Source organism: Clostridium folliculivorans, from assembly GCF_024341905.1.
GTDB classification, from domain to species: domain Bacteria; phylum Bacillota; class Clostridia; order Clostridiales; family Clostridiaceae; genus Clostridium_AR; species Clostridium_AR folliculivorans.
On the sequence record NZ_BQXY01000001.1, the window covers coordinates 57,672 to 115,342 of the forward strand.

The following is a 57,671-nucleotide window of genomic DNA, read 5'->3' on the forward strand; positions in this document are numbered from 1 at the left end:
GACTTAACAGGCTTTAATTGGTCTAAGGTCCCAACTGTTCTAGTAGAAATGGGATTTATGTCTAATCCTCAAGAAGACAAACTTTTAAACCAAGACGAGTATCAAAATAAGCTAGCGAATGGTTTATGTAAGGGAATAATAGATTCTTTAAATTAGATTAGTTTATTTATTTTAATTTGAGCAAGTAGAGATGTCACGTTTTACTTACACAAAATCAATAGATTAAAAAAGCAGCCTCATTTAAAATTCGAGGCTGCTTTTATTTATACTTCCACTTCTTCAGCTTCTTTTTTCTTATTCATATAGATAGAGAATAATACGCTAATAGCAAGTATCCCTATAATGATTGATATTGATGCTAATATAGATATATGTAGCTTGAAAGAAAGAGCAAGTTTTAATCCGGTAAATAATAATACAAATCCTACACCGTACTTAACATATTCAAAAGTACTTTGAAGTCTTTCAAGTAGGAAGTAGAGGTTTCTAAGTCCTAATATGGCTAATATGTTTGAAGTGTAAATTATAAATGGATCAGTAGTTATTGAGAAAACTGCTGGTATTGAATCAATTGCAAATAATATATCTGAACCTTCAATTAAAAACAATATTGCAAATAATGGTGTTGCATGAAGTACTTTATTTATTCTTACAAAAAACTTTTCGTCATGAAGTTCTTTAGTAACAGGGATAAACCTCTTTAGAAGTTTGAGCATTTTACTATCTTCAAATGAAACGTCATCATCTTCTTTATTTGCTAGGATTTTATAGCCACTAGCAATTAGAATGATACCAAATATGTATAGTATCCATTGGAATCTGCTTACTACAGCAACTCCTAATAGTATAAATATAAGACGTAAAACTATTGCTCCTAAAATCCCGTATTTAAGCACTCTCTCTTGATATTTTGCTTTAATTCCAAAGCTAGAGAACACTAAAAGAAATAGGAATAGGTTGTCCACGCTAAGGCTAAGTTCAATTACATATCCACCAAGAAATTCAAGGGATTTTGTTGATCCCATATCGTACCATAGAAATCCGTAAAATAGCAGAGCGATACAAGTAATTATTAAAAAATTTTTTAGTGCTTTTTTCGTTGACATTGGTATCCTCCTAAAAATAAAATTTGTCCTAAGTAGCGTGTTATAGATTGATTTTCTTCTATTAAAATATCTAGGTTTAATTAACTCAAGAATTTTATGATTTTCTATACAGTAAAAAAAAAGATACCCTGAAACAATGTACATATAAAAAGCTAGATGTACATTGTTTCAGAGTATCGCAATTCAAACGCAAAACCGGGATTATCTCCGTGCTGACGATTTTTGCCACTGTATTTCAGCTTGCTACTACCTCTGAACTATATAATATAGTATTTTACTCTATATTTGTAATCAATGCAAGAAAAGATTTATTAGGCTATAAACTGTATAGGTTTTGAATAGTTAAGTATCTTCTTTTGAGTTATATGGAACTACAAATTGTCTAGTTCTCCCCATATTATAAGCTAGCTTTATTATAGATTTTTCATCATCTGACATCTCTCTGGAATACATCTTTTCAAATTGTTTTATTAGGGAAGCAGTATCAACCTTTTCTTTAGGTGAGGTAGCCTTCCTATAAGGACTGGAAGAGTAAATAATAGGCTTAATAGTGTCATCATAGATAGTTTTAAAAATCTCAGAAGTATAGTAAGCATCATTAAAGGCATCATGAAATTCATTGTCAGTTTTTAAATTTAAGAGCTCTATAGCTGTTTTTAAACCGACCTTCGAGTTGTTCGGAGATTTAAGATACAATGAGGCATTTCTTTGAACGTCTATATAATACTTAGAAATTGAGGAAGATGATAAGTTATAAAATTCTATATTTCTAAGAAGTTCTTTAATATCTACTGTGCCCCAAACACATAAAACTACTTGATCATCGGCTATGAATTTTAAAAAATCATTATAAACAGATACAAAGTCCTTGCCAGAACTTGCAATATCATCATTTATCTTAGTTAATTTTTCTACATAAGGATGAACCTTTGGGTACACTTTAGGTTTAACAAGAGCATTAAAGCTAGAGACCGTTTCAAATCTTTCATTGAGTTTTAATGCTCCAATTTGAATAATTTCAAAGGGCAAGCGAGAACTATCGTTGGAATTATCTTCAGGAAAATCAATATACTTTTGATTAAATTCTAAATCATATATTATATAATTCATATTTCACCCATTTTCTTTCTGTATATATATATGTACCACTTCGAACCGAAATCTATTTTTAAAACTCTCACGGCTTCTGGTGAGGGAATTTAAAAATAATAAGTTTTATTACGAAGTGATACATCCATAGGATTACAAAACTATAATTAAATTTTAATTTTTAGAATCTAATATCATTTTTTTGGTGATGTGACGAAGTCTTTCATTTCCTCAAGAGTCATAGGACCAATTTTTTTGGAAACTAAATTGCCTTCAGAATCAATAAAAATCGATGTTGGGATAGAAACTATACTATATTTTATAGCTACATCCTGATCTAAATCTAGTGCAACATTAAAATTATATTTGTTTTTGTCCATGAAGGATTCTACAGTTTTAGCATCTTCGCCTAAGTTGATAGTTAAAATAACTATATCAGAATCTTTAGTTTCTTGATAGAGTTTTTCTAGCTCTGGCATCTCTTGTCTACAAGGTGGGCACCATGTAGCCCAAAAGTTGAGAAAAATCTTTTTGCCTTTAAAATCACTCAAAGAAATTTCTTTACCATCTAGAGTTTTTAATTTGAAATTAATAGCTTTACTATTTGTGGTATTTTTAAATATTTCATTTTTAGAAATACTGGAATTTGCAGCTGTTGATTGATTAAGCTGATCTGTAACTGTAACTTTTGTATTGTTAGCGTCATCAGATCCATTGGTCTTAATAGATTTATTCTTGTTGTATCTCATTACAGTATAAAAACTTAAGCTAAATAGCACTAATACTGCTAATATAAAAAATAATTTTTTCATTGTAAAACCTCCTTTTTAGATGTTTTCTATATAACATTTATTAAAAGTTAATGAAGTTTACATATCTACTTAAGGTATTTAAGTTGTTTGTAAATACTAAAATTCCCATGATTACAAGCAGTAATCCACTTATAATAGATATGAACTTAGAAAACTTTAAAACATTATTTTTGAATTTTATGAAGCTGTCAATTGCCATAGCCGTTAATATAAATGGTATCGATAAACCTAAAGAATAAATGCTTAATAAAAATATGCCCTGATAAACTGTAGTAAGGTTACTTGAATAAATTAGTATGGAAGACAGTATTGGCCCCACGCAAGGAGTCCATCCGGCTGCAAAAGCCATTCCTATCAATATAGGGCTAAAGTTCTCGCTGAAGTTTATAATAGATAAAAGCCTTTTTTCATGATAGAGCATTTTTATTTTAATTATTCCCATAGTATGTAATCCGAAAACTATCATCAAAGAGCCACCTATTTTTCTAAATAAAATTTGATTCTTGATTATTAATTTTCCAAGTGTTGTAGCTGAGGCTCCCATTATAATAAAGATTACTGAAAATCCCAATACAAAACCTAGTACCTTATATAAATTTGTTATTTTATATCTGTGAACACTTTTGTTGTTCATCGAAGAACCAGTCATATAACCGATATATGCCGGTACTAATGGCAGTACGCAGGGAGACAGAAAAGAAAGTAATCCTGCAGAAAATGCCAAGAAAAATGGTACTTCATTCAAGTGTTTCAACTCCTTTTATATTTATAGATGGGTAACAATATATATATTTAAAAACTCTAATTAGAACCTAATAGAATTTTTAAAAATAAATTTAGGTTTAGAGTTAGCTACCCTTAGTAATAGTAATCTATTATAGCAAAGCGCTATGAAGATTATGTAAAGAACTAGTTTAGAATATCCAATAAATGTTTTTCATAAATATTACCTATAACTATAGTATAGTCATTATTAAATGATAATTATACTCAATTTTCAGATGATGTTTATAAATTTTAAATTAAAAAGGAGTCCATTAAGGACTCCTAAGATGTTCAGCATATTAAATTTTTAGGATATGTTTAATTTCAATGATGTACCTTAACAGTTTCAATTCCTAAAATCAAGTTATTTGTTAATAAACTTCACTAATTCTTTGTTGAACCTTTCACGTTCATCATAAAAAGTAGCGTGACCACTATCTTCAAAAGGAATAAGTTTTGCTTTTTTGATAGTTTTACTTTGTATTTTTCCTAAAGAAAAAGGTACAACTTTATCATGAATACCATGAATAATCAGAGTAGGAACATGGATTGCTTCTAAATCAGAAAATAACACTTCATCTAACCAAGTATTTGATATAGCGGCAGTTGACCAACCTGCTGCTTGTAAGCCAAGCTGTAAGAACCAGTTTGAAAATTCTTCCGTTATGTGTTTGTGGAAAAAGATATCTCCAAAACCTTGAAGCATTTTAGGACGATCAGTATATGTTCCTTTAATAAGCTGCAAAACTGTTTCCTTTTCAAGTCCGTAAGAAAAGTTAGAACGTTTTATAAGACTAGGTGCAGCGGCAGCAAAAAGAGCTAGTTTTGAAACGCCATATCCTTTATGACGAGCCATATATCTAACCGCTATCGCTCCCCCTGTTGAATGACCAGCTAAGGTGATGTTCTTCAATTTAAGTGTTTCAATAACTGTCTTTACATCATCAGCCAATGTATTATAGTCATAGCCGTCCCAAGGCTTATCTGAATTTCCAAAGCCTCTAGTATCGATACCTATGCATCTATAGCCAAGTTCAGGCAACTTATCAAATTGATATTCAAACAATCTATTACTTCCAGGCCAACCATGAAGAAATAATATGGTCTTTTCACCGCAAGGGTTAAGGTCTTCTACATAAATCTTTACATTAGCTTCTACTTTAATATAGTACCCCATTTATAGCCTCCGTTAGAAATACTCATATTGATAGAGTATTCAGCCTGTGGTCTATTTGTGAATTATTATTCGTTGAGATTTAACTTTAAAATTCAAGCTCAATTTCTGATGCATCATTAACTTGTAAATACCATTTTTTATAGTTATTCTCTTCACTTGCATTTGGATTGTCTGTAGGATCTTTGGTTTGTACAAAATGAGGACATTCAAAAACATAAGTGGTTTTCTTTAAATTAAAGGTTAGGCAAATATTATCTTGCTCACTATATCTTTCATCAAGTAGGCTTTTGCCACCATTGGGATTTGTTATAAAATCTTTTGTTACTTTTACTACTTAGTAAGTAATATACAAATCATTTTATTTTAGTATACAATAGATTACCAATTTATTGAGTGGTTGCGGATCAACATATGTGTATTTTAATCTATGGAAAATATCCATTTAAGAATATATTGGTATCAGTGGCAGTAATAAAGGGTTTTAATTTGTCCACTATTATATTAAGATATGGTTGAGCGTAAGCACAGATACATACCCCCTAGGAATATATAATATTTTTATTTATGTAAAATTGGGGACAATCTTTAGATGTTTGTAATCGATAGCATAGAAAAATTTATTTGTTTGCTAAGAGTGGTAATTATTTTGGAGAAAAGGAGTAGATATGATGAAATTACGTAAAAAGCTGATTACATTTTTATTTGCCTTTAGTGTAGTCTGTTATATAAGTAGTGTAAGCAATATGAAAACTGCCTTGGCGATAACGCTTCCTGAAAAAGCTTTAATAGTAAACGAAAGAACGGGTCTTCAGCTGCATATGGATGCTAATAATCAGATAGGGGCATGGAATGATCCTAAAAATACAGCAAATCAATGGATCTTAAAGCCTGTAGGAGATTATTATAATATAGTAAACGTTAAATCAAATCTTCAAGTACATATGGATGCTAATAATAAGTTAGTTGCTTATAATGATAGTGAAAACAAGTCTAATATGTGGAGTATAACTGATGTCGGCAATGGTTATTATGTTGTAACAAATGTTAGGACAGGCGGTCAGCTTCATCTAAGTGGAGACAATAAAGTAGTCACTTGGAATGATTCACAAAATCAATCAAATCATTGGAGATTAGAAGAGGATTTTAATAAAAATATTGAAATTAAGAATGTTGAAAAGCCAATTGAAAATCCTGTTGTTGTAGATAATACGAGTAATGGTGATAAAGTTGTAGCATATGCTAAAAACTTTTTGGGAACTCCCTATGCTTGGGGAGGAACAACTCCAAAAGGATTTGACTGCTCTGGCTTTACTCAATATGTTTACAATAATTTTGGGACAAGCATTGGAAGGACAACTTATAATCAAATAAATTCAGGAACAGCAGTTCCAAGAGAGAATCTTAAAGCCGGAGATTTAGTTTTTACTGACCCAGGACATGTAGGTATATATGTTGGAGATAATCAAATGATACATGCGCCATATCCAAGAGCTAAAGTAAGAGTAGAAGGTATTTGGAAGTTTTATGCTGGAAGAAGAATAATGAATTAAGTTTTAACGCCATTCCATCTGAAAAAATCATTTAATTCTAGTTGCTCGCTCATATAGCATCTCCTTTATAACCACTTAATTTCAATAATACTCGTAAATATAGTATTTATAATATCTTTAAAGCACAACTAAGTAGTTAAAACTATTTAGTTGTGCTTTTTCTAAAGAATAAAAAGATCGCTAATTAGAGAGCTAATTAGCGATTTTTATAAAAGTAGGAGGATATAACAGTTTTTAATAGTATTTTAATTTAGAGATATAAAGAATATTGCCTAAGAGCTGATGTAACTTCCACCATTTACATGAAGTATTTCACCAGTAACAAAAGTAGAATCGTCTGAAGCAAGGTAAACGTAAGTTGGAGCTAGTTCTACTGGCTGACCAGCTCTCTTCATTTCTGTATCTAAGCCAAAAGAAGCCAAATATTCTGCGTGGTAGCTTGCAGGTTGAAGAGGGGTCCAAACTGGACCAGGGGCAACTGCATTTACACGAATTCCTTTTTCTGCAAGTGAAAGTGCTAATGAACGAGTGAAACTCACAATAGCTCCTTTTGTACTTGAGTAATCTATAAGAAGTTTTGCTCCTTTATAAGCAGTTACAGAAGTAGTGTTTATGATTGCACTTCCACTGCTTAGATAAGGGAGAGCAGCTTTTGTTAAATAAAACATAGGGTATACATTTGTACGGAAAGTATCATCAAGTTGTTTTGCACTTATGTCTTCTATACCATCTTGAGGAAATTGTACTCCAGCATTATTGACTAATATATCTATTTTGTTTAAATTCTCAATAGTAATATCAACAATTTTTTTAGAAAAGTCTTCCTCTCTTAAATCTCCAGGAATTAAGATACATTTGCTTCCTTTGGATTCAATAAGTGTTTTTGTTTCGTTCGCATCTTTATGTTCATTTAAATATACAATGACTATATCTGCACCTTCTTTAGCAAAGGCTAAAGATACAGCCCTTCCTATACCGCTATCGCCACCTGTAATAATAGCTACCTTGTTCTTTAGCTTGTTGCTTCCTTTATAGTCAGGATTATCAAATATTGGTCTAGGATGCATAAGATACTCAAGACCAGGTTGTACAGGCTGATGTTGAGCTGGAAAGGTTATTGGAATTCTTTTGCATTCGATTTTATGCCCCATATATGGGTAGTAAAGAATCAAATTTTTACCTCCCAAAAAAATTACTCAATTCAATATATGTAAAAAGTTTGAAATTGCAAAAGAAATTTTTGAAATTTATATAATTCATTAAAATATATAATATTTAAGGATATAAGAAGTGATAAATAAACTCATAATTAAGGATTGAAGTAGTTTATCTATATATTAATTTAATACTTAGGAAAGTCGCGTTTACAACATAAACGCGACTGATTAAACATTATTTACTAAATTACCTAAAGATACTTATAAAGAAAAGCAATAATATAAATATCTTAAAATGATTTTATATGAATATGATCATGAATATGGGCGTAGTCATTACTTGATCTATCATATGAACTAGATGAACTTAAATCTGATCTACTATTTAAACTACCTTGTGAACTTTGGCCGAAATACTGGTTGTTTTGACTAGAACTAGAATTTTGCCCGCTCGACTGGCTATTTTGCTGTGAACCAGAGATTTGACTCATCTGATTTAATTGTTGCTGAGTTTGTTCTATAAGTTGACTCATTTGTGCAAGGGTTTGATTTGACTGAAGAAATTGACTAGCCTTACTTAAATCATTCATAGCATTTGTTATTGATGATTGGAGCTGTTGTTGAGTTTGTTGCTTGAAGTTTGTAATTTGTTGCTGTAAGTCTGTCATAACTCTATTTCCTTGAGAATTTACTTGACTATTTTGAGCTTGTGAGCCTTGAGAATTAAAGGAAGTGCTAATTGAACTTTGTTTTAGTTGATTTAATGTACCTTCAATAGCACTTAATTGATCTCTTAAACCAGTGATTTCAGCACCAATCTCAGCATCATTCTTCTTAGAGTCTATAAACTTTTCTACTACTTTTTTACTTTTTTCGTCCATAACCAATCACTTCTTTTAATGTTTTTGCTACGAAAGTATCTTATCCACTCTAAAATTCAAATATACTGGTGTTATCTTTACTAAATCACTTATAACGTTACCAAAGTTGAGAAAATATTAATTAGTTTATGATCATTTTAGAGGTTTTATTAGAATTAAAGTGGAATATATTTACTAAGGCTAAACAGAAGGTTTTTACCAAAACAAAAAAGATCCCACGAGAATGGAATCTTTTTATTTTTTTTATTAAATTTCACATTTACCATCAGAACAAATATTAGCATTGGAATCAGCTTGATCTAAATTTTTTGTAAGAAATTCTATAACTGGTGATGAAAGTTCCTCTTTTCTCACTTTCTCTAATACATCTAAGAATAAGTCTGAAGATTGAGCTCCAGATACGGCGTATTTATTGTTAAATACAAAGAATGGCACGCCACTTATCCTTAAAGCTGAAGCTCTTTCTTCATCTTCTCTAACTTCTAAGGCATATTTATCTGTAGACAATATCTCAAGAGCTTTTTCACTATCTAGACCAACTTCTCCTGCTAGTTTAGACAATACTTGATGATCGGATAAATCTAAGGAATCTGTAAAGTAAGCTTTAAGAATTCTCTCAGATAATTCATTCATTTTACCTTCAGCTTTTCCATAATGAGATAATCTATGAGCATCAAAAGTATTTGTTGGAATTAATGTATCAAAGTTATATTCTAGACCAAGAGTCTTAGCTTGAGCTATCAATTGATCATTAGATGCTTTAGCTTGCTCTACAGGTATTCCATATTTTTTTGCGATAAGTTGATGAATATTTTCATCATATTTTTTTTCAGCAGACGGATCTAGCTCAAAGCTTCTAAAAGTGATTTCTACTTCATCTTTATGCTCGAATTTATCCAATGCCATTTCCAATCGTCTTTTTCCTATATAACAAAATGGACATACGAAATCGGACCATATTTCTATTTTCATATAATTTTCCTCCTAAGACCCTTTAATACCAATCTTTTTTAATTTTGGCGCTGTTAAAGTACTGTGTTGAAAATTAAGTGGTTATCCATCCGATGCTTTAATGAGACTTCGCAAAGAATTAATATGATTTTATCATATTCCATGGCTAAAACTGTAAACTCACTACGTTCGAACAGTACAGTTTCTTAACGCCATTCCATCTGAAAAAATCATTTAATTCTAATAGCTCGCTCATATAGCATCTCCTTTATAACCACTTAATTTCAACAATACTCTTAAATATAGCCTGAATTTTAATTTAAGATTATGGACTCAAATAAAAAACATTATACATAATCATATTTACAATTGGATTATTAATAAGGGTTAATAATTTAATGTTATTATAGTTAATAAAAATGTAATATTCAATGGTATAAAAAGGAACCCCTATAGGGTATATTTATAATATGCTGAAAAACAATGATTGTATTCTTAAAATATAAAAAAAAGGCACTGTTAAAGCACCGTGTTGAAATTAATTGGTTAATCATCCAACGCTCTTTAGATGAACAACTCTATAATTGAATTTATATTTTTAGGAGTAGAGTTGTTCATCCTTAATGAGCTTACGCAAAGAATTAATATGATTTTGTCATATTCCACCGATGCACCACTTCATGACTGATTTTATATTTTCAAATCCTCTGCTCAGAACCCAGCAGAGTTTTGAAAATAGTTTAATGATTGAAGTGTTGCATCTTTGGCTAAAACTGTTATCTGATTAAAGAGTAAAAATAAGAATATATCGCCTGCCAGAATTTCTTCACATACGTTCAGAAAAGGCAGATGCGTAAAAAAATCACTAATAAAGAACGATTAATGATTTTAATGTAGCACTTAAACATAAAGAGTGAGATATTAAAACATAGAATATAGAGGCACATATGGTATACTTTAGATATATTTTTATTGTATTGTAGAAAGGATATTTTACATATGGACCAAAATGAAATCAGTGCTGTTAATACTGTATGTTCAAAAAATTGCTTTGCTACCTGTCCACTAAAGGTTTATGTTAAGGATGATAAGGTAATAAAGGTAGAAGGAAATAATAATAATCCAATAACAAGAGGAAAGATATGTGCGAAGGGTAGAGTTTATCCTGAAATCGTAAATAGTAAAGAAAGAATATTATATCCTTTAAAAAGAACTGGAGCTAGAGGCGAAGGAGAGTATGAAAATATATCTTGGGATGAAGCTCTAGATTTGATATATATGCATTTTGAGAAAATTAGAAGAGAAGATGGTCCAGAAGCTGTACTATATTATCAAGGCAGTGGTAATTTTGGAGTTATGAGAAAATATGCTTATAGCTTTTGGCATCAGTTTGGTGGATATACAGGAACCATAGGTGATTTATGTGATCCAGCTGCTGAAGAAGGAATGAAATATACTTATGGGTGGAGAACACAGAATTCCTTAGAAGATCTCTTAAACAGTAAGCTTATAATCTTATGGGGGGGGAATCCAGCTCATACTAATATACATGCAATGTATTTTATAAATGAAGCAGTTAAAAATGGATCGAAGCTTGTTACTATAGATCCAAGGAGAAACGAATCTAGTAGTAAAAGCACTCTTCATATATATCCAAGAGGTGGAACAGATGGATTACTAGCAATTGGTATAGCAAAGCTTCTTGTAGAAAATAGCATTGTAGATAATAATTTTATAGAACAGTATACCTTTGGGTTTGAGAAGTATAAAGAGTTTTTAAAAGAATATACAGTAGAAGAGGTATGTAGGTTAACGGAGGTTCCTTTAGAAGAATTAAATAAACTAGTAGAACTTATAAAAGAAAATCCTAAGTATGCAATGATGTTAGGTTATGGATTTCAAAGATATACCAATGGGGGACAAACTATAAGAGCTGTTTCACTCTTACCGGCTATAACTGGAAGTATTGGAGAAAAAGGTTGTGGAATATATGCTGGAGAAAGTCAAGGGACTCTGCTAAAGTGGCCATACTTTCCTGAGGAACCAACACGAATAAGGCTAAGCATACCTAAAGGGAGGTTAGCTAGTGAAATAGAGAAAATAGATTCTCCTAAAATTAAAGCTATGTGGGTAGAAAAGGCAAATCCACTCAATAGTAATCCTAATGTAGGAAAGCTAAAGACTACATTAGATAAATTGGATTTTATTGTAGTCACAGACAGCTTTTTAACTGATACAGCTAAGTATGCAGACTTAGTGCTTCCGGCTGCGTCATTTTTAGAAGAAGATGATTTAGTAGCAGCATATGGGCATCCTTATATTCAACTTAAGCAGAAAACTGTAAGTGCTCCAGGTCAGTGCAAAAAAGACAGAGAAATATATAGACTACTTGGAGAAAGATTTAAGCTTGATATGAAGTATTTACCAAAGGATGATATTGAGATATTAAGTAATGTTATAAAATATAGCGGACTAAATATTACCGTAGAGGAAATGAAGAATAAACCATATATTCCTGAAGATTATGATGAGATTGCTTTTAGAAATAAGGATTTTAAAACATCCAGTGGAAAGATTGAGTTTTATTCAGAGGATATCTTTAAAGATTGGGGTGTAAATCAGCTTCCAGTATATGAAGAACCATTTGAAAGTAAGTATTCCTCTAAAGAAGATTATTTGAAATATCCGCTTCAATTAATAACTGCACATGCTTTAGAGAGGATAAACTCTCAATTTACTGAAAGCAAAAAGCTTAATGATATATTTACTCCTGTTATTCATATACATCCAGAAGATGCTAAGGTAAGAAATATAGATAGCGGAGATATGGTGAAGATATATAATCAGAGAGGAGAGGTATTTGTAAAGGCTAAAATTGTAGAAGGTATAAAAATAGGAGCTGTAAATGTTTTTGAAGGTTTATCAGAAAGTACGAAGGTATCTGTTAATAACTTAATTGAGGATATGATTACCGATATGGGATTTGGTGCGTCTTATCATACTTGTCTTGTAGAAGTTAAAAAACTCGATAAGTAAATTATAGTGAATGGTACAATTAGCTATAAAAGAATTTGAATATAACAAAAGGAGAAGGCATTTAGAAGCTTTCTCCTTTTTTACTATGTATGAAATTATAAAGTTCTCAAGTTAGCTTAATCTAGATATTTCAATGATCTTGTAAGTATTCTATGGCTATACAGTAAAAAATAAAACTTATTTGCCTGACAAATTTTCATCATATGCATTTGGAAAGGCAGATGAGCAAGAAAATCACTGGAAAAATTTACTTTAGCTATTTGTTTTGTAGTTATTTTTCTTCGTTATTGAATCTATCAACTAAATCTTGAAGAGTACGTGAAGTTGATTCTAGCTTCTCAGAGATTTCAAACATCTGCTCCAAGTATTGATTTTGTTGTACTATTGAGTGAGCAGTTTCCTGCGTCTTATTGGAATTGTTGTCCGCATGTTCAGCAACTTGTTCTATGGAACTTGTAACCTGCTGAGCAGCAGCAGATACGTCTTGTGATACACTAGCAACCTTTGAAACATCATCTCTAACTACATCTATAGCTTGAAGGATGTTATTAAAGGTTTTGCCGGTTTCGTTAACTACATCTATACCAGTACGAACATCCTTGATACCTATGTTCATAGCTTTATTAGCATTATTAATATTTTCTTGTACGCTCTTAATCATATCAGAAATCTTTATGGCTGATTCTTGAGATTCTTCAGCAAGTTTTCTAACTTCATCAGCAACTACAGCAAAGCCTTTTCCACTTTCTCCGGCTCTAGCAGCTTCAATTGCGGCATTAAGAGCTAATAAGTTAGTTTGTTCTGCAATGGCACTTATTACCTGAACTACCTGATCAATATCCTTCGATTGTTTACTAAATACTTCGATTATTTCAGCAACATTGCCTACTGAATTATCTATTGAGTTCATTTGCTTAACTACTTGTTTGATTGCATTTTCGCCATTTTCAGCTTCCTTTACTGTTTCCACAGTCTTTAATGAAGCTCTTTCAGAAGCAGTAGCTATATCAAATATTCCTTGTGATACTTCTGCTAAGGCTTTTGAACTCTCAGATGTATAGTTAAATTGGTTTAAGCTAGCATCTTCTATATGTTTCATAGCAAAGTTTATGTCGTTTGAAAGACTTAAGCTGTTTTTAACACTGCCAGAAAGATTTTCTGAGTAGTTGGTTAAGTTTTCAATGGTACTAGATATATTCTTAAGTATCTCTTCAATTTCATTCTTTTTATTAGATCTCTCTTCATTAAGAGAAGTTTCAGTTTTCTTGTTAGTAGAAATCATAAGTATAGTAGCCGCACTAGTTAACAGTAAAAATATTGCATGAAGCATCAACATTTGGAATGGATAATTATGTGTTCCACATAGAAGTTCAGGAAATAAGAAGTATCCTGCAATGTGATGAACTGCAAAAATTACTGTACTTATCAATACATTTTTTATGCTATCGAAGTAAGCAATGATTGCAATTACCATAAATATTGAAAAGTGGTATTCAACCAATCCGTTGCCAATAGCAATAATGGCAATACTTGAAAATGTTAATGTTAAAGTTAAAAGTAAGGGAATACTTTCGTGTTCCTGACTTTTAACTTTGTATAAGTAAAAAGCTGAAACTAGTAGTATAACTGGAATAAGTGCTAATAGATAAGATGCTAAAATCATGCTTCCAGAAATTTGCTCCATGTTACTCATTTTACCGTGCATGTCGAGAACGTTGAAAAATCTACCTAATAAAGCAACTAGTAAAATTAATAACACTATACCAAGAGAAAGCTTTAGCATTAAGTTGTTCTTTAAAGATTTTGTCATTTGTGTAACCCCCAAGTAAATATAGTATATAAGTAATTATCGAGTTTTAAAACTGAATGCTAAAGGAGAAATTGCAGGAAATTTAATAAGTATTACTTAAATATTAATAGTACATATGGCATTAGATAAACTATTGGAATTATATAACGAATATAATAAAATATAGATAAATATAATAAGGATAAATTTACCTGTAGGTACAGTTCATAAATAAATTAATTGAGGTAGGTTATATGATTAATATAGGAATTGATCTAGGTACAACCAATAGTTTAGTGTCTTATTGGACCGAGGAGGGTCCTGTAATTATTCCTAATTCTTTTGGAGAAAACTTAACTCCATCAGTTGTAAGTGTAGATGATAATGGAGAAATTCTAATAGGGAAGATTGCTAAGGAAAGGCAGATAACTCATCCTGAGGCAAGTGCGTCTATATTTAAGAGAAATATGGGGAGTAAAAAGATATATAAACTATCTGATAAAGAGTTTTTGCCGGAAGAATTATCTGCTCTAATATTAAAAGCCTTAAAAGAAGATGCTGAAAGATTTCTAGGGTTACCAGTTACTGAAGCTGTAATAAGTGTTCCAGCGTATTTTAGCGATAGTCAGAGAAAGGCTACTCAGCGAGCTGGAGAGCTAGCGGGACTTAGAGTAGAAAGATTAGTAACTGAGCCAACTGCAGCAGCGTTAGCATATGGACTTCACCGAGCTAAGGCTGATACAAAGTTTTTGGTGTTTGATTTAGGTGGAGGAACTTTTGATGTATCTATACTGGAGCTATTTGATAATATTATGGAGGTTAGAGCGGTTGCTGGAGATAATTATCTAGGCGGAGAAGATTTTACCGAAGTACTGGCAGCCATGTTCTTAAAACAAAATGGTAAGAAAAGAGATGAAATCAGTGAAAAGGACTATTCATTTTTAAAGAAAGAAGCTGAAGTTGGTAAAAGAGCTCTTAGTGAAAACAAGGTTATAAATTTAAGTTCTAAGATTGATGGTGAATTATTATCCTGTGATATATCTTTAGAGGATTATGAAAAGAACGTGAAGAATCTTTTGAATAGATTAAGGATGCCTGTTGAAAGAGCACTTAGTGACGCATCACTTAAGGTAAGTGATATTGATTCAATACTATTAGTAGGTGGGGCTACGAAACTCCCTACTATAAGAACCTTTGTTAGCAAATTATTTGGAAAGTTAGCTTATGTAAATATAAATCCTGATGAAGTAGTTGCTTTAGGTGCTGGAGTACAAGCTGCGTTGAAGGGAAAAGATGCTGCATTTAAGGAAATTATACTTACAGATGTTTGTCCTTATACTTTAGGAACTACGGTATCAGTGAGAAAATCTCATGGACAATATGAAAGCGGACATTTCTTACCAATAATAGAGAGAAATACAACAATACCTGTAAGTAAAGTTGAAAGATTATGTACAGTTTATGACAATCAAAAGATTATAAATGTTGAGATACTACAAGGTGAGTCTCGCCTTTCAAAAGATAATATATACCTAGGTGAGCTTAATTCGGTAGTACCAGCTGCACCTGGTGGTGAAGAAGCTGTGGATGTAAGGTATACCTACGACATAAATGGAATATTAGAAGTTGAGGTAATGGTAGTATCTACAGGAGTGAAAAAAACAGTAGTAATTGAAAAGAATCCTGGGTATATGACTAAACAAGAAGTAGCTAGTAGAATGGAGAGTTTAGCTAGTTTAAAGATACATCCAAGGGAAAATCATGAGAATAAACTCATAATGGCTAGGGGAGAAAGGCTTTTTGAAGAAAATCTAGGATTAGTAAGACAAGAAATAGGAAGGCTTATAAGTGAGTTTGAAGAGGTACTTGAAAGGCAAGATTTAAGAGAAATAAAGGATAGTAGAAATAAAATAAAAGAAATATTTGATAGTATAGATACTAAGGGGGACTTTTAGATGGATTGTTTTAAGGCTCTAGGTATTTCTAAAACTGATGATTTAAACGCCATAAGAAAGGCTTATTCAAAGCTCTTAACCAAACATTCACCGGAACAGGATCCAGAAGGTTTTCAAAAGTTAAGGGTTGCCTACGAAGAGGCATGTAGAATAGCTAAAGAAATAGATACAAAAGTCGAAGAAGAGTTATCTCCGGTAGATGAATTTATTAAAGAATTTAAGGCCTGCTACGAAGATTTTGAAAGAAGACTTGATACTGAGGAATGGAGTAGACTCCTAGAGAAGGATATTTGTTATAACATAGATACCTCGGCAGATATAAGTGAAAGAATATTAGCTTTTATTATGGATAATTTTAACCTTCCTAATGATGTTTGGAAGATATTTGATAGTTATTTTTCCTGGAGCACTAAAAAAGATAGTCTATATAAAAACTTCCCTAAGAACTTTATTGACTTTGTCATATACAGGATTGATAAAGGAAGTACATTCCGCTATGAATATTTAAAAAGTTGTACTGTAGGAAAAGAAGATGAATTTATATCTGCCTATAATAAAATATCTAATGCTTTAGATGACTATGATTTATATACAACTGCTAAATATATAGATAAAGCTAAAGAGATTTGTTATGTTCATCCTGATTTACTTATACTTGAAGCAAGGTATCTCATTTGCAAAGGGAAGCTTGATGAAGCTAAAGCAATACTTACAGATATAATAGCTAAAAATACTAAAGATATTGATGCGTATTTTTACAGAGGAGAGCTCTATTCAAGACTAGGAAACCTTGATAACGCCTATAATGATTATAATAAAGTTTTGGATATAAAGTTTGATGATGCTGGAGCTTTGCTTGCACAGAGCAAATGCTGCATCAGCTTAGGAAGATATGAGCAAGCAATAAAGTGTTTGGAAATATTAAATGATATGTATCACTATAGAAATGATTTTAATATAATATTGACTTCGGCTTATAATTTTTATATTGATGATATTTTAGGTAGTTTAAATAAGAACAGTAATGATAAGGGTTTGAAATATAAGCTTGCTGAAGCTTACTTCAAAACTTCAAAGGCAGAAGAAAGCTACAATATATTAAAAGAGCTTAGAGAAGAAGCTGATTTTACAGAAAATATGTATTGTCTTCTTTGTCATGTATTACTTAAATTAAAGAATGATAATTTAGCATATAAAACAGTTTGTGATGCTTTAGAAGTATACGAAGACAATTATGAATTAAACTTTTTTAAAGCAGATATGTTGGATAGGCTAGGTAAGTATGAAGAAGCAATAAAGCAGTATGATAGAGTAATAAACATAAATGATAAAAGTTCTTCAGCTCATAACAATAAGGCTTATATTTTTAATATAATGAAAAAATACAGTGAGGCACTTGTATGTGCTGATAAGGCAATTGAATTAGATACTAATATGGCTCATGCGTATAAAAATAAAGCTGAAGCATTATTAGAGTTAGAACTTTACGAAGATTGTTTAGAAGCATGTAATATTGCCCTTAATAAGTATCAGTATTTGCTTGATGCTTATATAATAAAGATCAAGGCTCTTACAGCTGTGAGTCTTTGTGATGAGGCACTTGATTGTTATAATAAAGCTATTGATTTAGGCTTTAAAGATGGAAAGCTATATCATTGCAAGGCAAGAATATTAATGAGACTTCGTAGATATGAGGAAGCTATAGAATACTGCGATTATGCTTTAGAATCAGATGAGAATAATGATGAATACTATTATTTAAAGGGATTGTGTTACTATTATGTTGAAAAATATGATGAGGCTGTGAATTGTTTTGATTCTGCAATTAAAATAAATATAAACAACGGAGGTTCTTACTATTATAAGGTTCAATCTCTTATAAGTACGTCTAGAGAAGATGATGCTTTAAAGATATTAGATGATGCTATTGCCTTAGAAGGTATTAAGTATAAGGATAGTTTCTATGACTTAAAGGGAACCATTATGGAACGAAAAAACAATTTTGAAGAAGCTCTTTCTTTATATAAACAAGCAATAGATTGTGATTCTAATTATGCACCATATTATTATTCAGCAGGTCATATATTTAATGAATTAGAAAAGTATGAAGAGGCACTTAAATACTTTTTTAAATCTATAGAATTAGATCCTAAGCAAAGGAATTGCTATGTAAATATAAGTTATTCGTTATACTGTCTTGGAAGATATGAAGAATGTATAAAGTATTGCGATAAAGCTATTGAATTAGATCCAAAATATATAGTAGCACATCAAAATAAAGGATGGTCCTTCTATCAATTAGAAAGAATTCCTGAGGCAGAAAAAGAATGTAATATAGCGTTAAAGATTGATGGAAACAATCTAGATGTATTACTCCTAAAACTTAGATTACTCAATTATAAGGGGTTATACCAAGAAGCTTTGATTGTCTGTGATAGAATGCTAGAAATAGACTTTAATAACAGTACTGCAAATGAGATGAAAGTAAAACTAATACAAAAGCTTAATAGCTTAAAAAATGAGAAGAAGGGTTTGTTCAAATCTTTGTTTAAGTAATGATAATCTAATTACTTAAACGTGGTCTTAAAATAAACTTTTTAAATAAGATTTAAAAAGTTAACCAATTATTAGCAAAAATGAAATAATATGTTCATACTTATGATTTATAATAAAAACTGTAGTAGTAATAATATTACAGATCCCTAACTTCTATCAGTTGAATTAAAGAATTCAGCTGATTTTTTTTGTTAATATAGTATTTCACTAAAATATTATATTTTGTAGGATTCTACTATTGATGATATATATTATTTGTTATAATATTACAATATTGCGTTAAAATACATCTATAAGAACGGAGGGATAGAAGTTTGATAGAATTAAAAAATATATCTAAATCTTTCAAGGTTTTTAGACGTAATCCAGGGTTTAGTAAAGCTTTAAAATCTCTTTTTAGAAGAGAGTACGATTTAGTTAATGCGCTTGAAGATATATCTTTCAATATATCTGAAGGAGAGATGGTTGCTTATATAGGACCTAATGGTGCCGGCAAGAGTACTACAATTAAAATAATGAGTGGTATATTAAATCCTGACAGCGGAAGCTGCGTTATAAATGGGAAGGTTCCTTGGAAGAATAGAATTGAGTATGTTAAGGACATAGGTGTGGTTTTCGGGCAGAGATCGCAACTATGGTGGGATGTACCTGTAGTAGATTCTTTTGAACTATTAAAGGATATATATAGGATTCCATATGATGAGTATAAAAGCAATAAAGATATGCTTACAGAACTTTTAGATCTTGAATATATAATAAAAACCCCAACCAGGCAGCTAAGCCTAGGCCAAAGAATGCGCTGTGAGATAGCTGCATCACTTCTTCATAGCCCCAAGATATTATTTCTAGATGAGCCAACCATAGGTTTGGACGCAGTTTCAAAAATCGCAGTAAGAGATTTCATAAAAGAAATAAATAAAGAAAATAAGACTACAGTTATACTTACTACTCATGATACTCAAGATATTGAGGCTTTAACTAAAAGAATGATACTTATAGGAAAAGGTAGAGTACTTCTAGACGGAAAACTTCAGGATTTAAAGGATAGGTTTAATAATGACGGAGAACTGAATATAGATGAAGTTGTAGTTAGAATGTACAAGGAGTACAACATATGAGAGGGTATGTATCTTTCTTTAGGATAAGGTTTATAAACGGATTACAGTATAGATCTGCAGCATATGCAGGAATTATAACTCAGTTTGCCTGGGGCTTCATGTATATAATGTTATATCAAGCCTTCTACAGAAGTGGTGCTAAAAACATACCTATGAACTTTACCCAGCTTTCTAGTTATATCTGGCTGCAGCAAGCCTTTCTAGCTTTATTCATGACTTGGTTTCTTGAAAATGACATATTTGATTTAATAACTAATGGAAATGTTGCGTATGAACTAGTTAGGCCACTAGATTTATATAATCTCTGGTTTAGTAGAAGTTGTGCTAATAGACTGTCAAAGGCTATGCTCAGATGTTTTCCAATCCTTTTTGTTGCAATGATTTTACCAGAACCATATAGATTTCATCTACCAGTTTCAATTATTTCAGCAATACTATTTATAATATCTATGTTAGTTGCATTTTTATTAGTAGTAGCATACTGCATGCTTATATATATTTTTACCATGTATACTGTATCTCCTATGGGAATTAGGATGGTTTTAGTAATGATGGCTGATTTTCTTTCAGGTGGTTTAGTTCCTTTGCCCCTTCTTCCAGATTGGTTTACAAAGTATATAAATTTTTTACCCTTTGCATCTATGCAGAACACTCCTTTTAGAATATATAGTGGTAGTGTTTCACCAGTAGATGCAGTATACAAACTAATACTTCAGTTTATTTGGCTGGCAGTGCTTGTTGGATTCGGGAAGATAATGATCAAGAAAGCATTGAAAAATGTAGTAGTTCAAGGAGGGTAGAGAAATGAAATTATATTATAAGTATTTTTTAATGCATTTGAAGTCTGTAATGCAGTATAAGACTTCTTTCTTCTTAACAACTATAGGGCAAGGGATGGCTACTTTCTTCTCATTTTTAAGTATGTATTTTCTTTTTGATAGGTTTGGTAATATTGAAGGATATACTTTTAAGGAAGTGCTTTTATGCTTTAGCACTATATTCATGTCTTATTCTTTAGCCGAGTGTTTTGCAAGAGGCTTTGATTCTTTTTCATCAATAATATCTAATGGTGAATTCGATAGAATAATGGTAAGACCAAGAAATGAAATACTTCAGGTGTTAGGCTCAAGAATTGAGTTTACTAGAGTAGGTAGACTTATACAAGCAATTTTTGTATTTTCATATGCTATCATAAGTGGTGGAGTTCATTGGGATGCACATAAGATAATTACAATAACATTGATGGTTTTAGGGGGAGTGTGTATATTCTCAGGACTTTTTATGATATATGCAGCTATATGTTTCTTTACTTTGGAAGGACTTGAGATTATGAATATACTTACTGATGGAGGAAGAGAGTTAGCACAGTATCCGCTTAATATTTATAATAAGTGGGTTATTAAATTCTTTACTTTCATAGTTCCGTTAGCCTTCATCAATTACTATCCATTTTTATTTATCATAGGAAAAACAAAAGGTCATGAATTTTTATATATGATTTCGCCTTTAGCGGCTGTTTTATTTTGGATTCCAAGCAATATGTTATGGAGGTTTGGAGTTAAACACTATAAATCTACTGGATCATAGTGTATATTTGCTGTGCACCCTAATTAGGGCTAACAAATTATAAATAACCTGCCTTACTTATATATTTATATAATTGAAGACATTTAATTATAATAACCTAAACTTGAATAACTCAGACATTTATAAGTTTTCATTAATATAAGGCCATGCATAAATAAGGAAATTAAGTTCCTAATATGCATGGCTTTTGTTTTTAAAGGTAGTAATTATCCAGCTTGTAATGATTATTTTGGTGATTCTCTTTCTATACTTTTGATAATAAGCTTGCTGTAACTTTATGTGCAATAATTTACCATAAATATTTATTTATTCTAAGGACAAAATAAAAATATTATTTAGGCGGAAGAACAGGAGGCGATAAAATGAACCTTCAAAGCACTATTAATGAGTTAAAAGAAAAGCTAGGACATCCTAATGAATTTATAGCGAAAAAACTATTATTAGGAAAACAAAATATAGTTGAAGCATATTTGGTTTATATCGCTGGGACGGTTGATAAAAATGTTATAGATAGAGATGTTTTAACCCCGTTACTTCTCCATATTAATGAAGATCTTTCTAGTATCAATAATATAGAAGATTATATGGCAAGTAGATATATTGCAGTTAGTAATACGTCTATAGAAACAGATATCAATAATGTAATAGAAGGAATTAAAAGAGGAAAATCAGTTTTAATATTGGGTAATTCGAATAAGTTTATTGTCATAGATACTGTATCGGAAAAGTATAGGGCTATAGAAGAACCACCTAATGAAACCTCTTTAAATGGACCAAGAGATGGATTTATAGAAAATGTTCAAACTAATATAGCTATATTAAAGAAAAGAATTAAAGATAAAAATTTAAAAACGGAGAAATTTACTTTAGGGAAAAGGACCCAAACTGATTTAGTACTAATGTATATAGATGATATTGTTGATAAAGATTATCTAGAAAGATTAAAGAAGAAAATAAATGAAATTGATGTGGATTCTATCACAGCAAATGGTATTATAGAACAATTTATAGAGGAACATCCATATAGTATATTTCCTCAAACCTTTGGATCAGAGAGACCAGATGCAATACAGTCTCATATTATGGAGGGAAGAATAGCTTTTTTATTAGATTCAACTCCTTATGTTACTACCTATCCTACAACCTTCATAGAATTTTTTCAAACTCCTGAGGACTATTATGGAAGAACTGTACTTTCAAGCTTTGTAAGGCTTCTAAGACTTGGTGCAGCATTTGTAGTTATAACCTTTCCTTCAATTTATATAACCTTGATAAAGTTTAATGCAGAAATGATACCTTTGAAGTTTATTAAAACTCTAGTTGAATCCAGAAGAGATTTAGCTCTTACACCTTTTATGTCCATGGTTGCGATGCAGATAACAATTGAACTCTTAAGAGAGGGTGGACTAAGGCTACCAACAAAGATAGGGCAGACTTTAAGTGTCGTTGGAGGAATAATCATAGGGGATGCGGCTCTTAAAGCTAAGTTTGTAAGTTCTACTACTCTTTTGGTGGCTGGAACCACTACTATCGCTTCCTTTGCTATATCTAATTATAAAATGACACTTGCAATAAGACTCATTGCATATCCAATGACTGTACTAGCAAATTGGTTAGGTGTCTTGGGAATAGTTGTAGGTTGGTATGTTTTGCTTTCCTACCTATGTTCTTTAGAAAACTTAGGGATACCTTACTTTACTTTTTATAAGAAAGATCTTAAAGATACTATAATAAGAGCACCGCATAAGAAACTTAATGACAGACCTAAATCTATACCCAATAGTAATCCAATAAGGCAAGGCAAGGTAGGAAGTGATGACGGTGAATAATAAACAAGGAGCACTTTTAACACCAAATGAATTTACTTTGACTTTAGTATCATCAATGCTGGGAGTAGGGATACTTTATATACCAAATGGATTAATAAAATACGCAAAACAGGATGCTTGGATTAGTTGTATTGTAGGAGCTGTATACCCATTATATATGTTGGTAATTGCAAAATATCTGAGCAGTAAATTTCCAGAAGAAAATTTATTGGATTTAAGTAAAAGATGCTTTGGTAAGTTTTTTGGAAATATATTCAATATCTTATTTGTATCATTTTTCATATTTGTTCTTAGTTCAGAGATATCTGGATTTAGTAATGCATTCAAAACTTACGTTGTTAATTTTTTGAATACCTATAAGATAATATCAGTAACACTACTAGCCGTAATCTATATAGCCTATAAGGGGATTAAGCCTTTAGCAAGAGTTAATGTAATTATATTCTATCTAACGTTAATATTAATGTTTATTCCTTCAGGATCGCTGATAAACGGAACCATACTTAATATTATGCCTGTATTTGAGACGAGTATAGTGAAGATTTTACAAGCTTCTAGAGAAACAGCATTTTTCTATACTGGATTTGAAGTTGTATTTTTTATATATCCTTTATTGGAACAAAAACAGAAATTATTAAAGTATGGTATGACAAGTATTATTTTTTTAATGTTTCTTTATGTATGGACTGTATTTTTAACAATATATTACTTAGGTATAGAAATTTCACCTAAATATTTATGGCCAGTTTTAGGATTGACCGATTCTATAAATATACCAGTTGTAAATAGTTTTAGATTTATTTTTATGTCCTTATGGGCACTCATAATACTTAAATGTATGTCTACATACTGTTATTCAACAATACAAGGAATAAGTCAAATATTGACTAAGGTATCTAAAGATAAAATTGCATTAGTCTTATATCCTATTATAGCAGTATTAGCATTGGCCTATGGAAACACAGTCGAAAGAAAGGAAGTAACAGGAAAGTTAATACCTATATATGTTCTATTTAATTTATTTTTTATAACAATAACAGCTTTTGCTGTAAAGATGAAAAGAGGGGATGTGAATGAAAAAAAGTAAGGTCTTTGTTATAATAGCAAGTTTAATAATACTTTTAGTATCTTTTATAAACTCAACTGGTGAATTAGTAGAAAATCTAGAATTGCCAGTTGGGTTAGGCGCTGATATAGAGAGGAATATGGGGCAAGTTGTATATAGTGTGCCAATACTAACATATACAATTGGAGGGACTGAGGCTGTAGCTACCAAGGTATTAGTGGGAAAGGGACTTAATCTTGGTGAAACAAGGCAGACTAGACAGTTGGAATCTGATAAGAAGTTAACACTAGGAATAATGCGTCTTTATGCTTTTGGAGAAGAAACTGCGAGATATGGATTAAGGGAATGGATTGATATAAATTTCAATAATGCTTTTTTCAATGACAGAGTTGTATGTGTCGTTTGTAAGGGAACAGCAGAAGAACTATTCAAATTCAATATACCAGGGTATCAAAGTTCAGTAGAGTTTATTGAAAATATGATTAAGAATCTTGAAGAATATAATTTTTTTAAGATGCAATATTCTATCAATGATGTAATAGTGAGAGTGGATGCAGAGGGAAGAAATGTGCTTCTTCCATATGTTGAAACTGATGGAGATAAGGTGAAGGTTACAGGCCTTGCTATATTTAATAAAGATAAGATGATTGGCAAAGCTGATATTAGGGAAACTAGGGTAATCAATATGCTAAAAGAGAATAATGTAAAAGGAATACTTACCTTACAAAAGAGCCCAACAGAATACATAAATATAATGGCTAAAGCTAAGAGAAAAATCAAGTGTGTTAAGGAAGATGGTAAATATAAATTTACAATAAATCTAAATATAAGAGCTGAAGTAATATCAAATGAAGTATATAAGAAAATGTATGATAAGGAGGAGAATATAAAATTGTTTGAACAGGATATGAAAGTTCTTGTAGAAAAACAGTGCAATGATTTAATTAATGATATAAAAAGCAAGTATCAGACTGATATTTTAGATTTGGGGAGGGTAGCTATAGCAAAGTATGGGAGAGAAACTGGGGAGGACTGGGATAAGGTTGTAAGCCAATCTGAAATTGTAGTTAACGCAAAAGTAGATGTAATATCTCTAGGTAGAGGTGACTATTAAACCAAAAGAAGGAAAAAGGTATGACTAAACTAAGTAATCATCAGTTGTTTACACTTATGTTTATATTCGAAATAGGAAGTACTACAATTTTTGCATTAGGTATTGGAGCAAAGCAGGATGCATGGATTGTTATACTTATAGCTCTTGTAGTAGGTTTAGTTTATATGTGGGTTTATACAGAGATACAAAATAAGTTTCCTGATAAGAATTATGTAGCAATAATCAAATTGATATTAGGAAATAAGCTGGGGGTAATAGTGGCAATAATGTATATTGTCCCATTCTTCAGACATGCATCTCGTAATGCAAGGGAGTTTGGTGAGTTAATAATTATAACACTGCTTCCAGAAGCACCTTTGTTAATAATAGTTTTTATATTTATATCCACTAGTATATTTATAATTATTAAAGGTGTAGACACAATGGCTAGATTAAGTGAGATATTTTTCTACATAATTATTTTCTTTATGTTATTTATATATATCTTTACATATATTTCTGGAAATGTTGAGTTTAAAGAATTGCTACCAGTTTTGGGAGAAGGAATCAAACCAGTGTTAAAGGAATTGCCTCCAGTGATTATGTTTCCTTTTGGTGAAACATATGTTTTTCTAATGTATTGGAACCATGCTATAGAAAAGAATAAGGTAAGAAAAACAGGAATGAAAGTCATATTTTTTTCAGGTTTACTATTATGTGTTTCTGTTATTATGGATATTTGTGTACTAGGTGCTGAGTATACATCCATAGCTACTGTACCTTTTATTGAAGCTATGAAGCTGATAAATATTGAAGGAGTTATAAGCAATATAGATGCTATAGGTGTAATGCTTATATTTATAGGTGGTTTTTTTAAAATGACAATATATCTTAATGCTATCAACAATATAATATGTATAATTTTTAAAATTAAAAGACGAAATATTAGCTTATTGCTCTTAGGATGTTTTCAATTGTGGTTTGTAATTACTTTTGAACCCAACTATGCATATCACAAGTGGTTAACTAACTTTGAAACAACATATTTTATGCTAATATATTCTAATGTTATCCCGCTCTTTATACTATTTGTCTACTGGATGAAAAGAAAGAGAATTGAATTTTAAGCTTAAGATTTAAGTAACTAAGAAGATGTAATTAATTTTAAACTTTGAAATACATATCAAAAAAATAAGTTAGCAGCCTAATAATTATAGGTTAGTTGTTAGGTTGCTATAAAATATAAGGGGATTTACTGTTATGACAGTGATTATGAACATCATAGATATTCTTAAGAAATTCTTTGAAGGTAGAGATTGGTATATAACCTTTTTTACATTAATGACATGGGTACTGTTATTAGTGATTATTATTTACACAGTTTGCCAGCTTATTCTCCTTATATTTAAGGTTAGATATAAGAATGAACAATTTATAAATGAAGTAAATAATGTTAAGAAAAGAAAAAATGCTTAGGTGGATATTATTAGATTAAAAAGGTTCGAAACAAAATAACAATTTGAACTATAGGAGCAAAAAAATGTTTAAATACATAGGTAGAAAACTGAAAAGTTTGTTGAGCAATCAGGAAAATATTAATTTTGAAGATCAAGGGAAAACATCAGAAAAAGTGGAAAACAATAACAAGGGTGGAGAAAGAATATCAAATAAATTAGAAGATAATATAAATAATTTTAAAAAAGTCTTTGGAGAAAGTTTAGATATTATTTATAGGTTGTTTTCCTTCGGTGAAAATGGAGAATTTAGTGCAGGACTTATATATGTTGAAGGGCTAAATGAAAACTTTGTTATAAATGAAACCATAATGAAAGTATTTATGTATGATAGCAGAATAGCAAATATTAAGAATATGCAAGCCAATATAGATTTTATAGAAAAAAATATGTTGTCAGTAGCTCATGCAAAGAGAACTAGTTTTAAGCAGGAAATAATAGATGCATGTTTATCAGGTGAAACTGTATTTATGCTAGACGGCTCAGAGGAAGCATTAATAATCCATTCAGAAGCCTGGGAAAGTCGTGGGGTGGAGGAAGCTAAGACAGAGGCTGTTGTAAGAGGTCCGAGAGAAGGGTTTTCAGAAAATATAGCTACTAATATGGCTTTAATAAGACGTAGGATAAAAAGTCCCAACTTAGTTTTTGAATCAATCAGGATAGGTAGACAAACAAGAACCAGCGTATGTATAGCTTATCTAAAAGATATAGCAGATCCTAAGTTGATACAGGAAATAAAGGAGAGACTTAACAAAATAAAAATAGATGCAATCTTAGAGTCTGGATATATAGAACAGCTAATAGAAGATAATCCTAAATCCATATTTCCAACTATAGGTAATTCCGAAAAATCCGACACTGCTGCAGCAAAAATATTAGAAGGGAGAGCTTGTATTTTAGTTGATGGCACACCGTTCGTATTAACTATGCCGATGCTATTTGTAGAAGCATTTCAAAGTGCAGAGGATTATTACTCTAGACCATATTTAGCTAGTATGATAAGAATGTTAAGGTATATGTGTTTTTTTATAAGTATATTTGCTCCAGTAACTTATGTTGTGCTTTCGACTTTCCATCAGGAACTAATACCTACCACACTTTTGTTTACTATTGCAGCTGGAAGAGAAGGAGTTCCCTTTCCTGCAGTTGTGGAAGCAGGACTCATGATAGTTACATTTGAAATTTTAAGAGAAGCAGGAGTTAGACTACCTAGGCCAGTGGGTCAGGCAGTAAGCATAGTTGGGGCGTTGGTAATAGGTGAAGCGGCTGTATCAGCTGGACTTGTAGGTGGATTATTAGTAATAGTTATAGCACTTACTGCTGTGTCAAGCTTCGTGATTCCGGTATATACAGATGTTATATCTATATTAAGAATAGTATTTTTAATATTAGGTGGGTCGCTTGGAATATTTGGGTTAGGAATTGGCGTACTCATAGTATTTGCACATGCTGTGTCTTTAAAGTCTTTTGGAGTACCTTATTTCTCTCCACTAGCTCCACTAGTTAAGGATGATATGAAGGATACACTAGTAAGGGCACCATTATGGAAAATGAACAAAAGACCTGCAGCAATTGGATGGAAAAATATTTTTAGACAAGATGAAGATATGAAGCCTGATTTTAATGATAAAGAGGAAAATTAAGTACTTAACTATGGCAGTTTTTTAGCTAAAGCTAGTCTCTGTAGATTTTTGGAATATGCAAAATCATGGTTGAGTCAGGAACTCTATAGTTGATGCAGAGGTGAAGTAAAGTTATGAAAAATATGAAAAGTATAATTATGTTGTTAATTTGTATCATTCTATCGTTAAGTCTTACTTCTTGTTGGAGTGCAGTGGAGTTAAACAAATTAGGTATAGTAACTGGAGTTGCACTTGATAAATCAAGCAAGGAAGAAGATTTAAATATTACAGCTCAGGTTGGAGTACCTAAACTTGAAAAGTCTAACTCAGGAGTGGGGGGGAAAGAGCAGTTTGTAAATATTAAGGAAAAGGGAAAAAATGTTTCAGATGCTCTTAAAAATATTAGTAGAGAATACAATAGAGTACTTTTTTTCGCACATAATCAAGTAGTTATATTCAATAAAGATTTAGCACAGCAAGGATTAAGTGAACAATTGGACTTTTTTTTAAGACAAAGAGAGATGAGACCTTTAACGTGGATGTTGGTAAGTGATGGGGAAGCTGCAAGCATTCTTGAGACACATACTAATACACAGGATGATCCAGGAATCAATATAGGTAAATTAATTAAAAACGAAAAAAATGTATCTCAACTTCCATTAATAAATTTTAAAGAATTTACGGCACGATTGATGAGTAAAACTACCTCTCCAGTGATACCAATAATACAGATGAAAACAGTTGATGAGAAAACAAAGGTGCCTTATATAGCAAGCACAGCTGTTTTCAAAAAAGACAAAATGATAGGTGAACTTAATGAAAGTGAATCTATGGGGCTATTATGGGGGATAAACAAGGTAAAGTATGGAACAATTACAGTGAATTCTCCAAATGGAAATGATAAAGTAGCGGTAAGGATAATAAGATCAAAGACACATGTAAAACCTAAGATAGAAGGCGAACATATATATATGAATATATATATTGATGCAGAAGGAGATATATTGGAACAAACTTCTTCAGAAGATTTGTCAATTCCCAAAATTATTAAAGTTATTGAGGAAAATGAAAACTTATATATTGGAAATCAAGTTTTGTCTACCTGGAGTAAAGCTAAAGAGATGAATGCAGATGTATTTGGATTTGGAGATCTAATATATAAATATAAACCAAAGAAGTGGAAATCAATTGAGAATAAGTGGGATAATGAGTTTCAGAAAATAACTGTTAATGTGGAGGTAAATGCAAAGATAAGAAGAATGGGTAAAATAACAAAACCACCTACTTATCAAGGCAAATAGAAGGATATTTTGTGAGGTGAAGATATGCTTTGGATAATAATTTCTTTCGTGATTATAATACTTATAGAAATTCCAGAACTGCTCAAAAAGAGACAGCTTAAAGAATTGATGACCTTTTTAATTTTTACTTCAATAGCCTTTATATTAAGCATTTTTTATGTTTTAAGAATACCTATTTTCAATCCAGTAGATTTTTTGCAATATATAATTAAGGATTTACTTCATTTAAACTATATATAAATAGAGTTTGCATACTAAAGCTTTTACATATTGTATTAAAAGACATTATGATTAGAGGTCACACCTTAATTTCTGATATATTATAAAAGGTTTAGCAAGAATCACTAATCATAACAAGATAAACATGTTTCAAACTATAATGGGAGAAGTGCTGATTATGAAGATAGAAAAGGGCATGATATCAAGTTCAGAGTTAATGTTTCTGATAATAGCCTTACTTCAAGGGTCTACGCTCACTGCAACTTTTATAAGTGGAGTCACTAAGCAAGATACTTGGGTAGTAGTTGTGGTAAGTTTTTTTATACTATGCTTTTTGCTACAAGTTTATTTGAATTTAGCTCAGTGCTTTCCAGAGAAAAATATAATAGAGATAAATGATATTACATATGGAGCATATCTTGGGAAATTTGTATCAATTATTTACATATATCATTTTTGGTTTATAGTAGCTGCAAACTTAAGATTTATTGCTGATTTTTTCTCAACTTTTCTTATGCAGGAAACAGATATTATTGTCTTTATAGTGCCAATAAGTATCACTTGTATATATGTAATTAGAAAAGGAATAGAGGTTGTGGCGAGAATGGCACCATTTTTTACTATTTTTACAATAGTAGCAGCCATTATAATAGCTGTCATGCTTTTTAGTCAATATGATATTAAAAATATGTTACCTATGTTTCAACTTAATTCAATGCAGTTTTTACAGGGAGTAAATGTAATAACTGTAATACCATTTGGAGAACTTTTAATCTTTCTCATGATATTTCCAAGTGTAGGAGATAAAGAAAATATAAAGAAATATTCTTTTAAAGGAATGATAATAGGTGTAGTATTTTTCCTAATGATTATTGTTAGAAATACACTAGCCTTAGGAATAGTAGGTGAATTTGAGATTCAGTCTTCATTTCAAGTAGCAAAGCTTATAGATATAGCTGATATTATCAGCAGGCTAGAATCTTTAATAGCAGTTGTATTATTATTTAATGTATTTATGAAAATCGCAATATTCTGCTATGGAACCGTATTAAGTATAGCTCAAATTCTTAAACTTAAAACCTACAAGCATATAGTTTCGCCTATAGTTATTATTAGTATAATATTTTCGATTACTATGTACGAATCACCAGTAAATCAATCTTATACTGCTGCAAATATATATCCAGTTTATGCTTGGATTCCGGAAATAGTATTTCCTATAATATCACTTATAATAGCTAAACTTAGAAATTTGAAGTAATAAATAATCAATACCCAATTTACAAATAAGGATAATAGAGGTATAATCGTGATGTAAAACTAATAAAAATTAAATATACCAGATATTTGCTGGGGGTGCCGTAAGGCTGAGAGGGATAGTTTATCCTAACTCCATGAACCTGATATGGTTAGAACCATCGTAGGGAAGCAAGGGCTTTATTCGTATTTAAGCTTGCTTTTTGCAAGTTTTTTTATTTGGATAAATATGCTGTTAAGCAGTCTTTTGTATTTCTTACAAATGGCTGCTTTTTTGTTTTCTTTATTAAAAAAATTATATTTAAGGAGAGATTATTGTATGAATTACACAACACAAATGGACGCCGCTAAGAAAGGAATTATAACTAAGGAGATGGAAGTAGTTGCAGAAAAGGAAAAACTAGATATAGAAGTTTTAAGAGGACTTATTGCGGAAGGAAAAGTGGTTATTCCTGCGAACAAGAATCATAAATCTTTAAGTGCTGAAGGAGTCGGACAAGGACTTCGTACAAAAATAAATGTAAATCTAGGGATTTCAAAGGATTGTTGTGATCTGGATGTTGAACTAGAAAAAGTGAGAACTGCGCTAAATATGAAAGCTGAAGCGATAATGGACTTATCTAACTATGGGAAAACTGAACACCTAAGAAAAAAGATTGTGGATATGTCTACTGCAATGCTTGGAACAGTTCCTATGTATGATGCTATAGGTTTCTATGATAAAGATCTTAAGGATATAACTGTGGATGAATTTTTTAGAGTAGTGGAAAAACATGGAGAAGATGGAGTAGATTTTGTAACGATTCATGCAGGACTAAACAAAGAAACTGCTAAGATAGTAAAAAATAATCCTAGACTTACCAATATAGTTTCAAGAGGAGGTTCATTGCTTTTTGCATGGATGGAACTTAACAAAGCTGAAAATCCATTTTATGAGTATTACGATAGGCTTTTAGGTATTTGCGAAAAATATGATATTACAATTTCTTTAGGAGATGCTTGTAGACCAGGATCTATAAAGGATGCTACTGATCCAGCACAAATAAAGGAACTAATTACTTTAGGTGAACTAACAAAGAGAGCTTGGGAAAGAAATGTTCAAGTTATGATTGAGGGGCCAGGACATATGCCTATAAATGAAATACAAGCCAACATGCTATTAGAAAAAAAACTATGTCATGGAGCTCCTTTCTATGTACTTGGACCTTTAGTAACAGATGTAGCACCAGGTTATGATCATATAACTTCGGCTATAGGTGGTGCAATTGCAGCTTCAAGTGGTGCAGACTTCTTGTGCTATGTTACACCTGCTGAACATTTAAGACTTCCAACCCTAGAAGATATGAAGGAAGGAATAATAGCAGCAAAGATAGCAGCTCATGCGGGAGATATTGCAAAAGGAGTAAAAGGTGCAATGGACTGGGACAACGAAATGAGTATGGCAAGAGCAGATTTAGATTGGGAAAGAATGTTTGAGCTTTCTATTGATGAGGAAAAAGCGAGAAGATATAGAAAAGAATCCTCACCTGAAAATCCGGACAGCTGTACAATGTGTGGAAAGATGTGTTCTATGAGAACCATGAAAAAGATACTAAATAATGAGGATTTGAATATTTAGAAGAAATAGACTTCTTAATGATGAACATCGTAATATTTAAAATGGCTACAACCGTTGATATTGCTATATATTTATATAATTTTATAATTTTATAATCATATGATTTTATAAATAAAAGAATTTATAAATATAAAAAGTTATAAATAAAAGAAGTTATAAATATTTAATTAAAGCTATGGAACATGAGATTTACGGAATTTTTAAAATATATAACTTAATATTTAGGAGGTGTGATTAATGATATTAAATGGAGAAAAGAAAGAGTTTAAAGCAACCATAACAGTAGCAGAGCTTTTAGATGAGCTAAAGATAAATTCAGATAAAGTTGTTGTAGAAGTTGATAGAGTAATTCTTGATAAGAATGAATACGCAGTCAAAAAATTAAGTTCTGAATCTGAGGTGGAGTTAATAAGGTTTGTGGGAGGCGGCTAAAATGAAGATATATGTAAATGAGGTCCTTAGGGAAGTTGCAGAGGATAGTACAGCTTACTCTATAAGAGAAGTCTTTAAGGCAGATGCAGATATATTGATATATAACTCCTTTCCCTTAAAACAAGACATAGAAATTAAGGAATTTGATAAGATTGTTTTAATAAAAAGAGGAGAGATGCCTTCTAAGGAAGAGCTAGAGGCTCTTATGGTAGCAAGACATACCCCTTTCGTTCATGAAGAGCTTAAAAAAGCTAAGGTTGGTATTGCTGGACTTGGAGGTCTTGGTTCAAATGCAGCGGTATCCTTAGCAAGAATGGGAATAGGAAAGCTTTTGCTTATTGATTATGACATAGTTGAACCAAGCAATTTAAATAGACAATATTATTTTGTAAGACATATTGGTATGAAAAAAACTGAAGCTATGAAGGATGTAATAAGTGATTGCAATCCTTTCGTTGAAGTTGAGGTAAGGGACATGAAACTTGATGAAAATAATATAAAAGATGTATTCAAAGATGTAGATATAATAATCGAAGCTTTTGATGATCCCACTGCAAAGGCAACTATAGTCAGAACGGTGTTAAGTTCAATGAAGGACAAAAAGGTTATAGCAGCTTCTGGTGTTTCAGGATTTTATAGCAGCAATTCTATTATAACTAGAAAATTAAAGGATAATCTGTACATGATAGGAGATATGGAAACGGAAGCGGCAATAGGCTGCGGGCTTATGGCTTCAAGAGTTGCAGTTGCAGCTAATCATGAAGCAAATGCTGCGGTAAGAATTATTTTAGGGGAGGAAATATAATGGGAGATTTATTAAATATAGGTGGAGTAGAGCTTAAAAGCAGACTTTTTGTAGGTACTGGAAAGTATGGTTCAAATAAAATAATACCAGATATAATAAAAGCTAGTGGAACTCAAGTTGTTACTGCTGCTTTAAGAAGAGTTAATTTTAGTGACGAAGAAGAGAATATACTAAGTTATATAAAAGACTGTGTTATAATGCCTAACACTTCAGGTGCGAGAAATGCTGAAGAGGCTATAAGACTTGCAAGAATAGCAAAAGCTGCAGGCTGTGGCAACTGGGTTAAGATTGAGATCATGTCAGATAATAAGTATCTTCTTCCAGATAACTATGAAACAATAAAGGCTACAGAAGTTCTAGCAAAAGAAGGTTTTATTGTACTTCCATATATGAATCCAGATATTATGGATGCCAGAAGAATGGTAAATGCAGGAGCAGCTGCTGTAATGCCTCTTGGAGCACCTATCGGAAGTAACAGAGGAATCAGAACAAAGGAAATGATACAAATACTTATAGATGAAATAAAAGTTCCAATCGTAGTGGATGCAGGGATAGGCAAACCATCAGATGCTGCAGAAGCCATGGAAATGGGAGCTGAAGCTGTGCTTATAAATACTGCACTTGCTACAGCAGGAGATCCAGTACTTATGGCTGAAGCTTTTAAACTTGCAGTTGAAGGTGGAAGAAAAGGATATTTAGCTAAGCTAGGTGCTGAGAGATTTAAGGCTGAAGCGTCATCGCCATTAACTGGATTTTTAAGATAGGAAGTGGAATAAATGAGTTTTTATGATATAGCTAAGGAAGTACAAGATTATAAATTTGATGGTTTCCTTAACAACGTAACAGAAGATAGAATAATGAATATACTTAAAAAAGATAGAATAAGTAAAGAAGATTTTTTATGCTTACTATCACCGGTGGCAGAAAAGTTTTTAGAGACTATGGCGCAAAAAGCACATAATCTGACTATGAGCAATTTTGGAAAATCAGTAGTTCTGTATACTCCACTATATATTTCTAACTACTGTGTTAATAGATGTGCTTACTGCAGCTATAATTTAAATAATAATATAAATAGACAAAAACTCACTATGGATGAAATAGAGAAGGAATGCAAGATTATATATGAAAGTGGACTTAGGCATGTTATTCTTCTTACTGGTGAGTCTAGATTTCATAGCCCGGTATCTTACATAAAAGATGCTGTTAAGATAATGAAAAAGTATTTTAACTCAATAGCAATAGAGATATATCCTTTAGATGAAGATGAGTATAGAGAACTTGTAGAAGCTGGAGTAGATGCACTTACCATATATCAAGAAACTTATAATATGGAGGTTTATGATAAGATACACCTTGGAGGCCCTAAAAAGGATTATAAATTTAGACTTGAAACACCAGAGAGAGCTTGCAAGGCGGGCATAAGAGGAATTGGCGTTGGTGCATTATATGGACTTACTGATTGGAGAAAGGAAGCATATCTTTCGGGACTACATGCAAAATATATTGAAGATAATTTTCCTCATATGGAGATGAATATCTCTATTCCAAGAATAAGACCTCATGCAGGAAGCTTCACTGACTTACATGAAATCAGCGATAGAAACTTAGTTCAGATAATGCTTGCTTCTAAGCTATTCCTTCCTAGAGCTGGTATAAATATGACAACTAGAGAAAGTGCAGAGTTTAGAGATAATCTTATTCCATTAGGAGTAACAAAGATGTCTGCTGGAGTATCCACGGAAATAGGAGGACATACAAAGGAAAAGGAAAACAAAGGCGATGGACAGTTTGAAATCTCTGATACAAGGACGGTAGAAGAGATAAAAATCATGCTTTCATCAAAAGGCTACTGTGCTGTTTTGAAGGATTGGGAATAAATTTATGGATAAAGGAATTTATGTAGTTACTAATAGAAGATTGATTAAAGACGGAACCCTTCCAGAAATAGCTGAAAGCAGCGTAAAAGGGGGAGCAACAGCAATAATACTACGTGAAAAAGATTTGGATGACTATAGTCTCATGAATCTTGCAATTAAAGTAAAGGAAAAGTTAATTAGCAGTAAAGCATTATTTATAATTAACGGAAACTATAAAGTAGCAAAAGATGTTGATGCTGATGGGGTGCATTTAAGCTTTAATATGTTTATGAATTTTGAGGAAGAGTTTGATGGCCTTTTAGGTGTTTCAATACATTCTCTTGAAGAGGCTATATTAGCTGAGCAAAAGGGGGCAAGCTATTTAATAGCTGGTCATATATTTGAAACTTCTTGTAAGGAAAGCATGAAAGGAAGAGGAGTAGATTTTTTAAAGAAAATATGTGAAAGTGTAAAAATACCTGTGATAGCCATTGGTGGAATAAGTGAATATAATATAAATCATATAATGAAGTGTGGTGCCTATGGAGCTGCAATTATGTCGTCTGTAATGCAAAGCGAAGATCCAGAAAATTATATATGTAAATTGAGACATAAGTTAGATTTATAGATTTATAGACTTTATAAATACCTTTAAAAGCATTCTCATAATGGGTTTGAAGGTATTTATATTTATGTAAAGTACATTAGTATATGTATTAAATTAATGTTGATGATTAGGACAAGCTTTTTAGCATACTGTGCAATATTTATAATGTATATTCTAGTTAAGTTAATTAATCAATTTAATTAATCAATTTAATTAAAGTATAATTACTTCAATACTTTTGCGAATAAACCTATTAGACCTTATATATATAAGATTAATGTATGGTGAGTAGCACGTTTTTGAAAATGGGATTCTGTCCGAACTTTTGAATCTTTAAAACCAGTATAATCGGAATATTGAATATAAAAATTAATACATTTTGTTGCTGATCAACCTAATCCTATCAGTGTTAATGAATTTGTTCTTTGCTAATGAATAATTAGATAAAATATCCCTATAATTCAAATTTTCATCTATATTTAGAAGTATAAAGTAGCGAAGATATCTTTGTAGATATTTTGTAGCTACCCCATGAAAGGTACAAAGTAAGGATCTGAGATTTGGTCTGAAACATTTTATTCTTAGGTCAACGGGTTCTTGGTGCATGTGAGTTTTATTGTATAATTTTTTTAACTTATTATGCCTCCTTGCGAGGGCTTTCAAATAAGAATTTTGATATGCAATTATATACGAATCTTTATCTATTTCTGTGTAGACTTTTTCATTGAAAGTACGCATATTACAGTTATTTTTAAAAACTGGTTTGGCAAACATATAGTTATCTGATCCAGTTGCTGCAACAATCCAAATACTATCTCTTGAGCCAAACTTATCTTTTAAATTCAAGTTGTCACTTAAACAGGCCTCTTCAATGTTGCTTTTTAAATTTCTACTGCCTTTAAAGTTTTCTTTAACGGAGGCTGTTCCGATATGAATTGTTCCTTTTAAGTTTTTAAGTTTATCAGTATCTAATGTTAGACTGTGCAGTATTTTGTGCCTCCAATAGAAGGCTGTTACCAAGCTTATACCGAGCTTTTTTGCACAAAATCTCAAAGATTTGGTTTCTACTAATAAGTCCATAAAATTTAACCATGTACTTGCATCTTTTTTTGAATAACTCCATAATGAGTTGGTTGTTTTGGAGAAGGTTCTTCTACAATCCTTACATATATATCTTTGTATTCCATTATAAAATCCATATTTAACATGGTTTTCTGAACTACATGCAGGACAATAATTTACTGACCTTGTTTTGTAGAAATCTTTTTTAGAGATTTGGTTTTTGGATAAACCTAATTTTTTTAGTTTTGTACGTTGTTTTATCAATTAGAGCACCTCATCAAAGAAATATTTAAATAGTAGTTATTATCTAAATACTTGCCATTTTACTGAGGTGCTAATCATTATCAACATTTATTTTATACATATTATTATAGGTTTAACATAGTATTAGGATCTTAGGCTACATCATTTCTTTTGATAATTTTAAGAAGGCTTTTAAAGCAGGAGAAAGCCATTTATCTTTATGATAAAGAACCTGAGATACTATTCCAAAATCAGGACCAGCCCAATTTAATGAAACTAATCTTCCTTGATTCAATTCTTCCTCTACAGCTACCTTTGGTAAAAGTGTTATTCCTAATCCGCTCATAGTAAATTGCTTTATAGCTTGAACACTTCCGGTTTCTAAAACTACATTTGCTTTTAGATTATAGCTGTTTAGTATGTTTTCAAATACAGCTCTATAACTGCAGCCTAGTTCAGTTAATATAAGAGATTCTTTTGCGATATCTTCTGGCAGAATTTCAGCCTTTTCTAATAGAGGATGTCCGGGAGCTGTTAAAAGAAGCATTGGCTCATCGAAGGATACTTCAGTTATAAAATCATTAGCTTCTATCCTAGTTCCTAAAGAAAAAGCAACATCAATAAAGTTGTCACGAAGAAAATGTCTAAAGTCGGTGCAGTTTCCAAACTTCATAGATACTTCTACATTAGGATAAAGTCTTCTGTACTCCTTTAATATTTCTGGTAGTCTAAGTACGCATAGAGACTCAGCAGCACCTATAGTGAGTACTCCGCTTGGAACATCTTCACTGGTCAAAACATTTTTTATCTCCGAGGAAAGTTTAAGCATCTGTTTGGCATAAGGTAGTAGTTTTTTTCCTTGATGTGTTAAGGTTATATTTTTTCCTATTCTTTCGAAAAGTTTTACACCAAGTTCACTTTCTAAAAGTTTTATTTGGGTAGTTATAGTAGATTGGGCATAGCCTAAGGAATGAGCAGCTTGAGTAAAGCTTTGTAATTTACATATAGTAATAAAGGAATTGAGCTGTTTTAAATCCATAATATCATCTCCATTCAAGTATATAATATATTTTCTATTTTTTAATTATAGAGTTGTCTATTTATACCATAAGCATAAGATAATAATGAAGTATAAAATATAATATGGTATTATCAAAAAAAATGAACATATCAATCAAAACTTTCAATTTTACTAATGCATATGGTCATGATAACATATATTTAGATAAAACCGTATAGTTAATGATAAATAAATAGAGGTTGGAATTCAGTATATTTGAAGAAAAAGATAATAGTCAGTTTATCTATAGGAATGGTTTCATATTTGAATGTAAAAACAGAATAATTTAAATTAGGAGTGAATGATATGAGTGATAAGCTAAGAGTAGGACTTATAGGTGGAACTGGAATGGTTGGACAGAGATTGACAATTCTTCTGGAGAATCATCCGTGGTTTGAAGTTAAAGTTATAGCTGCCAGTGGTAGGTCAGCTGGGTTAACTTATGAAGAAGCAGTTAAGGATAGATGGAAGATGACAAGACCTATTCCTGAAAACTTAAAAAGTATTATTATAAAGGATGGAGCAGCTGTAGAAGAAATATCTAAAGAGGTAGATTTTGTTTTCTGTGCTGTTTCTCTTAATAAAGATAGAACAAAGGAACTTGAAGAATTGTATGCAAAGCATGAAGTTCCAGTTGTTTCATGTAATTCAGCCAACAGAATGGTAGAAGATGTTCCGATGGTTATTCCAGAAGTAAATGGAGATCACATCGAAATAATCAATAGCCAAAGAAAAAGACTGGGGACTAACAAAGGATTTATAGCAGTAAAACCTAACTGTTCAATTCAAAGCTATGTACCAGCAATAAGTGCTTTATCTGAATTTAAGCCTAAGAGCATATTAGCATGTACCTACCAAGCAATTTCAGGAGCAGGAAAAAACTTTGAAGATTGGCCAGAAATGTTGGATAATGTTATTCCTTATATAGGCGGAGAAGAAGAAAAGAGTGAAAATGAACCGCTAAAAATATGGGGTGAAGTCAAGGGAGATAAGATAGAAGATGTTAAGCAGCCAATAATCACAACTCAATGTATTAGAGTACCAGTTAGTGATGGTCATTTAGCAGCTGTGTTTGTAAGCTTTGAAAATAAACCATCCAAAGAAGATATAATAAGGTTATGGGAAAACTTTAATATACCAGAATCAGTTGAAAGTCTTCCAAGCGCTCCTAAAAAGTTTCTTAAATATTTTGAGGAAGCTGATAGACCACAAACAAAACTTGATAGAAACTTTGAGAATGGAATGGGAATAACAATGGGGAGGCTTAGAGAAGACAAAGTGTACGATTATAAATTTGTTTGTCTTTCTCATAATACCTTGAGAGGCGCAGCTGGTGGGGCAGTGTTAATTGCAGAACTTTTAAAAGCTCAAGGATATTTATACTAAGAAATAAATTTATATGCTAATTAAATCTAGTGTTATAGACTTAATTTACGAGTTTTTTAATTTAGGCGCTGTTAAAGCATCGTATTGAAATTGATTGGTTAATCATCCAACGCTTTAATGAGCTTACGCAAAGAATTAATATAAAAAGAATATAAAAAGTTTGAGTGATGGAAATATAATGAAGATATAGATGTTTAGCCTAGGAGGTGGTTCTCTTAGGCTAAATTTGTATTAGTTACAGGAAATATGCTTTAATTTTTTCATCTTAAAGTGTGCAAATAGTAACGTAATAACAGGTATTATAACTTGAAAAGGAAATGCGTAGTATTTATAAATAGTTATTGCCCAATATTGCATTTCCATAGTACTGTCATAAATAGTATAGGCTAAGTAGCTCATCAATAATCCGGTTTGAATTATTAGGGATTTATAATCTTTAAGGTTAAAAAGTTTACTAATTCCGTTGCTAACAGCTATTAGGCAAAAACTAACCTTTATGAATATTGCGCTTACGAAAACTATTGCTACTGAAACTTCCATACGTTGAAGAAAGTCTCCTAAATGTATCCTGCTTATAGCAACATATGAAGGAAAGTATAGGAGATTTAATGTACTTGGACCTAATACCATTATATTTCTCATTGATATATATACAATGAAGACTGAAGCTATGACAACACCTTTAATGAGCACCTTATAGGAAGAATTTCTTTTTTCTAAGCACGAAAAAACTCCTGTAAAAACAATTACCTCAGCAAAGGGAAATGAAAAAGCTGAAAAGGTACCATTTAAGAAATCACTAGTTTTCATACTAAAAAAAGGTTTTAAATAATGAAATCTCATTTGGGGTATTGATAAGCTTGCAATTATAAACACAAAAAGTAGGCAAATTATTAAAAGGATTCTTGAACTTCTTGCCATCACTTCTACTCCATGAGTTGAACTCCATATACATAATAATGACAGACACATTATGGTTACTATCATTGGTGTTTCTGGCAAAGCAAGAGTATTCATGAATTCTGCAAAGTTACGTATAACCAAGGCTCCTAAGTGGAAAAAGTACCATATATATAAGACACAAAAAAGTTTGCCTATATACTTTCCATATAATATTACGAATATATCAAATATATCTTTTTTAGGAAATAGAGCTAAGAGCCTACAATATACTAGCAAAAGAGGTATCACTAAAATAGTTGCTGCTATAATAGCAATCCAGCTACCATTTTTTGCTTCTCCAGCTGCACCAAGTATCATAGTACTACCAAATACAAATAGAATAACTGTACTAAGAGCGAGCTTATCACAAACAACTTCATTTTCCATAAGTCACCACCTGTATAATTATTTTTGTAACATAAACTTAAAAATGTTTTCTATTGGCTTAGCAGGGCTAAAGATATCTATTTTAAGGGCTAGTGATACAGCTATGATAAAAGATAAAATACACATTAAGCTGCTTATATAAAAATCTTTTTTTAGCCCTTGCTTAAATAGATTAACTTGATCTACTAAAACAATTACTATATAAAACAAAATAACTACTATTAACATATTAATCACCTATTTCTAGCGGCTTAGAGGTAGTAGCACTATTTCTTATCTTAATTTTAGAAGTAACTGACACTGGTACATCTTTAAACTTATCGCTCCAAGAGGTGGATAACTTTTTCCATGTCTTTGGCATATCTTCACGTACTTTAGTTCCAAAACCAAATATATCACTGCCATATTCTTCTTGAACTTTCTTTATAGAGCTATATATTGAGTTTTGAAGAACCAAAGAAGCATTTCTTTCTATTTCCTTTCTCTGTTCCTCTTTATAAAATTCAATTAAAGGTTGGTCTTCGGCGAGAGCTACTACAGTTTCTGTCATAATATTAATATTAAGAGAATCACCTTTTAAAAAAGGTTTGATTTTAGTTTTACTTTGGAATATTTCTAATGTAAGTGGTTTTTGATTTTCGGTATATACTAGCAAAAGACCACCTTTGATTTTATTAAGGGCGAAAAGTAAATACTTAGTTTCAGTTCCTTCAATTATTCCGATTAAAGTATCTTTTTTGAATACAGCGATTCCATCTATACTTGGAGTTGGTTTCCCAGATTGTCTGTTTAAGATGACTCTTGGAACAGTAGCGCTTTTCCCTTGCTGTATTAAGCTATCAGCAAAATCCCAAAGGTCAAGTATAGGAGCTCTAGAGGCAAGTTTTTGATTTCTTAATTGATTGGCTAGTTCTAATGACATAATCTTCCCAGAGTTTGGTGAAGCAGTAATTACTTCTTTAGCTGTTTTTTCAGTAGAAACTAATAGATACATATCTGATCTAGTTTCTGCGTCTCTAATGAACCAGTCAATAATATCTCCAAGCCCCTCTCTTGCTAAAGAAGTACTGACTATTATGCACTTAGCATGGCTCCAGTAAAGCTTTCTATCAGAAATTGTAATCATGTTTCGTGCTATATCAAAAATAGAATCACCAGTGAGAGTTATATATCTTGGGACTGATTTTGAATCTTTACCGCTTTCAATATCGATAATTTCAGCTGTCATTTCATATTTTTTATTATCTTGACTCTTATCAATTGATACTCCAGCAACTATGGCCATACTTTCTATCTCTCTATAGTTCCAACAGCCTGTTAGATTAACAGTAATAATTAATATTAGTAGTAGTGAAATAGACTTTAAAAGTTTCATTGTATCACCTATTTTTCCCTTTAATACGACCTTTTACAGAAATTTTGTAATTGTGTAGGCTTAGATACCACCAAGGAGCTCTTATAGGTGAATCTGTTATAGATTCAGAGCTGAAAGATCCTACTGTATTCATGTAATTGACTCCAAAGGAGCGTAAACTCATGAGATAGACAATGAAGCCTATTACACCAAAGAGATAACCATAGATGCCTAAGAAAGCAGATAAAATAAGGAATATAAATCTTAAAAATATGGTAGCGCCAACTATTTTTATATTTAATAATCCTACAATTCCAGTTATAGCTACGATTATAACCATGGGAGCACTGACAAGCCTAGCGTCAACAGCTGCTTGACCTAATACTAACGCCCCAACTATACTTATGGCTTCACCTAAATCAGATGGAAGTCTTGTTCCAGCTTCTCTTAAAACCTCAAAACTAAATATCATTAATATAGCTTCCAAAATTGTTGGCAGTGGCACATTTTCTCTGGCTGCATATATACTAAGCAATAGATTAGTAGGTATCATTTCCTGGTTATATGTTACAATGGAAATATATAGTGCCGGAACACTTACTGTAAATATAAAACCAATTATTCTTATAATTCGATTGAAAGACATAAAGAGGTAATTGTTGTAATAGTCTTCACCAGTCTGAAAATACTCAACGAATAAAAAAGGGACAGTTAGTGCAAAAGGAGTTCCGTCAACTAATATAGCTATCCGTCCTTCAAGAATTTTTCCAACCACAACATCAGGTCTTTCTGTGCTCCCAACAGTTTCAAAAGGAGATAGGGGAGCATCCTGTATCATTTCCTGAATATATTCAGAATCAATTAAACTGTCAATATTGATTTGATCTAGCCTAGTAATCAACTCATTTAATATTTTGTCTTGGACCTTACCTTCCATATAACATAAACATATATTTGTATTGGTTTCTTCACCTATTCGTCTAAATTGGAATTTTAAATTGGTACTTTTAGCTCTTCTTCTTATTAAAGATAAATTAATCATTAGAGATTCTGTAAATCCTTCCTTTGAGCCCCTAAGAGCCTTTTCAGATGTAGGTTCATCTATGGCTCTAACTTTAAAATCCTTTGAATCAATTATAAGAGCAGATGAGGAGTGGTCTACTATAAGAATAGTATCACCACCTATAATACAATTTATAATTTCAGATATATCATTAGATTCTTTTACATCACTAGAAGGCAGAATTTGATTCAGTAGTTTATAAAATATATTCTCTGGATTATCTTTTGAAAGATCAGCGTTCAAAATAGGTCTTATAATATTCTTACTTATATAATCATTGCTTACCATTCCGTCAATAAAGATAGTAGAGCATCTTATACTGTTTTGGTATTGATTTTGGATATTTCTTATCCTCAATGTATCATCTTTTGCAAAGATTTCTTTAAACAATGCAATATTTGAGTCAAGTGAAGTTGAGAGTTTTTTGTTATATTCAGCTTTTGATTGAGTTTGATTTTTTGAAGTATCATTTGTATCCAATAATGTGACCCTCCTTCCAAGGTTCACTCTATGTAATCTTAATATTCTTCCGTAAATATGATAAACATGGGAATCAACGCTATGGGTGTAAAAATATATAACTATTGTTTCTATATATGTTTTTATTTATTCACATTAAAGGCGATATGTAATGAGTGCAATATAACTAATTTAAGTGATGGACGATATAACAACTTTTATCTTACAGTTCTGTAAGGTACAGAGCTATTTTGTAAGTGTACTGATATAGAGTAGAACACTAATAATGGATATAATTAGAACATGATAAGTGATGATGATTTATAAAAAAGTTAAGGGAGAGATTCATAAATGGAAATATTGAAGGTTGAAAGTTTAAATAAAACTTATGGTAAAGGAGATAACATAGTTCAAGCTCTAAAAGATGTGAGTTTATCTATAAACAAAGGTGAATTTGTAGCTATAGTAGGGGCTTCAGGTTCAGGAAAGAGTACACTTTTACATCTTTTAGGTGGATTAGATACACCAACTAGTGGAAAGGTAATTATAGATGGAGAAAGCATCTATAATTATAAAGAAGAAAGGCTTGCAATTTTTAGAAGAAGAAAGATAGGTTTTATATTTCAATTTTTTAATCTAATTCCTGTGTTAGATGTAGAGGAGAATATTTCCTTGCCAGCACTTTTAGATAACGAAAAAGTTGATGAGAGATATTTAAATGAAATAATTGAGATTTTAGGGCTAATAGATAGAAAAGGACACTTGCCTTCAGAACTTTCTGGAGGTCAGCAGCAAAGAGTGTCTATTGGAAGAGCTCTTTTAAATAAACCTTCAATAATACTCGCTGATGAACCTACAGGAAATCTTGATAGTAAGAATTCTAAAGAGGTTATAGAGCTTTTAAGATTTACTGCGAGAAAATACAATCAGACTTTGATACTTATAACTCATGATGTAAATATAGCAACTATGGCAGATAGGGTTATAACTATTGAAGATGGAATGATAATTTCTGATAAAACCTTGAAAAGCAGATAAGAGTAGAATAGAGGGGGAAAAGTTATGATAAGTAGCTATAAAGAAATAACTGGACGATATTTAAAGGCCAATAAAAAGAGAGCTTTGCTGACTATAATAGGAATAGTCTTATCAGTAGCATTAATTTCAACTATTGGGTTATTTTTTAAAGGAATGCAACAGGTTGAACTAGATAATGCCAGAGATGACTATGGCTCTTTCCATGTTATGTATAAAGATACCACTGATAAGGTGTTTGAACAGGTTGTGAACAATCCTAAGGTGGGCAAGTACGGATATTATAAAGTAGATGGAGAGATAAAATTAAATGATAATATAATTGCAGATAAATTAGTAACTACAAACAAAGCACTAGATTTACTACCATTTAAGATTAAAGAAGGAAGAATGCCTAATAATGAACAGGAGATTGCTGTTGAAAGATGGGCGGTAAGCTATATATCAAAGTCCATAACAGTTGGTGACAAAATAAAACTTGCTGATAAAGATTATACTCTTGTAGGAATACTTGAAGATAGTTCTTCTACTCAAGAAGGAAATAAAGCAAGAATAATTACAAAGAATGATAATTTATCTAAAGGAGATTCAACACTTTTAGTGCAGGTTAAATCAGGTATAAATCTTAGAAAAGCAATTAACGAGCTCACAAAAATAGGAGATGAGAAAAAGGTTTTAGAAAATGGACCTGTTTTGAGGCTTGAAGGCGCTGGTACAAAAGGCGATGGGTTAGATGGGTTATGGTCAGCTGTATTTATAATAGTTTCTATTGTAGTGATTTGTACAGTGGCAGTTATATATAACTCTTTTCAAATTGGTGTTGTTGAAAGAATGAAGGAATTTGGTCTTTTAAGAGCAGTAGGAACTACACCTAAGCAGATAAGGTTCATAGTACTTAAGGAAGCCACTATACTTGCTTTTATAGCAGTACCGATTGGGTTAATATTTGGATTAATAGCTATAACTATACTATCTATTGTATTTAAACTTATAGGTAGTGACTCTGTAGTAGCTACGAAGCTAGTAATAAGCCCTATGGTTCTGATATCTAGCTTTATAGTTGGGATTATATCTGTTTATCTATCAGCTCTGCTACCAGCCATATTTGCGGGAAGAATATCTCCGCTTTTAGCTATAAGCAGTAGAAATTCAATAACAAAAGGAAAGATAAAAAAGACTGAGAATAGAATAATTAAAAAGCTTTTTGGCTTTGAAGGTTCTATGGCGGCTAAGAATATAAAGAGAAATAGAAAAAGATATAGAATAACCGTATTTTCTATAGTTATAAGCATAGTGCTTTTTATAACCTTTAGTTCCTTTATGGACATGACGCTAACTGTAACTAATGAGCCAAATGAATCAAGAGATATACATTTTACAGTCAATAACAATGATTATGATGAAAATAAAACTAATACTAGTCTAAATGCTATGGCTGAAGAGGTTAAAAAATTAAGCTCTGTAAAGGAAGTCTATAATAGTTACAGATATTATTATTTTAGTGCAGCAATCGATAATAACAAGGAATTAAAAGAAGTAAAGAATATTGGAAATGTATATAAAAGTGTAAATTATAATGGCAAGGAACAAACTCTAATAACTTCTACAGTTCAGCCTTTTGATGATAAATCTCTAGAAGCATCAAAGAAATACTTAGTTGAAGGAAGCATAGATAAGGCTAAACTAGAAAAGGAAAATGGAGTAATCCTAATAAAGAAGGATAAAATATTAAATCAAGCAACTAAGAAAAAATATTTAGGACCTATAGCAAATATTAAGGTTGGAGATGAAATTCCAATTCAGTATGATGAAATAGATAAAGATTCAACCAATTCTGAGGCAGATGAAAAGCCAAAGGAATTTGGAAAAGGAAAAGTAATAACCGTTAAGGTTATGGGAATAGTATCAACTGATCCTTTTGATAATAGTGGGGCATCAAATGGGCTAAAGCTTATTACAACCGAGGCACTTACTAAAAAGATTATGGAGAAGGATAAGCTTGAACCAAACTCTCTATTAATAAAAATAAAAGATATAAATGCAGATAAAACTGCAGGGGAACAAATAGAGAGCTTTACTAAATCTAATAATTCACTTTACGTATACAATCAAATAGATGGAAACAGGAGAGAGAAAGCAAGTGCGCTAATGATACAAATATTGATATATGGATTCATTACCGTAATTTCTCTTATAAGTTCAGTAAATATAATCAATACAATAACTACAAATATAATTTTAAGAAAGAGAGAGTTTGCAGCACTTAAATCTATAGGGCTTACTCAAAAGGGACTTAAAAAGATGATTGTGCTAGAAGGTATTTTGTATGCCGTAGCAGGAACTATATATGGCTCTATAATAGGTTGTGGATTGTCATATTTATTGTATAAGTCTATTTCAGATGTGAGAGAGTTTGCATGGAAAGTGCCTATTGGTGCTATGATTATATCATTTATTGCATCATTAATAATTGGATATTTATCAGTTCTTTCACCGCTTTCTAGAATAAAGAAAACAAATCTTATTGAGGCAATAAGAGAAGAATAAACAAAGAATATATTTCTTTATATTAATAATTAGCAAGAGCTAGGAGATGTCTATGAATAAGAAGATTAAAGTTGGATTAGGTATAGCTTTTGTACTATTACTAGTGATTATTGATATTATAAAGTTTACTAGTGTATACAAAATAGATATTAGTAATAAAGCCGATAGAACTGTTAACAATCTAGAGTTAAGGTATAAAGTAAATGGAACTATAAAAAATATATCACAGTTAGAACCTAGAAGGTTTTGGGAATATAAAATTGATACTAGTGAATTAAATGGAGAGGATCAAATACTTTTAACTTATAAAGATAAGACGGGGAAGTACTATGAAAAATACCTAGTAGGATATTTAGAAAAGGGGTATAGAGGAAACATTAGTGTAACGATAAATGATATTGATGATAACGGAAAACTAGAGCTTCGTATTGAGTGAAGGAAATTTAATTATAGGAGTTTGTCTTACAGATCTGTAAGACAAACTCTTTTTCTGTAAGCCCTCATTTATGGAGTAGTAGGTTTGGTAAAGATATAATTAATACATAGATAAGATTTAGTAAAAAGTTTCTTTGAAAATGTAAATTTTATTACGGAATGGTACCTCTATAGAAAAAATAAAAATAGTGAAAATTTTAATAACAAAGGAGAAGTTATCATGAATAAGTTTATGGAAATAGTTAAAGTAGTATATTTATGTATAGGATTAATGTTTTTAGCAAAAGAAGTAATTAATAATAGTAATGAAAATTTAAATGAAGATTTGCAGAATTATGGTGTTTCTATATAATTATATGTAAGAATTAGCAATAAATTTATATTATTTAGTGAGGTGCATAGAATGGCAACTACGCTTCTGCTAGTAGAAGATGATCAGTCATTAGCTCTAGGAATAGAATTTACTCTTAAGGATGAAGGTTATGAAGTGCTTAGAGCTTCAACTTTAGGGGAAGGAAGAAACATTTTTAAAAGTAAGAATATAGATCTTATAATACTCGATGTAAACTTGCCAGATGGAAGTGGCTATGATCTATGTAAAGAGATAAGAGAAGACAGTGAGGTTCCAATTATGTTTTTAACGGCATTGGATGAGGAAGTAAACGTGGTTTTAGGGCTTGAAATAGGTGGAGATGATTATATAACAAAGCCTTTTAGAGTAAGAGAACTGTTATCAAGAGTTAAGGTTTTACTGAGAAGAACGATTAAGAATCAATCTATTGCCAACAGATTAAAGAGTGGAGATATAATAGTTAATACTTCTAGTGCCACTGTTAGTAAAGGTGATAAAGATATAATTCTTACAGCTCAAGAATATAAACTTCTATTAATTTTCTTAAATAAACATGGAGTTCTAATGAAGAGAGATGAGATATTAGAGCAATTGATAGAAGGATCAGAAGTTTTCTTCGATGAAAATACATTAGCAGTTTATATAAAGAGAATAAGAGAAAAGATAGAGGACGATCCAAAACAACCAGAATACATAGTCACTCAGAGAGGGCTTGGGTATAAGTGGAATAAGGAAGTTGATAGTTTAGTTTAGGGAGAATTTAATATGAAAAAATATTTTGCAAATCCTGAGCTTAAATTGAGCTCAGTTATTCTTTTTTTATTGACAACAATGTTTTTATTTATTACTTTATTTGCTTTAAAAATCTACAATAATAATCTAAAGGATGATTATATAAAAAGTGTTGGGGCTATCACTGCTAGAGTTATAGAGAAAGACCCATCTTTAGAAAAAGAACTTATTCCCCTTATAACAAAGGAAGCGAATAAAGAACAAAGAGAAAAAGGAGCTGAACTCATAAAAAAGTATGGTCTTACAGAAAGCTTAGACAATGAACTTTTTCCTTATATAAATGATGTTAGCAAGAAAAATAATTACACTATAATATTGATATTTTTATTTATAACTCTTATATTTTTAACACTCAATTACATACAGTACTCTTTTTTTTACAAGAGAATAAGAAGATTGTCTTTAGGAGCTAAAAAGGTTATAGAAGGGGAGTATGAGATAAATATAAATGAGAATAAAGAGGGAGATTTTTCAAAACTTGCAGTGTCGTTTAATTCGATGAAAGATATTATAAGAAATAATATAACAGAGCTTGAGAAAGAAAAACAGTTTTTAGTCGACTTACTTTCTGATATATCTCATCAATTAAAGACGCCTCTTTCGTCAATGATGGTTTATAATGACATACTTTTGAGTAAGGAATTATCAAAAGAGCAAAGAGAGACCTTTTTGGTAAACAACGCTAATCAGTTAGATAGAATGAGCTGGCTTATACAGAGTATGCTAAAGCTTGCAAAACTTGATGCAAAGGCAATACAGTTTGATAAGATAACGGAAAGTCTTATTGAAACTATAAGTGAATCAATCAATGCTCTAGAGAGTAAAGCTGGAGAAGCTGGAGTAAAGATAAACTTCCAAGATGAACAAGAGATGGTTCTTTTCCATGATAGGCTATGGATTGAAGAGGCAATAATAAATATAGTGAAGAACGGTATTGAGCATACAGATAGGGGAGGAAAGATTGACATTACCTTAGAAGAAAATCCATTATATAAAAGAGTGGTTATAGAAGATAATGGAGAGGGTATAAATGAAGAAGACTTGCCAAATATATTTAAGAGATTTTATAAGGCGAAAAATTCAAAGAAGAGCGATTCTGTTGGCATTGGGCTAGCGCTTTCAAAATCTATAATAGAATCACATAATGGGATCATAGAGGCCAAGAGTAAAGTTGGAGTTGGGACAAAGTTTATAATAACTTTCCATAAATACAATCTGTGATATTTATGTTATAGACTTAGTAAATCTATGTAGATAGTACTTTTCTATTTAATATTTCTAAAAAGAATTATTTAGTTTAAGCTAAAAGTTTCTGCTTGGAATTATGTACAAAAACCTTATATTTTTTATGGAAATTATATTAAAAAGTTAATAATAATTAACATATTATTAGCACAAAAGATATAATTTATTAATAATTATTGTTTATAATAATATTATAGGATTTAGAAATGAATAAGTTAGCAAAATGCCATTAACAAAAGAGCGTTTAATGTTATTGATCCCCTAATAAATAGCAGCTAGATTACCCCAATCTAGTTGCTTTTTAAAATATTAAAGATGTAAAGGATTTTATTCGAAATGTATCTACGAAATAGCTCACCTTCAATTAAATAATAAAAGTGGAGAGGGAATATGAGAAAACCATCTAAAAGTATTTCTGTTATCTTATTTATTATGTTAGTTTTTTTTTCGTTTCAAATTATTAGTGTATACCAATACTTTTCTAGTGTAAGATCTACTCTAAAGAATAACTTCAGCATAGATGTGCCGAAACCAAAACATGAAATTAAAGTGATGTCTGATATACAGAGGATGCCGGCAGAAGGAAGAGCATATTCAGTTTTAGAATATGATGAAGATAACACTAAAAAACTAAAGGATTTTAGTAAGTGGAAGCTAGTTGATAAAGAAAGTAAAGGCGAAGTAAATGAGTTTGTAGATAAGTTTAGAGATTGTCTATCAGTTAATAATAATGAAAAAGCTGGGTTTAATAAATATATTCCACAAGTACAAGAGAAGACTTTATACTATTTTAAACCAAATAAAAATGATTACGCAATTTTACTGTTCAATGAAGACGAAAAGAGAATATATGTGTTAGAATATATTGATAGATTTGAGAAATATAGTATAAGTTTTAAAAATTAGACTATGGGAGTTGTTATAAATGAGGTCTTTAGTAATTTTTTATTCTCTAGAAGGTGATACTAAATTTATTGCAGAAACTATTAGCAAGGAATTAGATGGAGATATAGCTGAGATAAAACCAGTTAAACAAATACCTACAGGTGGATTTAGAAAATACTTGTGGGGAGGAAAGCAGGTTATGTTTAAGGATAAACCGGATATTGAGCCGATAAATGAAGATTTATCTAAATATGATCTCATAGTTCTTGGAACGCCAGTATGGGCAAGTAGATTTGCACCTGTGTTTAATACATTTTTAGAGAAACATAAAATAAAAAATAAAAGCATCGCTTTGTTTTGTTGCCATAGTGGAGGACGAGAGGGTAAGACTTTTGAAGATTTCAAAGAAAAGCTAAAAGGAAATGATTTTTTAGGGGAGATGGCTTTTGAGGACCCTCTAAAGAAAGATAAAGAAGATAGTTTATTAAAAGCAAAACAATGGATAAGAACTATAAAAGAAAGTTTATAATAAAAGGACCCTAAGCATTACTTTGAATGTAAGGTATGTTGGGGTTTTTATTATGTAATCTATTATAAGATCATTGGAAAGTGTAATAAAATAAATGCATGATGTTTTTGAAAATGACAATAATAAATTATATTATCTATATATTTTATTTGGAGTTTTCAAAAGGAGATTAATTATATGGAAGCAGTGTTGATCTTTAAAGCAATTGTAGTTTTTATTGGTGGCACTTTAGTTTTAAAACTAGGAGGAAGAAAGTCTATATCTCAAATGACAATAGCACAAACTGTTGTTATGATTGGAATGGGAGAACTAATCATTCAACCATTGGCAGATAAAAGCTTAGTAAGAACTTTCGTATCGGCCTTTATGCTTGTATTTTCAATGATATTTATAGAATATTTAGAGTTAAAGTTTGATTTTATGGAAAAGTTATTTTCAGGAAAATCAGTTATAGTAATTGAAAATGGGCAACTAAATATTGAAAATATGAAAAAGTTAAGACTTACAGTGGATAGACTTGAAACTAGGTTACGACAAATAGGGGTTCAATCAATTGCTGAAGTGAAATATGCTACTATAGAAGTTAGTGGACAAATTGGGTATGAACTTAAAGACGATAAGAAACCTCTAACTAAAGGAGAATTCATGGATTTGCTTGGAATAATACCGCAACTTAAAGATATTGTTGCAAATTACAAAAGTAATGAAGGAAAAGCGAATTCTTCAGATATATTTAGCGAAATTAAAGGTGTTACCTCAAAGCAAAATGAAGATTATCTTAAGTAAGAAGTAAAAAAATAAACTATAGGCTATTTTATAAAAAAGATAACCTATAGTCTAAAATAGTGGATTTTTTAATTAAAAATCTTAAGAAATAGTATCTACTTTGTTTCTTCGATTTGATTAATTAAATTCGTATATTTGCTAGCAAACTTTTCGTAAACAGGAGAAACTGCGTTTTTAAACTGATTTTTAGAAGATTGATCTAATTCTGTAATCTTAACTCCAGCATCTTTCATTTTCGTTAACATAACTTCTTCATTGCTCTTCCAAGCTTGTTTCTGTACTTCTACAGAATCAGTAGCTGCTTTTTTTATTATTTCTTGGTCTTCTTTCGATAGAGAATCCATAACTGTTTTACTAGCTACCAGTATATCTGGTATTCTTGAATGCTCATCAAAAGTGTAATATTTAGCAACATTAAATTGACTAGAAGAAACATATGTTGCAGTATTATTTTCAGCGCCATCAACTTGTCCTAAAGCTAAAGCTTGTAATACTAAGGAAGAATCCATTGGTGATGGAATAGCGCCAAAGGAAGAGACAAGAGATTTCATAAGATCACTTTCTTGCACTCTTATTCTTAAATCCATACATATTGTCTAAATTATCAACAGTTTCAGATACCTTCTGATTTTGTATATTAACACTATTAACAATTTCAGTAGCTGTGTTTTTAAGCTCTTTGATAGGGTTTATGAAGTTAATTGATAGTATAATAATACTTGCAATAGAAATAAAAAGGATTACAATGAATAAAATTAAGATATAAATACCAATTAATAATTTGAAAAGAAAATATTTCAAAGTAATCCATAAGAATTGTTGATAAAAAAGAGGTAGTTTGATAAAATAATTACGAACATATGTACGTAGGTGGTGAGATCTTGAAGATTGTTGCTAAAAGTATAGAAATGGTAGCTTGGTTTGATATAAATGGTAAACCGCATCCTGTAAGATTTAAGGTTAGCGAAGGTGAGAATTGTGTAATTAAGATTGATAGAGTAATTAAATTATATAAGGAAAGAATAGCAGGAAATGATATGCTTATATTTGTATGCCAAAGTTTAATAGCAAGTAATGAAAGATTGTATGAGATTAAATATGAGATGTGTACTTGTAAATGGATGCTGTTTAAGTTTTAAGATCTTAAAGCAAGTATTATATGAATATTATTAAAGTTGATAAAAATATAAAGAGTCTAGGGTAGTCCCCTAGACTTATTGAAAAGATAAATATTTTATTCTGAAAGACTGCTCTTTGTTATTAGCGCATTTATATAGCCTTTAAGTTCGCTATCCTCTACAGAGCCGTTTGATAAACCAAGTAATGCTAGTACTAAAACTGCTATAGCGTTATTATCTACTTTAACAGTTACTCTGTTGTTACCTATATCTCCAAAACTGATACTTTCAGTTTCATAGTCAGATTGTCCTTGAAGCTGTCTTTGATCTTGATCTTGATCCTGGAGCTGTTTTTGAAGTTGATCTTGATCTTGAAGCTGTTTTTGCTCCTGATCTTGAAGTTGTTTCTGTAATTGAGCTTGAACCTGAGCTTGCTCCTGTAATTGAGTTTGTAATTGTTCTTGTTTTTGTACTATTAACTGAAGTAGCTCATATACCTCAGAAGGAGTCCTTTGTTTATCATTATTACTATATGCCATTATTTACACCTCATAATTTAATCATATTGTTTGAAGTTTTTTAGTTGTAGCAGTGTTATAGTTGTCCACTATAATAGCGTATAAATAAAATTTATTTATACGTCACCAGTTATTCAGCTTGAAAGGGTCAAATAAATACGTTTTATGGTATAATATATGTTTAAATTTAGAATATGTTCTTAGTAATTTATAATATAGATTAATGAAAGTATTACGATATTTTTTTAAAGATATGAAAGTGATGGATATATTAAGGAAAGAACTTTATTTATTTGTTAGAAAATCTGATTTGTTTTTTTATAAAGGGCTTAATCCAGATATTTTGTTTATTACTAATGTGAAGTTAATATAGAAAATTTAAGTTTATTTTTATGTGAAGAATATTTACATATGTAAACTTGAAATAATATAGAATTAAAACTAAAGGTTGGTGAAGTTTGAAGGAAATATAGGAGTTAGATGGAACACAAAAGTTTTATTTGTAATAATGGATAAAGATAAGTTAGTTTCCAATAGATATATATAATAAGAATCCTAATTCTGAGCAATATATTAGTGTAATAAAAATTAATTATATTAAGGAGGAAATTATCATGGCAAGCAGAGGAAACAGAATTTTAGTTCCAGAAGCAAAAGATAAATTAAGTCAATTTAAGTTTGAGACAGCAAGAGAACTAGGGGTTAACTTAACTGAAGGCTATAATGGTAACTTAACTTCAAGAGAAAATGGTTCAGTAGGTGGATCTATGGTTAAGAAGATTATAGAAAGCTATGAAAATGGTCTTAAATAGTAATTTTTTATAAGTTACATTATATAAAGAATTATAATAAGAATCCTTTTACATATCTTGGCTATATAGATATATAGTTACATGTTATAAAGTGAAAGTAAAGCAGCTTCTATCTGGAGCTGCTTTATTCATTTTAAAAAAGGCGCTGTTAAAGCGCCATGGTGAAATTGATTGGTTAATCATCTTAATTTCAATAATATTCTTAAATATAGCCTAAAAAAATATCTTTTGTAAAATATTGGAAGGAATTTTATGGAGTATATAGAAATAATTATATAAATATATATGTTTTTTAAGGAGTGGGTGAAGTGATAATAATAGCTTTAATCTCAATAGGTGCTTTGATAAAGAGTATATCAATGTATTTAAATTCTTCTTTGGTTAAGAATATGAAAGAAAATAACTTAAATATTAAAGTAAATAAGCTATACTGTATTTATGGAATCGTTCTTATCTTATTTTCTACTTTGATATCTCTTTTAGGTAGCTATGTAGATGTTATGAAGGAAAATATTTTTATTACATTGTTGTCTACAATACTTCTTTGTGTAGGGGCGTATATGGTGTTATATTGGAAAAATGTTGATATATATATAACTGATAAAGAAATACGCTATATAAATATATTTAAAGCAACAGAAGTTATAAAATGGGATGAGATAACTGATATTAGATTTAGTTACATGACAAGAGAATTAATTATGGAAGTATATGATATAAAGATAAAGATAGATATTTCAAATTCATCAATAGAGGCTTTCTTTGATATTATGAAGCAAAATCTAAGTCAATATTTTTATAATGATGCTCTAGAAAAAATCCTAAAACATAAAAAAGTTATGCAGCTTAATTAAACAATGTTTTACTATAATGATAGGCTTAATAAAATATTATAAATACTTTGTTAAATAGAAAGTGTCTAACTGAGAAGGGGCTTTCTATTTTTTTACTGTATAGGAAGTTATAAAATTTTCAAGGTAGCTAAATCTAGACATTCCAATGCTTTTATAAGTTTTTTATGGCTATACAGTAAAAAATAAAATTTATGTCTCCTGCCAAATTTTCCTCATATACATTCGGAAAGGCAGATGCGTTAAAAAAGCTCACTGAAGAAGGTGGCTTCAGCGACTTTTTTTATACTTTACTATAGAAAACATTGAAGTATTGGACTTAGGATAAGAAAATAAAAATTATAAATTGCTATATTTATAGGTGTTCTATTAAGCCTTTGACGTAAATTAAACCAATAAATAAGGTTAGTTTACATAAAAGTACAACAGCGTATAAAGAAAAATATATATAGAAAGAATAAAATTCATTTTTATGAAGAAACTATAGAAAGATGTGAAAAATTCATAAAATATTAATAGAAATTTTACATTGACAAAACAAAACAAATAGTGATAAAATATTTGGTTAATTTGACAGTAAGGTTATTTAGAGGTATAATAGAAATAGGAAAGAGGGTGTTCATATGGAAAAGAGTAAGACATTATCTTCCATAAGGAAAGACATAGAAGGTCATATTGGTGAAAAAGTTATACTTAGAGCTAATGGAGGACGAAGAAAGGTTCTAGTTAATAATGGTGTACTTGAGAGTGTGTACCCAAGTATATTTGTTATTAGATTAGAAACTGACACCCAAAGGACTGTGACATATAGTTATTCAGATGTATTGACAAAGACTGTACAGCTTGTATTTAAAGGATAATTAAAAACCTCGTTTTGCGATTTGAAGTTATGCATGTATGAATATGTTGCAATTATAGAATTAATTTATTTTGTGATATATGATTTATAACTAAAAACTTTAAATCCCTACGGGGTTTTTAGTTTTTTTTACTATAAAGGAAAATATAAAATTTTCAAGTTAGCTAAACCTAGAAATTTTACGTAACATAAATATTTTA

Annotated in this window: 54 protein-coding genes and 1 riboswitch (1 of these 55 only partly in view); of the genes, 37 read left to right on the top strand and 17 right to left on the bottom strand. The window is 30.8% G+C overall.

Going from position 1 to position 57,671, the window contains the following annotated elements; genetic code table 11:
• A protein-coding gene (locus OCU55_RS00305) for an N-acetylmuramoyl-L-alanine amidase family protein (RefSeq protein ID WP_261850336.1) crosses the window boundary here: on the top strand, positions 1 to 156 show its 3' portion. The gene continues 723 nt to the left of window position 1, outside the view; 156 of the gene's 879 nt are visible here — the last part of the coding sequence; its start codon lies beyond the left edge, outside the window; the stop codon is at positions 154 to 156.
• Positions 157 to 263: 107 nt separating this feature from the next.
• Here OCU55_RS00305 and OCU55_RS00310 read toward each other — a convergent pair whose 3' ends face one another.
• The 5 genes from OCU55_RS00310 to OCU55_RS00330 form a co-directional block, all read right to left on the bottom strand.
• Positions 264 to 1,106 carry a TerC/Alx family metal homeostasis membrane protein gene (locus OCU55_RS00310; protein ID WP_261850337.1) on the bottom strand — a complete coding sequence of 281 codons (843 nt, stop codon included), beginning with the start codon at positions 1,104 to 1,106 and terminating at the stop codon, positions 264 to 266.
• 342 nt (positions 1,107 to 1,448) lie between these two features.
• The gene (locus OCU55_RS00315; protein ID WP_261850338.1) at positions 1,449 to 2,216 is read right to left on the bottom strand and encodes a 3'-5' exonuclease; all 768 of its coding nucleotides are present in this window, start codon (positions 2,214 to 2,216) and stop codon (positions 1,449 to 1,451) included.
• A gap of 173 nt (positions 2,217 to 2,389) precedes the next feature.
• Positions 2,390 to 3,007, bottom strand: a complete 618-nt coding sequence (locus OCU55_RS00320; RefSeq protein WP_261850339.1) for a TlpA family protein disulfide reductase — start codon at positions 3,005 to 3,007, stop codon at positions 2,390 to 2,392.
• 40 nt (positions 3,008 to 3,047) lie between these two features.
• Positions 3,048 to 3,752 carry a cytochrome c biogenesis CcdA family protein gene (locus OCU55_RS00325; protein ID WP_261850340.1) on the bottom strand — a complete coding sequence of 235 codons (705 nt, stop codon included), beginning with the start codon at positions 3,750 to 3,752 and terminating at the stop codon, positions 3,048 to 3,050.
• A 384-nt stretch (positions 3,753 to 4,136) separates the two neighbouring features.
• On the bottom strand, positions 4,137 to 4,949 hold the full coding sequence (locus OCU55_RS00330) for an alpha/beta fold hydrolase (protein WP_261850341.1): 813 nt from the start codon (positions 4,947 to 4,949) through the stop codon (positions 4,137 to 4,139).
• A 668-nt stretch (positions 4,950 to 5,617) separates the two neighbouring features.
• Between OCU55_RS00330 and OCU55_RS23950 the strand changes: the two genes are divergently transcribed.
• Entirely contained in the window at positions 5,618 to 6,499 is an 882-nt protein-coding gene (locus tag OCU55_RS23950; protein WP_345795578.1) for an NlpC/P60 family protein, read from the top strand.
• Between the two features lie 272 nt (positions 6,500 to 6,771).
• Here OCU55_RS23950 and OCU55_RS00340 read toward each other — a convergent pair whose 3' ends face one another.
• From OCU55_RS00340 to OCU55_RS00350, 3 genes are all read right to left on the bottom strand, one after another.
• Positions 6,772 to 7,671, bottom strand: a complete 900-nt coding sequence (locus OCU55_RS00340) for an SDR family oxidoreductase (protein WP_261850342.1) — start codon at positions 7,669 to 7,671, stop codon at positions 6,772 to 6,774.
• A 275-nt stretch (positions 7,672 to 7,946) separates the two neighbouring features.
• The gene (locus tag OCU55_RS00345; RefSeq protein ID WP_261850343.1) at positions 7,947 to 8,537 is read right to left on the bottom strand and encodes a hypothetical protein; all 591 of its coding nucleotides are present in this window, start codon (positions 8,535 to 8,537) and stop codon (positions 7,947 to 7,949) included.
• A gap of 246 nt (positions 8,538 to 8,783) precedes the next feature.
• Complete coding sequence (locus tag OCU55_RS00350; protein WP_261850344.1) at positions 8,784 to 9,509, bottom strand: DsbA family oxidoreductase; 726 nt, start codon at positions 9,507 to 9,509, stop codon at positions 8,784 to 8,786.
• A gap of 978 nt (positions 9,510 to 10,487) precedes the next feature.
• On the opposite strand from OCU55_RS00350, the gene OCU55_RS00355 reads away from it, so the two are divergent.
• Positions 10,488 to 12,524 carry a molybdopterin-containing oxidoreductase family protein gene (locus OCU55_RS00355; RefSeq protein ID WP_261850345.1) on the top strand — a complete coding sequence of 679 codons (2,037 nt, stop codon included), beginning with the start codon at positions 10,488 to 10,490 and terminating at the stop codon, positions 12,522 to 12,524.
• A 271-nt stretch (positions 12,525 to 12,795) separates the two neighbouring features.
• Here OCU55_RS00355 and OCU55_RS00360 read toward each other — a convergent pair whose 3' ends face one another.
• Positions 12,796 to 14,334, bottom strand: a complete 1,539-nt coding sequence (locus OCU55_RS00360) for a methyl-accepting chemotaxis protein (RefSeq protein ID WP_261850346.1) — start codon at positions 14,332 to 14,334, stop codon at positions 12,796 to 12,798.
• Between the two features lie 233 nt (positions 14,335 to 14,567).
• On the opposite strand from OCU55_RS00360, the gene OCU55_RS00365 reads away from it, so the two are divergent.
• From OCU55_RS00365 to OCU55_RS00460, 20 genes are all read left to right on the top strand, one after another.
• A complete protein-coding gene (locus OCU55_RS00365; protein WP_261850347.1) occupies positions 14,568 to 16,268 on the top strand; it encodes a molecular chaperone HscC in 1,701 nt (566 codons plus the stop codon).
• A complete protein-coding gene (locus OCU55_RS00370; RefSeq protein WP_261850348.1) occupies positions 16,269 to 18,824 on the top strand; it encodes a J domain-containing protein in 2,556 nt (851 codons plus the stop codon).
• Positions 18,825 to 19,138: 314 nt separating this feature from the next.
• Complete coding sequence (locus OCU55_RS00375) at positions 19,139 to 19,942, top strand: ABC transporter ATP-binding protein (RefSeq protein ID WP_261850349.1); 804 nt, start codon at positions 19,139 to 19,141, stop codon at positions 19,940 to 19,942.
• Positions 19,939 to 20,742 carry an ABC transporter permease gene (locus OCU55_RS00380; RefSeq protein ID WP_261850350.1) on the top strand — a complete coding sequence of 268 codons (804 nt, stop codon included), beginning with the start codon at positions 19,939 to 19,941 and terminating at the stop codon, positions 20,740 to 20,742. The genes OCU55_RS00375 and OCU55_RS00380 overlap by 4 nt, the downstream gene beginning before the upstream one ends.
• 4 nt (positions 20,743 to 20,746) lie before the next feature.
• Positions 20,747 to 21,529 (top strand): ABC transporter permease, encoded by a 783-nt coding sequence (locus OCU55_RS00385; RefSeq protein WP_261850351.1) that lies wholly within the window; start codon positions 20,747 to 20,749, stop codon positions 21,527 to 21,529.
• A gap of 362 nt (positions 21,530 to 21,891) precedes the next feature.
• Positions 21,892 to 23,358: a spore germination protein gene (locus OCU55_RS00390; protein WP_261850352.1), complete on the top strand. Its 1,467-nt coding sequence runs from the start codon at positions 21,892 to 21,894 to the stop codon at positions 23,356 to 23,358.
• Positions 23,345 to 24,445: a GerAB/ArcD/ProY family transporter gene (locus tag OCU55_RS00395; protein ID WP_427847020.1), complete on the top strand. Its 1,101-nt coding sequence runs from the start codon at positions 23,345 to 23,347 to the stop codon at positions 24,443 to 24,445. The genes OCU55_RS00390 and OCU55_RS00395 overlap by 14 nt, the downstream gene beginning before the upstream one ends.
• Positions 24,432 to 25,538, top strand: coding sequence for a Ger(x)C family spore germination protein (locus OCU55_RS00400; protein WP_261850354.1), 1,107 nt, complete (start codon positions 24,432 to 24,434; stop codon positions 25,536 to 25,538). Before OCU55_RS00395 ends, OCU55_RS00400 begins: the two co-directional genes overlap by 14 nt.
• 20 nt (positions 25,539 to 25,558) lie before the next feature.
• Entirely contained in the window at positions 25,559 to 26,644 is a 1,086-nt protein-coding gene (locus tag OCU55_RS00405) for a GerAB/ArcD/ProY family transporter (RefSeq protein ID WP_261850355.1), read from the top strand.
• Between the two features lie 133 nt (positions 26,645 to 26,777).
• Positions 26,778 to 26,993: a hypothetical protein gene (locus OCU55_RS00410; protein WP_261850356.1), complete on the top strand. Its 216-nt coding sequence runs from the start codon at positions 26,778 to 26,780 to the stop codon at positions 26,991 to 26,993.
• 64 nt (positions 26,994 to 27,057) lie between these two features.
• Positions 27,058 to 28,674 carry a spore germination protein gene (locus tag OCU55_RS00415; protein ID WP_261850357.1) on the top strand — a complete coding sequence of 539 codons (1,617 nt, stop codon included), beginning with the start codon at positions 27,058 to 27,060 and terminating at the stop codon, positions 28,672 to 28,674.
• A 113-nt stretch (positions 28,675 to 28,787) separates the two neighbouring features.
• The gene (locus OCU55_RS00420) at positions 28,788 to 29,954 is read left to right on the top strand and encodes a Ger(x)C family spore germination protein (protein WP_261850358.1); all 1,167 of its coding nucleotides are present in this window, start codon (positions 28,788 to 28,790) and stop codon (positions 29,952 to 29,954) included.
• 24 nt (positions 29,955 to 29,978) lie between these two features.
• Positions 29,979 to 30,194, top strand: a complete 216-nt coding sequence (locus tag OCU55_RS00425; protein WP_261850359.1) for a hypothetical protein — start codon at positions 29,979 to 29,981, stop codon at positions 30,192 to 30,194.
• 157 nt (positions 30,195 to 30,351) lie between these two features.
• Positions 30,352 to 31,434 (top strand): GerAB/ArcD/ProY family transporter, encoded by a 1,083-nt coding sequence (locus OCU55_RS00430; protein WP_261850360.1) that lies wholly within the window; start codon positions 30,352 to 30,354, stop codon positions 31,432 to 31,434.
• Between the two features lie 81 nt (positions 31,435 to 31,515).
• Positions 31,516 to 31,617: riboswitch (TPP riboswitch) on the top strand.
• Positions 31,618 to 31,749: 132 nt separating this feature from the next.
• Positions 31,750 to 33,048 carry a phosphomethylpyrimidine synthase ThiC gene (gene thiC / locus OCU55_RS00435; RefSeq protein WP_261850361.1) on the top strand — a complete coding sequence of 433 codons (1,299 nt, stop codon included), beginning with the start codon at positions 31,750 to 31,752 and terminating at the stop codon, positions 33,046 to 33,048.
• A gap of 237 nt (positions 33,049 to 33,285) precedes the next feature.
• Entirely contained in the window at positions 33,286 to 33,480 is a 195-nt protein-coding gene (gene thiS / locus OCU55_RS00440; protein WP_261850362.1) for a sulfur carrier protein ThiS, read from the top strand.
• 1 nt (position 33,481) lies between these two features.
• Positions 33,482 to 34,285: a sulfur carrier protein ThiS adenylyltransferase ThiF gene (gene thiF, locus OCU55_RS00445; protein WP_261850363.1), complete on the top strand. Its 804-nt coding sequence runs from the start codon at positions 33,482 to 33,484 to the stop codon at positions 34,283 to 34,285.
• Positions 34,285 to 35,049, top strand: a complete 765-nt coding sequence (locus OCU55_RS00450) for a thiazole synthase (RefSeq protein ID WP_261850364.1) — start codon at positions 34,285 to 34,287, stop codon at positions 35,047 to 35,049. The genes thiF and OCU55_RS00450 overlap by 1 nt, the downstream gene beginning before the upstream one ends.
• 12 nt (positions 35,050 to 35,061) lie before the next feature.
• A complete protein-coding gene (thiH, locus tag OCU55_RS00455) occupies positions 35,062 to 36,165 on the top strand; it encodes a 2-iminoacetate synthase ThiH (protein ID WP_261850365.1) in 1,104 nt (367 codons plus the stop codon).
• 4 nt (positions 36,166 to 36,169) lie between these two features.
• Entirely contained in the window at positions 36,170 to 36,772 is a 603-nt protein-coding gene (locus OCU55_RS00460) for a thiamine phosphate synthase (protein WP_261850366.1), read from the top strand.
• 348 nt (positions 36,773 to 37,120) lie between these two features.
• Here OCU55_RS00460 and OCU55_RS00465 read toward each other — a convergent pair whose 3' ends face one another.
• The gene (locus OCU55_RS00465) at positions 37,121 to 38,077 is read right to left on the bottom strand and encodes an IS1/IS1595 family N-terminal zinc-binding domain-containing protein (RefSeq protein WP_261850367.1); all 957 of its coding nucleotides are present in this window, start codon (positions 38,075 to 38,077) and stop codon (positions 37,121 to 37,123) included.
• A gap of 136 nt (positions 38,078 to 38,213) precedes the next feature.
• Positions 38,214 to 39,095, bottom strand: a complete 882-nt coding sequence (locus OCU55_RS00470) for a LysR family transcriptional regulator (RefSeq protein WP_261850368.1) — start codon at positions 39,093 to 39,095, stop codon at positions 38,214 to 38,216.
• 327 nt (positions 39,096 to 39,422) lie between these two features.
• Between OCU55_RS00470 and asd the strand changes: the two genes are divergently transcribed.
• Positions 39,423 to 40,502, top strand: coding sequence for an aspartate-semialdehyde dehydrogenase (asd, locus tag OCU55_RS00475; RefSeq protein ID WP_261850369.1), 1,080 nt, complete (start codon positions 39,423 to 39,425; stop codon positions 40,500 to 40,502).
• Positions 40,503 to 40,733: 231 nt separating this feature from the next.
• On the opposite strand, the gene OCU55_RS00480 is transcribed toward asd, so the two are convergent.
• From OCU55_RS00480 to OCU55_RS00495, 4 genes are read right to left on the bottom strand one after another with little or no spacing between them, the layout of a single operon-like run.
• Positions 40,734 to 41,831 carry a GerAB/ArcD/ProY family transporter gene (locus OCU55_RS00480; protein WP_261850370.1) on the bottom strand — a complete coding sequence of 366 codons (1,098 nt, stop codon included), beginning with the start codon at positions 41,829 to 41,831 and terminating at the stop codon, positions 40,734 to 40,736.
• An 18-nt stretch (positions 41,832 to 41,849) separates the two neighbouring features.
• Entirely contained in the window at positions 41,850 to 42,059 is a 210-nt protein-coding gene (locus OCU55_RS00485; RefSeq protein WP_261850371.1) for a hypothetical protein, read from the bottom strand.
• Position 42,060: 1 nt separating this feature from the next.
• The gene (locus OCU55_RS00490) at positions 42,061 to 43,206 is read right to left on the bottom strand and encodes a Ger(x)C family spore germination protein (RefSeq protein ID WP_261850372.1); all 1,146 of its coding nucleotides are present in this window, start codon (positions 43,204 to 43,206) and stop codon (positions 42,061 to 42,063) included.
• A gap of 4 nt (positions 43,207 to 43,210) precedes the next feature.
• Entirely contained in the window at positions 43,211 to 44,728 is a 1,518-nt protein-coding gene (locus OCU55_RS00495) for a spore germination protein (RefSeq protein WP_261850373.1), read from the bottom strand.
• 330 nt (positions 44,729 to 45,058) lie between these two features.
• On the opposite strand from OCU55_RS00495, the gene OCU55_RS00500 reads away from it, so the two are divergent.
• The 9 genes from OCU55_RS00500 to OCU55_RS00540 all read left to right on the top strand — a co-directional run bounded on the left by OCU55_RS00500 (position 45,059) and on the right by OCU55_RS00540 (position 53,313).
• Positions 45,059 to 45,745 carry an ABC transporter ATP-binding protein gene (locus OCU55_RS00500; RefSeq protein ID WP_261850374.1) on the top strand — a complete coding sequence of 229 codons (687 nt, stop codon included), beginning with the start codon at positions 45,059 to 45,061 and terminating at the stop codon, positions 45,743 to 45,745.
• A 24-nt stretch (positions 45,746 to 45,769) separates the two neighbouring features.
• Positions 45,770 to 48,289, top strand: coding sequence for an ABC transporter permease (locus OCU55_RS00505; RefSeq protein ID WP_261850375.1), 2,520 nt, complete (start codon positions 45,770 to 45,772; stop codon positions 48,287 to 48,289).
• 52 nt (positions 48,290 to 48,341) lie between these two features.
• Positions 48,342 to 48,725 carry a hypothetical protein gene (locus tag OCU55_RS00510; protein WP_261850376.1) on the top strand — a complete coding sequence of 128 codons (384 nt, stop codon included), beginning with the start codon at positions 48,342 to 48,344 and terminating at the stop codon, positions 48,723 to 48,725.
• A gap of 219 nt (positions 48,726 to 48,944) precedes the next feature.
• A complete protein-coding gene (locus tag OCU55_RS00515) occupies positions 48,945 to 49,076 on the top strand; it encodes a hypothetical protein (protein WP_261850377.1) in 132 nt (43 codons plus the stop codon).
• Between the two features lie 51 nt (positions 49,077 to 49,127).
• Positions 49,128 to 49,829, top strand: coding sequence for a response regulator transcription factor (locus OCU55_RS00520; RefSeq protein WP_261850378.1), 702 nt, complete (start codon positions 49,128 to 49,130; stop codon positions 49,827 to 49,829).
• Positions 49,830 to 49,841: 12 nt separating this feature from the next.
• The gene (locus OCU55_RS00525; protein ID WP_261850379.1) at positions 49,842 to 51,089 is read left to right on the top strand and encodes a HAMP domain-containing sensor histidine kinase; all 1,248 of its coding nucleotides are present in this window, start codon (positions 49,842 to 49,844) and stop codon (positions 51,087 to 51,089) included.
• Between the two features lie 414 nt (positions 51,090 to 51,503).
• The gene (locus tag OCU55_RS00530) at positions 51,504 to 52,019 is read left to right on the top strand and encodes a hypothetical protein (protein WP_261850380.1); all 516 of its coding nucleotides are present in this window, start codon (positions 51,504 to 51,506) and stop codon (positions 52,017 to 52,019) included.
• A gap of 19 nt (positions 52,020 to 52,038) precedes the next feature.
• On the top strand, positions 52,039 to 52,527 hold the full coding sequence (locus tag OCU55_RS00535) for a flavodoxin family protein (RefSeq protein WP_261850381.1): 489 nt from the start codon (positions 52,039 to 52,041) through the stop codon (positions 52,525 to 52,527).
• A 177-nt stretch (positions 52,528 to 52,704) separates the two neighbouring features.
• Positions 52,705 to 53,313 carry a DUF421 domain-containing protein gene (locus tag OCU55_RS00540; RefSeq protein ID WP_261850382.1) on the top strand — a complete coding sequence of 203 codons (609 nt, stop codon included), beginning with the start codon at positions 52,705 to 52,707 and terminating at the stop codon, positions 53,311 to 53,313.
• Between the two features lie 95 nt (positions 53,314 to 53,408).
• On the opposite strand, the gene dctP is transcribed toward OCU55_RS00540, so the two are convergent.
• Entirely contained in the window at positions 53,409 to 53,900 is a 492-nt protein-coding gene (dctP, locus tag OCU55_RS00545; RefSeq protein ID WP_261850383.1) for a TRAP transporter substrate-binding protein DctP, read from the bottom strand.
• Positions 53,901 to 54,194: 294 nt separating this feature from the next.
• Here dctP and OCU55_RS00550 point away from each other — a divergent pair, with 294 nt between their 5' ends.
• Positions 54,195 to 54,452, top strand: coding sequence for a hypothetical protein (locus OCU55_RS00550; protein ID WP_261850384.1), 258 nt, complete (start codon positions 54,195 to 54,197; stop codon positions 54,450 to 54,452).
• 95 nt (positions 54,453 to 54,547) lie between these two features.
• On the opposite strand, the gene OCU55_RS00555 is transcribed toward OCU55_RS00550, so the two are convergent.
• Positions 54,548 to 54,970 carry a hypothetical protein gene (locus OCU55_RS00555; RefSeq protein ID WP_261850385.1) on the bottom strand — a complete coding sequence of 141 codons (423 nt, stop codon included), beginning with the start codon at positions 54,968 to 54,970 and terminating at the stop codon, positions 54,548 to 54,550.
• Positions 54,971 to 55,563: 593 nt separating this feature from the next.
• Between OCU55_RS00555 and OCU55_RS00560 the strand changes: the two genes are divergently transcribed.
• The 3 genes from OCU55_RS00560 to OCU55_RS00570 all read left to right on the top strand — a co-directional run bounded on the left by OCU55_RS00560 (position 55,564) and on the right by OCU55_RS00570 (position 57,472).
• On the top strand, positions 55,564 to 55,761 hold the full coding sequence (locus OCU55_RS00560) for an alpha/beta-type small acid-soluble spore protein (protein ID WP_261850386.1): 198 nt from the start codon (positions 55,564 to 55,566) through the stop codon (positions 55,759 to 55,761).
• A gap of 308 nt (positions 55,762 to 56,069) precedes the next feature.
• Complete coding sequence (locus OCU55_RS00565) at positions 56,070 to 56,615, top strand: hypothetical protein (RefSeq protein WP_261850387.1); 546 nt, start codon at positions 56,070 to 56,072, stop codon at positions 56,613 to 56,615.
• A gap of 620 nt (positions 56,616 to 57,235) precedes the next feature.
• Positions 57,236 to 57,472 (top strand): Veg family protein, encoded by a 237-nt coding sequence (locus tag OCU55_RS00570; protein WP_183278747.1) that lies wholly within the window; start codon positions 57,236 to 57,238, stop codon positions 57,470 to 57,472.
• Positions 57,473 to 57,671 lie beyond the last annotated feature (199 nt).

Excerpts from the sequence above, each read along its gene's own strand:
- thiS (WP_261850362.1), top strand. The coding sequence starts at position 33,286 with ATGATATTAAATGGAGAAAAGAAAGAGTTTAAAGCAACCATAACAGTA.
- OCU55_RS00425 (WP_261850359.1), top strand. The coding sequence starts at position 29,979 with ATGCTTTGGATAATAATTTCTTTCGTGATTATAATACTTATAGAAATT.
- OCU55_RS00490 (WP_261850372.1), bottom strand. The coding sequence starts at position 43,206 with ATGAAACTTTTAAAGTCTATTTCACTACTACTAATATTAATTATTACT.
- OCU55_RS00310 (WP_261850337.1), bottom strand. The coding sequence starts at position 1,106 with ATGTCAACGAAAAAAGCACTAAAAAATTTTTTAATAATTACTTGTATC.
- OCU55_RS00430 (WP_261850360.1), top strand. The coding sequence starts at position 30,352 with ATGAAGATAGAAAAGGGCATGATATCAAGTTCAGAGTTAATGTTTCTG.
- OCU55_RS00535 (WP_261850381.1), top strand. The coding sequence starts at position 52,039 with ATGAGGTCTTTAGTAATTTTTTATTCTCTAGAAGGTGATACTAAATTT.
- thiC (WP_261850361.1), top strand. The coding sequence starts at position 31,750 with ATGAATTACACAACACAAATGGACGCCGCTAAGAAAGGAATTATAACT.
- dctP (WP_261850383.1), bottom strand. The coding sequence starts at position 53,900 with ATGGATTTAAGAATAAGAGTGCAAGAAAGTGATCTTATGAAATCTCTT.
- OCU55_RS00410 (WP_261850356.1), top strand. The coding sequence starts at position 26,778 with ATGACAGTGATTATGAACATCATAGATATTCTTAAGAAATTCTTTGAA.
- OCU55_RS00380 (WP_261850350.1), top strand. The coding sequence starts at position 19,939 with ATGAGAGGGTATGTATCTTTCTTTAGGATAAGGTTTATAAACGGATTA.
- OCU55_RS00505 (WP_261850375.1), top strand. The coding sequence starts at position 45,770 with ATGATAAGTAGCTATAAAGAAATAACTGGACGATATTTAAAGGCCAAT.
- OCU55_RS00365 (WP_261850347.1), top strand. The coding sequence starts at position 14,568 with ATGATTAATATAGGAATTGATCTAGGTACAACCAATAGTTTAGTGTCT.
- OCU55_RS00555 (WP_261850385.1), bottom strand. The coding sequence starts at position 54,970 with ATGGCATATAGTAATAATGATAAACAAAGGACTCCTTCTGAGGTATAT.
- OCU55_RS00320 (WP_261850339.1), bottom strand. The coding sequence starts at position 3,007 with ATGAAAAAATTATTTTTTATATTAGCAGTATTAGTGCTATTTAGCTTA.
- OCU55_RS00485 (WP_261850371.1), bottom strand. The coding sequence starts at position 42,059 with ATGTTAATAGTAGTTATTTTGTTTTATATAGTAATTGTTTTAGTAGAT.
- OCU55_RS00460 (WP_261850366.1), top strand. The coding sequence starts at position 36,170 with ATGGATAAAGGAATTTATGTAGTTACTAATAGAAGATTGATTAAAGAC.
- OCU55_RS00510 (WP_261850376.1), top strand. The coding sequence starts at position 48,342 with ATGAATAAGAAGATTAAAGTTGGATTAGGTATAGCTTTTGTACTATTA.
- OCU55_RS00360 (WP_261850346.1), bottom strand. The coding sequence starts at position 14,334 with ATGACAAAATCTTTAAAGAACAACTTAATGCTAAAGCTTTCTCTTGGT.
- OCU55_RS00385 (WP_261850351.1), top strand. The coding sequence starts at position 20,747 with ATGAAATTATATTATAAGTATTTTTTAATGCATTTGAAGTCTGTAATG.
- OCU55_RS00390 (WP_261850352.1), top strand. The coding sequence starts at position 21,892 with ATGAACCTTCAAAGCACTATTAATGAGTTAAAAGAAAAGCTAGGACAT.
- OCU55_RS00480 (WP_261850370.1), bottom strand. The coding sequence starts at position 41,831 with ATGGAAAATGAAGTTGTTTGTGATAAGCTCGCTCTTAGTACAGTTATT.
- OCU55_RS00355 (WP_261850345.1), top strand. The coding sequence starts at position 10,488 with ATGGACCAAAATGAAATCAGTGCTGTTAATACTGTATGTTCAAAAAAT.
- OCU55_RS00525 (WP_261850379.1), top strand. The coding sequence starts at position 49,842 with ATGAAAAAATATTTTGCAAATCCTGAGCTTAAATTGAGCTCAGTTATT.
- OCU55_RS00530 (WP_261850380.1), top strand. The coding sequence starts at position 51,504 with ATGAGAAAACCATCTAAAAGTATTTCTGTTATCTTATTTATTATGTTA.
- asd (WP_261850369.1), top strand. The coding sequence starts at position 39,423 with ATGAGTGATAAGCTAAGAGTAGGACTTATAGGTGGAACTGGAATGGTT.
- OCU55_RS00560 (WP_261850386.1), top strand. The coding sequence starts at position 55,564 with ATGGCAAGCAGAGGAAACAGAATTTTAGTTCCAGAAGCAAAAGATAAA.
- OCU55_RS00420 (WP_261850358.1), top strand. The coding sequence starts at position 28,788 with ATGAAAAATATGAAAAGTATAATTATGTTGTTAATTTGTATCATTCTA.
- thiF (WP_261850363.1), top strand. The coding sequence starts at position 33,482 with ATGAAGATATATGTAAATGAGGTCCTTAGGGAAGTTGCAGAGGATAGT.
- OCU55_RS00370 (WP_261850348.1), top strand. The coding sequence starts at position 16,269 with ATGGATTGTTTTAAGGCTCTAGGTATTTCTAAAACTGATGATTTAAAC.
- OCU55_RS00515 (WP_261850377.1), top strand. The coding sequence starts at position 48,945 with ATGAATAAGTTTATGGAAATAGTTAAAGTAGTATATTTATGTATAGGA.
- OCU55_RS00405 (WP_261850355.1), top strand. The coding sequence starts at position 25,559 with ATGACTAAACTAAGTAATCATCAGTTGTTTACACTTATGTTTATATTC.
- OCU55_RS00415 (WP_261850357.1), top strand. The coding sequence starts at position 27,058 with ATGTTTAAATACATAGGTAGAAAACTGAAAAGTTTGTTGAGCAATCAG.
- OCU55_RS00500 (WP_261850374.1), top strand. The coding sequence starts at position 45,059 with ATGGAAATATTGAAGGTTGAAAGTTTAAATAAAACTTATGGTAAAGGA.
- OCU55_RS00540 (WP_261850382.1), top strand. The coding sequence starts at position 52,705 with ATGGAAGCAGTGTTGATCTTTAAAGCAATTGTAGTTTTTATTGGTGGC.
- thiH (WP_261850365.1), top strand. The coding sequence starts at position 35,062 with ATGAGTTTTTATGATATAGCTAAGGAAGTACAAGATTATAAATTTGAT.
- OCU55_RS00350 (WP_261850344.1), bottom strand. The coding sequence starts at position 9,509 with ATGAAAATAGAAATATGGTCCGATTTCGTATGTCCATTTTGTTATATA.
- OCU55_RS00400 (WP_261850354.1), top strand. The coding sequence starts at position 24,432 with ATGAAAAAAAGTAAGGTCTTTGTTATAATAGCAAGTTTAATAATACTT.
- OCU55_RS00450 (WP_261850364.1), top strand. The coding sequence starts at position 34,285 with ATGGGAGATTTATTAAATATAGGTGGAGTAGAGCTTAAAAGCAGACTT.
- OCU55_RS00470 (WP_261850368.1), bottom strand. The coding sequence starts at position 39,095 with ATGGATTTAAAACAGCTCAATTCCTTTATTACTATATGTAAATTACAA.
- OCU55_RS00315 (WP_261850338.1), bottom strand. The coding sequence starts at position 2,216 with ATGAATTATATAATATATGATTTAGAATTTAATCAAAAGTATATTGAT.
- OCU55_RS00330 (WP_261850341.1), bottom strand. The coding sequence starts at position 4,949 with ATGGGGTACTATATTAAAGTAGAAGCTAATGTAAAGATTTATGTAGAA.
- OCU55_RS00395 (WP_427847020.1), top strand. The coding sequence starts at position 23,345 with ATGACGGTGAATAATAAACAAGGAGCACTTTTAACACCAAATGAATTT.
- OCU55_RS23950 (WP_345795578.1), top strand. The coding sequence starts at position 5,618 with ATGAAATTACGTAAAAAGCTGATTACATTTTTATTTGCCTTTAGTGTA.
- OCU55_RS00570 (WP_183278747.1), top strand. The coding sequence starts at position 57,236 with ATGGAAAAGAGTAAGACATTATCTTCCATAAGGAAAGACATAGAAGGT.
- OCU55_RS00520 (WP_261850378.1), top strand. The coding sequence starts at position 49,128 with ATGGCAACTACGCTTCTGCTAGTAGAAGATGATCAGTCATTAGCTCTA.
- OCU55_RS00345 (WP_261850343.1), bottom strand. The coding sequence starts at position 8,537 with ATGGACGAAAAAAGTAAAAAAGTAGTAGAAAAGTTTATAGACTCTAAG.